Below are 57,671 nucleotides of genomic sequence, written 5' to 3'. Positions count from 1 at the left end.
ACCCCGCGTGGGTCGTCGCGCTGCGCCTGTACGAACCGGCCACCGGCCGGACCGTCCTGTACGCACCGGCGGTGGCCGCCTGGTCCGACGCCCTGCACCAGGCCGCAGCCGAAGCCGACTGCGTCATCCTCGACGGCACCTTCTGGGACGAGGAGGAGCCCCGCGGCGCCGGCATCTCCCCCCGCACCGCCACCGGCATGGGGCACCTGCCCATCGACGGACCGGGCGGCACCGCCCGCATCCTCGCCACGCTCTCCGCCCGCTGCCTCTACACCCACCTCAACAACACGAATCCCCTCGTCGACCCGGCGGCGCCGCAGCACAAGCGGCTCGCCCGGCTGGGTCTCGGGGTGGCCGAGGACGGAATGGTGATCGAGCTGTGACCACGACACCCGCCCCGCCGGCGAAGCCCTGGGGCCGCGCCGAGTTCGAGACCCGCCTGCGCGCGGTGGGCCAGGACCGCTACCACGACCGCCACCCCTTCAACCTCCGCATGCACCAGGGCGACCTCACCCCGGAGGAGGTGCGCTGCTGGATCACCAACCGCTTCCACTACCAGCGCCACATCCCGGTCAAGGACGCGCTGATCCTCGCGAAACTGGACTCGTCCCTCCTGCGGCGCATGTGGCTGCGCCGGATCGAGGACCACGACGGGCGCGCCGAGGGCGAGGGCGGCATCGAGCGCTGGCTGCGGCTCGGCGAGGCGGCCGGCCTGGACCGCGCGACCCTGCTGTCGGGCGGGGCCGTGCTGCCGGGCGTCCGGCTCGCCGTGGAGGGCTACGTCAACTTCTGCCGGCTGCGCTCGCCCCTGGAGGCCGTCGCCGCCTCGCTCACCGAGCTGACCGCGCCCGATCTGATGCGCCTGCGCATCGAGGCGTTCGAGCGCCACTACTCCTGGATCGCCCCCGACGGACTCGCCTACTTCCGCACCCGCGTCGACCAGGGCCGGCGCGACAGCGCCGAGGCGCTGGACCTCGTCCTGGAGTGGGCCCGTACCCGCGAGGAGCAGGAGAAGGCCGTGGCCGCGCTGTCCTTCAAGTGCGATGTGCTGTGGTCGCTGCTCGACGCCGTACAGCAGCACGCCGGTCAGCACCGCCTGCCGGAGCCGGTGTGACGCCCCGGCCCGCGGGCCCGTCGGCCCCGGCCGACGGGTGGCGCCCCGTGCTCGCCCCCGCGCTGATGCTGCGGCACGACCCCGTGCGCGGTGCGGACCTGCTGGTCCTGCCGGAACGCGTGGTCGTCCTCACCGGGCGCGCCGGCACCGTCGTCGGCCTGTGCGACGGCACCCGGACCGTGCCCGGGATCGTCGGCGAGCTGTCCGCACGCTTCCCCGGCGCGCCGGTGGCCGGCACCGTCCCCGCCTTCCTGGACAGCCTGCGTCGGGAGGGCTGGCTGACGTGACCGCTCCCCTGCCCCCCGCAGCCGCCGTGGCACCCCCGTGGGCCCTGCTCGCCGAACTCACCCACGCCTGCCCGCTGCACTGCCCGTACTGCTCCAACCCCCTGGAGCTGGCCCGCCGTTCCGCCGAGCTGAGCACCGGGGAATGGACGGACGTCCTGCGTCAGGCCGGTGCGCTGGGCGTCGTGCACACCCACCTCTCCGGCGGCGAGCCGCTGCTCCGGCCCGATCTGGAGCAGATCGTGGCCGCCGCCGAAACCGCCGGGATCTACACCCAGTTGGTCACGAGCGGCACCGGCCTGGACGAGGACCGGCTGGCCGCGCTCACCGCGGCCGGGCTGCGCAGCGTCCAGCTGTCCGTGCAGCACGCCGACCCGCGGGCCGGCGACCGGATCGCCGGCCGCCCCTCGTCCTTCGCCGCGAAGGAACGGGCGGCGGCCCTCGTCCGCCGGGCCGGGCTCCCGCTCGGCCTGAACGTCGTCCTGCACCGCGACAACCTCGACGCCGTCGACGCCCTCATCGACCTGGGCGTGGCCTGGGGAGCGGACCGCGTCGAACTGGCCAACACCCAGTTCTACGGCTGGGGCCTGCTCAACCGGTCCGCGCTGCTGCCCACCCGGGAGCAGCTGTCCCGCGCCCGGGAGACGGTGGAGCGCCGCCGCGAGCGACTGGGCGACCGGATCGACCTGGTCTGGGTCGTCCCCGACTACTTCGACGGCGTGGCCAAGCCCTGCATGGGCGGCTGGGGCGCGGTCTCGCTCACCGTCGCACCGGACGGAACCGTCCTGCCCTGCCCCGCGGCCGCCTCCCTCCCGGACCTCGACCCGCCCAGCGTCCGCGACCACCCCCTCGCCTGGATCTGGGAGCACTCCCCGGCCTTCGCCCGCTACCGCGGCACCGACTGGATGACCGGACCCTGCCGGGGCTGCCCCCGCCGGGAGGAGGACTTCGGCGGCTGCCGCTGCCAGGCCTTCGCCCTCACCGGCGACGCCACCCGCACCGACCCGGCCTGCGCCCTCTCCCCCGATCACCACCTCGTCCGCGACCTCGTCCGCGACCCGGCCGACGCCGGCCGCCCGGTGCCGCCCCCGTACGTCTACCGCCGCCCCGGCGCGGCACCGACACGGACACCGGCACCGGCACCGGCACCGGCACCGATCCCCGCCGCCGGAGTCCCGAACCCGCTCTGACGTCAGGCGGCCCGGCGGCCGGCGCGTCACCGCGCCGGTGCCCGGTCGCCGCGCAGGAACACGGCGCTGGTGACGACACCGAGGAGGACGATGGCGGCGTTCACCGCGATCGCGACCCTCAGACCGCCGAGGACGGCCGAGGCTCCGGTGCCCGCCATGGCGGCGGTGACGACGGCACTCATGACCGGTGTGCCCATGGTGATGCCGACCTGCTGGGTCATGGTGGCGAGGCCGGTGGCCAGACCCTGCTCGCGGTCGGGAAGACCCGTGGTGGCGGTGACCATGAAGCCCACGATGACCAGCATGTTGCCGACACCGCCGAGGAAGCTGGCGACCAGCATCAGCCACATCCACGAGCGGTCGTCGCCGAGGCCGGCCAGCGCCGCGGTGAACACGGTCTGCAGGAGGCCGCCCACGATCAGCGTCCGCTTGCTGCCGAGCTTCCCGAGGACCTTCGGGGCCGTGACACCACCGGTGACCGTTCCCAGGCCGAGGACGCCGAAGGACAGACCGGCGGCGAGCGCGGAGAAGCCGAGGACGTCCTGCAGGTAGAGCGTCAGCGGGAAGACCAGGGAGCACTCGGTGAGGAACGCGATCAGACCGGCGACGTTGCCCCAGGCCACCGACCTCCGGCCGAGCACGCCGAGCGGAACCAGCGGCGCGGCCACCTTGCGCTCGACGGCCCAGAACACCACGAGCAGCGCCACGCCCGCCGCCAGCGGCAGCAGGGCCTCCGCCGAGCCCCAGCCCTTCTCGCCCGCCCGGGTGAGGCCGAAGACGACGGCCAGCAGACCGAGGGTGACGCTGACGGCGCCGGGCAGGTCCAGCCGGGGGCGTTCGTCGGGACGGGACTCCTTGACGACCGTCGGGGCGACGACCAGCACGACGAACGCGACGGGCACGTTGATGAGGAACGACCACCGCCACGACAGCAGGTCGGTCAGCACACCGCCGAGGACGGCGCCGGTGGTGAAGCCGCCGGACATCAGCGCGCCGTTGAGGCCGAGCGCCTTCTGGCGCAGCGGGCCCTCCGGGAACGAGGTGGTCATCAGCGACAGCGCAGCAGGAGTCACGGCCGCGGTGGCCAGACCCTGGAGGACGCGGGCCGCGATCAGCGTCTCCGGGTTCCGCGCCAGCCCGCCCAGGAGCGAGGCCGCGCCCAGGACCACGAGGCCGCCGAGGAACAGCCGGCGCCGGCCGAACAGGTCGGCGACCCGGCCGAAGAGCAGCGTGAAGCCCGCCGCGCACAGCGCGAACGAGGTACCGATCCACTGCAGGTGCGACAGCGGGAAGCCCAGATCCCTGCCGATCACCGGCAGCGCCACGTTCAGGATGGCAAAGTCCACGGCCAGCATGAACTGCGTGGCGAGCAGCAGTACCAGCACCAGCTTGAGCCGGGGAGTGAGCACGTCGGGTGCCGCGTCGGCGGCGGTGCCGGGCGCGGCGCCGGCCGCCTCGGTCTCGGTGACAGACATGACGTCGAGTCCCTTTCCTCATGGTTCCTGACCCGCGCCGCACTCCGTCGCGTCACGCGGTTACGGCAGAGAGGCTCGTCGGCGCCCGCATTCCGAGCCAGCACCCCGGAGTGCACAGCCGGCCCGAGGGTGGTCATTTCCTGACCACCCTCACGCCTTTCGGGCTCGGGGACCGGCGGGCATCATGAGAGGCCGACGGTGGCCGGAGCCGGCCGCACTCCGCCGACCTGGAGGCAGGAATGGGCGCCGCGTCCGAGCTGGGAGACTTCCTCAAGTCGCGCCGCGCCGCGCTGCGCCCGGAGGAGGTCGGCATCGACCCGTACCCGGGCCGCCGCCGCGTCACCGGGCTGCGCCGCGAGGAGCTGGCGACGCTCGCGGGTGTCAGCATCACCCACTACACCCGCCTCGAACAGGGCCGCTCCACCAGCGTCTCCGAGGGCGTGCTGGAGGCGATCGCACGCACCCTGCGTCTCACCGAGGACGAGACGGCCCACCTGAAGGACCTCGCGCGCCCCTCTGCCGCCTCGTCCCGGCCCGCACCGCGCCGGGTGGCGCACGCCAGTGCCTCGGCCCGGCAGCTGCTGGCGGCCATGACCCACGTACCGGCCGTCATCATGGACCGGCGCACCGACGTCCTCGCGTGGAACCAGCTGGGCCACGCGCTGCTCGCCGGCCACCTGGCGCCCGACAGCCCCGAGACCCCCGCCACCCGTCCCAACCTGACCCGGATGCTGTTCCTGGACGAGCGGTACCGGCAGTTGTACGCGAACTGGGACGAGCAGGCCCAACTCGCCGTGGCCAGCCTGCGCCTGGTCGCCGGCCGCCACCCCGACGACCGCGCCCTCGCCGAGCTCGTCGGGCAACTCACGATGAGCAGCGGCGAGTTCGCCTGCCGCTGGGCCCGGCACCCCGTGCGCACCTGCACCTCCGGGGTGAAGCACCTGCGTCACCCTCTGGTCGGTGCGCTGGAACTCGGCTTCGAGAACCTCGTCATCCCCGGCACCTCGGGCCAGCGCCTGATCGCGTACTCGGCCGAGCCCGGCTCGCCCTCGGAGGCGGCACTGCGGCTCCTGGGCAGCGCGACGGCCCCGGTGGTGCGGGACACGACGGCGCTACGGCACTCGATCACCGCTCCGGCGGCCCGCTGACCCCCGGCGGACACGGACTCTGGCCGGCTCCGTCGGACCGGCGGGGGAAGACGACGCACGAAGATCCCCCTGACCCACGTTTTTCGCAGGTCAGAGGGATCTCGATTGTGGAGCCTAGGGGAGTCGAACCCCTGACATCCGCCATGCAAAGACGGCGCTCTACCAACTGAGCTAAGGCCCCGGGAAGGAGCGACCGACCGGAGGAATCACGCTCCGGCGGCTGCCGCAGACCAGAGTACCGGGTCACCCCCCATATCCCGCAAAAAGATTGGGGGTCCCCGCGGATGACCACTCTCCGTAAGATGCTCGGCGTGGTTCGCTACAGCGAACCGCGGTTTGTCAGGGGAAGCGATGGGGAGACGCAATGGACGCCGCACAGCAGGAAGCCACCGCCAGAGCGCGGGAGCTGCAGCGGAACTGGTACGGGGAGCCGCTGGGGGCGCTCTTCCGTAAGCTCATCGACGATCTCGGGCTGAACCAGGCCCGGCTCGCGGCGGTCCTGGGCCTGTCCGCTCCGATGCTCTCGCAGCTGATGAGCGGCCAGCGCGCGAAGATCGGCAATCCCGCGGTGGTCCAGCGGGTGCAGCTGCTGCAGGAGCTGGCGTCCCAGGTGGCCGACGGAAGCGTGAGCGCCGCCGAGGCGACCGAGCGCATGGACGAGATCAAGAAGTCGCAGGGGGGCTCCGTGCTCAGCAACACGACGCACACGACGAACAGTTCGGGTGTGCCGACCGTCAAGCGCGTGGTCCGCGAGATCCAGTCGCTGCTCCGCTCGGTGGCCGCAGCGGGCGACATCATCGAGGCCGCGGACGCCCTCGCCCCCAGCCACCCCGAGCTGGCGGAGTTCCTCCGCGTCTACGGCGCCGGCCGCACCTCGGACGCCGTGGCGCACTACCAGTCCCACCAGAACTGACCCGCCGGCCGGGCGTGGCACCGGGGACTCGGTGCCCGGGGTGGCGCGGCGCTCGTCTCGTGGGTAGGGAGTAGCGAGCGGCGCGGGGGGCGCGGGAGGTTCGTCGGACCAGGGGAGGAGCGGCGGCTGCCATGGGTGAGGTCTTCGCCGGCCGGTACGAGCTGGCCGACCCGATCGGACGGGGAGGCGTGGGCGCCGTCTGGCGTGCCTGGGACCACCGCCGACGGCGTTACGTGGCCGCCAAGGTCCTCCAGCAGCGCGACGCCCACTCCCTGCTCCGCTTCGTCCGCGAGCAGGCCCTGCGCATCGACCACCCGCACGTCCTGGCCCCGGCCAGCTGGGCCGCCGACGACGACCAGGTGCTGTTCACCATGGACCTGGTCGCGGGCGGCTCCCTGGTCCACCTGGTCGGCGACTACGGCCCCCTGCCGCCGGCGTACGTGTGCACCCTGCTGGACCAGCTGCTGTCCGGGCTCGCCGCCGTCCACGCGGAGGAGGTGGTCCACCGGGACATCAAGCCCGCCAACCTGCTCCTGGAAGCCACCGGCACCGGCCGGCCGCGGCTGAGGCTGTCGGACTTCGGCATCGCCATGCGGCTCGGCGAACCCCGGCTGACGGAGACCAACCTCGTGGTGGGCACGCCCGGTTACCTCGCCCCCGAGCAGGTCATGGGCGCCGACCCCGACTTCCCGGCCGACCTGTTCGCCGTCGGTCTGGTCGCCCTGTACCTCCTGGAGGGAGCGAAGCCCGACGCCAAGGCGATCGTGCAGTACTTCCTGGAACACGGGACGCCCGGGCCGCCCCAGGGCGTCCCGGAACCCCTCTGGCAGGTCATCGCGTCGCTGCTCCAGCCGGACCCCGTGGACCGGTTCCGTACCGCCACCGGGGCGCGCAAGGCGCTGACAGCCGCGGCGGAGCTGCTGCCGGAGCCCGGCCCCGACGACGAACTCATCGAGATCTTCGACCAACTCGGCCCGCTGCCCCCCGGTTTCGGCCCCGACGGCCCCCTCCGGCAGGCCTCCGGCGTGGCCCTGGAGCCGGTCCCGGGCGGTACGCCGTCCCCGGCTGCCGAGGCGACCGGCACCGGCGCCCTCTCCGACACCGGCAGCTTCCGCCTTCCTCCTCCCCAGCAGACCGAACCGACGCGACAGCCCCGGCAGCCTCCGGCGCCCCAAGCAGCACAGCAGACCCAGCAGACCGAGCACCTCCGGCAGCGCCGGGAGCCCCTGCACCCCTCGCCCTCACTCTCCTCCCCGGTGCCGTACCGCCCTGCCGCCCCCCGCACCGACACCGGCACCGCCGCGTACACCGCCCGCGATCCCCAGGCGCCCCCGCCCTACACCCCTCCGTCGTTCACGACCGCACCGTCGCCCCCGCCCGCATCACGCGCCCGCGGCCGTCGGGCCCGGCGTGCGGCCCGTCGGCCGGGGCCCCCGGCCAGGGCCGCGATCCCGATCCTGCTGCTGGCGCTGGCCTGCTACGCGGTGGGCTTCTGGGCGCTGGCCCGGGTGTGAGCCCGGCGGGCCGCCACCGTCCACCCGCCGAGGAGCAGGAGCAGGGCGGTGCCCGTGCCGAGCCCGCCGACGGCGACCAGCAGCATCACCCGGTGACCGGCACCGTCCCCCGTGTCCCCGGTGAGCGCGGCCTCCCGGTCCCCGGCGGTGACCGTGAAGACGCCGTCCGGCACGGGCCGGCCGGCGTACCCCGGACCCTCCTGGGCCCGGCCGTCCACCCGGACCCGCAGGGTCACCTCGAACGGCCCCGTCCCGAACGCGCCGGTCAGCTGGGTACCGAGGCTCACGGCCAGGTAGTACTCGCCGGCGAAGCGGACGGAGGTGACGCCGGCGGCCACGGCGTACCGGTTGGTGTACTCCACCGGCGGCAGCGGTGCGAGGGCGGCGGTCTTCGGGGTGCCGGTGTAGCCGAGGGAGGCGCCCTCGACGTAGCCGCGCACGGGGTTGTAGAGGGAGAGGTCGAGGGCGCCGCCGGCATAGCCGTGGCCCGGGGCGCCGGCCAGCTCGGCGGAGGCGTGCAGCCGCCGGCCCCAGTCCAGCGGCACCTTGTAGTACCGGGTCTCGCCGGGAGTGAGGGTGGTCCGCCAGACGCCCTGGCCCAGTGCGCGGGCGGTGGCGAACCCGGTGCCGCCGGAGCGGTCGCGGGGGGTGCCGGGGAGGGGGTCCGGCGTGGCGGAGTCCCAGGTCCGCGGCGCGGTGGTGGGGCCGGCTCGGGTGAGGCCCGGTTCGGTGGCGGGCGTGATCTCCAGGTCCCACCGCCCTGACGCGGCCGCCGTACCGGATCCCTCGGCGTCGAGGCGTTCGACCAGCAGGTAGTACGTGCCCGCGCCCTGGCACAGGGCCCTGCCGGCCTCGCGCTGCCCCAGCGCCGTGACCGGGCGCGGGCTGAGCCCGGCGCCGAAGCGGGCGGAGGCGTAGGAGCAGGAGGTGCCGTTCGCGTCCCGGACCGAGACCCGGATGCCGTCGGTGGCGGAGACCGCGGCGTCCGCGGGCGGTACGGCGGTGGCGGGGACGTACGCGGTGTCCGCGGCGGAGAGCCGCAGGCGGTAGAAGAGCCGGCCGCGCGGGGGCAGGGAGCTGCGGTAGGCGTGGCCGGGGTCCAGCAGGGCGGCGTCCGTGGTGCGCTCCGCACCCGCGACGGTCCGGGCGCCGGGCGCGAAGGCGTACGACCCCGGGTGCGCGTCGGCGTCGGCTGCCGCTGCGGCGGCCGCCGGGGCACCGGGCGGCAGGGCGAGGGCGGCTGTCAGCCCCAGCAGCGCGACCACGGCGCCGGTCCGCACGGCTCGCCGCCCCGCCCACGTCGCCGTACCCCCTCGCGCCCGCACGCGCCACCACCCCCAGTCGTCGGACGGCCGCTCCGGACCGCAGGGCCCATCCTGCCCCGGGCGCCGCTCGGCCATCCGGGCAACGCGTACGCCTGTCCGAAACGCCCGGCAGGATCCGGCACCCCCGCGCGTCCGTCTAACGCAGCCGCCCGGCCCCCGCAACCCGGAACCCAGAACCCGCGGCCCGGGAGAACGCGAAACCCCGACCGCTCAGGCGGCCGGGGTCGGTTCAGCTCGGGTACAGGGGACTCACGAACCCGTGGGCACGGAGTCAGTCGCCTCCGTCCACAGGTCCTGCTCGGCGCGATCCGCCTGGATCTGCCGGTACACGAGGAGCCCGCCGATGGCGGCCAGTGCGACCAGGAGCAGCTTCTTCACCGCGCGACCTCGTCTTTCCTTGACGTAAGGGACCTCTGGCGCCCGACTATACACACCGACCGATATCGATCGGTGACCTGCGTCGGGCCCCAACTCCCGCCCGGGCGCGGCGGGGAACTTCTCCCGCCCTGTGCGTCCATACGAGTGGTGTTGATCTGAACATCGACGCGCCACGGGCGTCGGTCCACCACTTCGCGACCCTCATACACATCATGAGGAAAGTACGCAAATCGCCCGACCCGAAAGTGAGGGGCCATGACCCGGAACAAGGTCATGAAGCTGTGGACCGCCATCGTCACCGCCTTCCTCGCGCTGTGCACGGCGCTCGGACTCGTCACCGCCGCCACGGCGCCCGCCGCCGCGGCCGGCCCGCGCACCGAGAGCCCCCGCACCGACACCGCGCAGCGCACGACCGCGACGATCCCGGCGGCACGACACTGGTCCTGGTCCCACGGCAGGGCCCTGCCCCCCACGATGAAGCAGCGGATCCGGGCCGAGGCCCACGGGAAGACGCCGGGCTGCCGCCACCGCCCGACCGACGAGACCCAGTCCCCGTCCGAGACCGCGGCCCACGAGGACGCCTCCGACTCCTCGGACCCCGCCGACCCCGCGCGCCGCCTCGACTGCTGAGCCTCCCGTACCGCAGTACCGCAACGTCTCGACCCACGGCGACTTGCGTACGCACCAGTCGACACGAACAGACCCCCGGCCGGGCCAGGCCGGGGGTCTCGCGCTGTTTCCGGTACCCGGTACGACATGCTCGTACGGCCTCGCGGCACACATCGCAGAACAGAGACGAAGACCCGGAAAGGTGGTGAGCGCTGCCGTGAACCGGCGCGTCACCGTAGTCACCGCTGTCCACGGCCCCTCCGCCCCGTTCCTGCCGGACGCGTACGCGTCCCTGTGCGCGCAGCGGCTGCCCGCCGGCTGGGAATGGGAGTGGGTCGTGCAGGAGGACGGCACGACGGACGCGGTCCGGCCGTACGTCCCGGACGACGCCCGGGTCTCCTTCCGCCAGGGCCGGCCGGGCGGGCCCGGGGTCGCCCGGACCATCGCGCTGGCACGCGCCGGGGGCGTGTACGTCAAGGTGCTGGACGCCGACGACCGGCTCACGCCGGGTGTGCTCGCCCGGGACCTCGCCGTGCTGGAGGCGGAGCCCACCGTCGGCTGGACCACGTCCCGCGTGCTCGACCTGCTGCCCGACGGCTCCACGGCCGGTTTCCCCGGGGACCCCGACGAGGGCCCGATCGAGCGCGGCACCGTTCTCGCGCGGTGGAAGCGGAACGACTTCCTTGCCCCGGTGCACCCGGCGAGCCTGTGCGTGCGGCGGGAGCTGCTCACCGCCCTGGGCGGCTGGATGGCACTGCCGGCCTCCGAGGACACCGGTCTGCTGCTGGCGCTGGACGCGGTGAGCCGCGGCTGGTTCTCGGCGGAGACCGGGCTGCTGTACCGCAAGTGGGAGGGGCAGGTCACGGGCCAGGCCGCACACGTCGATCCCGCGGAGCGCGCGGCCCGCACGGCGGTCGCCGAGGCCCGGGCCCGCGCGCTCGCCGCCTTCGGCTGGAGCTACCCGCCCGCGGCCACCGCCACCGGGACCGCGTGAGTCATCCGCCGAGGGCGATCGCCTGCGAGGGGCACCTCTCGGCCGCCTCCCGTGTCTCCTCCCGCACCCGCGGGTCCTCGGCCGACTCCGCAGCGCCGGGCCGTACGACGCCGTACCCGTCCTCGAACGCGAACACGGCCGGCGCCCGGTGCGCGCACTCGGCGGAGCCGTAGCACAGGGAGCGGTCGACGGAGACCTTCATGCGTCCTCCAGTCGTGCAGTCGTGGGCGGTGACCTCCAGGACGTCCCTGCCCGGCCGCGCGCCCGCCGAACCGGCCCGCCGGTGACCAGGGGCCTCTCCTTCTCCCTAGTCCTGACGGCTTCCGGCCGTGGCGAGCCAGTGGGCGACCCGGCGGACCGTCGGCTCGTCCAGCCGGTCGGCCAGGGCACGGACCGCCTCGCCGTCCTCGGGGCCCAGGTCGTACAGGCCCGCCTTGCTCAGTCCGGCCATGAGCACCTGGTGCCGGCGGTCCGTCATGCGTTCCGCCAGCCGGGCCGGCCCCGGGGCGTCCGGGGCGTCCGGGGAGCCGGGTACGGGGCGCCGCGGTGCGGGGGCGGGGTCCGTGGCGTACGCGGTGTCGAAGAGGCGCCAGGTGCCGTCCTCGGGGCCCCAGAGCGCGACGGTCACCTCACCCCCGCGGGCCCGCACGGTCCGGGTCATGTCACCCACGGCGTACCGCACCGGCCCCTGGTACGGGGACTCCGCGCCCACCGTCCAGGTGTCCCGGGCGGCCTCGTGGAACATCGCGACCCAGCGCGGTTCACCGGGTGGCCTCGGGCACCGGGGACGCTGCTTCTCCATGTCACTCACCCCTTCGGGACACCCCTGCGGGAACGACCGGGGAGGCGACGGTAGCTGACGGACCGTCAGATATCCAGCGTTCGCCGGGTGTGCGGGGTGCGCGGAGCGGGCTCCCGGCCCGCCCGGCACCGGTCCCTCCCCTCGTGGGGACCGGTGCCGGGCGGTGCGGGGCGATCGACCCGCGCCATGTCGGCGCGGCACGGGTCGAAGGACGAGGACCGCCAAAAGGCGGAGGCCCGGCTTCCGGGGCTTCCGGCGGTGCGCACCGGCTCATCCGCCGGGCGCGGCACGAGGTGACCGACGATGACCGATAACGTTCGGCGCCATGGGCTGTCTCTCCGAGCACTGTGCCGGTGGCCTGTCCGGACAGTATGTGAGGGGTCCGCTGCCGGGTTCGGATCCTGCCATCTGTCGCCTCCGCAGAGGAGGTTCCGGTTTCCGGACCAGCTCTTCACCGCAGGTCAGCCGTATAAGGTGAGTTTTCCGGTCCGGACGTCCACACGCGCTGGAGAGTAAGGGGTGGGACCTTGAGTTCCGACTCAGGGGCACGCACAGCCTTCGCCGAGCGCCTCGCGCTGCTGTACAAGGAGGCCGGAAATCCTCCCCTGAAGAGCGTCGCCGAGGCGGTCGTACGACTGCAGAGGACGGACGAGCGCGGCCGGCCCGTGCGGGTGTCGGCGCAGCGGATCAGCGACTGGCGTCGGGCCCGGAACGTACCGGCCCAGTTCGCCGCCCTCGCGGCCGTCCTGCAGATCCTGATCCCGGAGGCGCGCCGGCTGCGGCCCGCTCCGGTCTCCGCCGGCCTGTACGACCTCGCCCACTGGCAGCGGCTGTGGGAGCTGGCGCTGGCCGGGCCGGCCGCCGACCGGCCCGCGCCGCCCTCGGAGGAGAACCGGCGGCCACCGGCCCAGGCCCCGCCGGTCGCCGGTGGCGTGTGTCCCTACCGGGGCCTGGCCCCGTACCGGCGGGAGGACGCCCGCTGGTTCTTCGGCCGCGAACGCAGTACGAACGCCCTCGTCGCCCAGCTCCGCGCGGCCGAGCGGTCGGGCGGGCTGGTGATGCTGGTCGGCGCCTCGGGAGCGGGGAAGTCCTCCCTGCTGAACGCCGGCCTGGTCCCCGCGATCCGCGGCGGCGCCCTCTCCCCCCAGGCCTCCCCCTCACCCGAGTCCGTTCCAGCGGCCGTTCCCGCGCCCACACCCCCCGACTCGACCCCCGGCTCGACCCCCGACTCCGCCGCCGGCCCCCCGCCCGGCCCGCCGTCCCCCGCCGCCCCGCCCGACCCCGTCCTGCAGTTCGTCCCCGGTGCCGATCCGCTCGGCGAGCTGGTGCGCCGGGTCCCGGAGCTGGCCGCCGTCACCGCCGAGGCGCGCGGGGCCGAGCGGGGGGCCTCGCGGAACCCGGCGCTGCCCGGCGGTGACGCCCCGCACCTGGCCCGCGCCGTGCGCGAGGCGGTCGCGGACTGGGCGGGCCGTGCCGCCGGCCCGGACGTCCGGCCGGTCGTCATCGTGGACCAGTTCGAGGAGGCGTTCACCCTCTGCGCCGACGAGGCGGACCGCCGTACCTTCATCCAGCTCCTGCACGCGGCCTGCACCCCGCCCGACGGCTCCGCCGGACCCGCCCCCGTCCAGGTCGTCCTCGGCATCCGCGCCGACTTCTACGAGCAGTGCCTCGGCTATCCGGAACTGGCCGACGCGCTCCAGCACCGGCACATGGTGCTCGGCCCGCTGACCGGCACCGAGCTGCGCGAGGCGGTGACCGGTCCGGCCAAGGCGGTGGGCCTGGAACTGGAGCCGGGGCTCGCCGAGCTGATCGTGCGCGAGGTCAGCGCCGACGGCCCGCGCGGCGCGCACGACGCGGGCGTGCTCCCCCTGCTGTCGCACGCTCTGCTGGCCACCTGGCAGCGCCGGAAGGCCGGACGGCTGACGCTGGCCGGCTACCGCGCGGCCGGCGGGATCCAGGGCGCGGTCGCCGCGACCGCCGAGCGGGCCTGGTCCGGACTGGACCCGGCGGCCCGTACCGCCGCCCGGCTGCTCCTGCTGCGGCTGGTCCGGCTCGGCGAGGACACCCAGGCCACCCGCCGGCGCGGCACCCGGCGGCAGCTGGCGGAGGAGTCGGCCGACCCCGGCAAGACGGAGGAGTCGCTGGAGGCCCTGGTCCGGGCCCGGCTGGTGACGCTGGACGCGGACACCGTGGAGATCACCCACGAGGCGCTGCTGCACGCCTGGCCCCGGCTGCGGCACTGGATCGACGAGGGCCGCGGCGACCACCTGCTGCGCCAGCGCCTCGAGGAGGACGGCCGGGCCTGGGAGGACTCCGGCCGGGACAGCTCGCTGCTGTACCGGGGGTCCCGGCTGGAGCAGGCCCGCAGCTGGGCCCGGTCGGCCGGGGACACCTACCTGACCCGCAGCGCGGTGGAGTTCCTGGCCGCCTCGGTACGGCTGCGCAAGCGCACGGTGTGGCTGAGCCGGGCCGCGGTGGCGGCGCTGGTGGCGCTGGCCGTGCTCGCCGCCGGTTCCGCGGTGATCGCCTGGAAGCAGCGCGACGACGCCGTGTTCGAGCAGGTCCTCGCCGAGGCCGACCGGGTGCAGCACACGGATCCGTCGCTGGCCGCCCAGCTCGATCTGGTCGCGCACCGGCTGCGGCCCGGGGACGAGGGCACGTACAGCCGTCTGATCTCGATCGTGAACGCGCCGCTGGCCACCCCGCTGTCCGGCCACACCGGTGCCGTCTACCTCACCTCGTTCAGCCCGGACGGGCACACCCTGGCCACGGCCAGCTACGACCGCACGGTCCGGCTGTGGGACATCACCGACCCGCACCGTCCGGCCCCGCTCGGGAGGCCGCTCACCGCGCACACCAGCTGGGTGAGCAGTGCCGTCTTCAGTCCGGACGGACACACCCTGGCCAGCGCGGGGGACGACGGCACGATCCGGCTGTGGGACGTCACCGACCCCGCGCGCCCGGTTCGGCTCGGCCGGCCCCTCACCGGCCACAAGGGAACGATCTACCTGGTCGCCTTCAGTCCGGACGGCCGCACTATGGCCTCCGCCGGCGAGGACCACACCGTACGCCTGTGGAACGTGGCCGACCCGCGCCGGCCGACGGCCTCCGGGACGCTGCGCGGCCACAGTGCCGCGGTGCGCTGCGTGGCGTTCAGCCCCGACGGGCGCACCCTCGCGGCGGGCGGTGACGACGAGCGGATCCTGCTCTGGAACACCTCCGACCCCGGCCGCCCCCGGCGCATCCCCACGGCCCTGACCGGCCACACCGACCTCGTGCACTCGGTCGCCTTCAGCCCCGACGGACGCACCCTCGCCAGCGGCAGCGCGGACGACACCATCCGGCTGTGGAACCTGCGCGACCCGGCGCGCCCGTCCCCGCTCGGCCCACCGCTGACCGGACACACCGGACCCATCTGGTCCGTGGCCTTCAGCCCCGACGGCGGCAGACTCGCCGCCGCCAGCGCCGACAGCACGGCCAGCCTGTGGAACGTGAGCGACCCCCGCTCCCCCTCGCAGGTCGGCGAGCCGCTGGCGGGCAGCAGCGGTGAGATGTACGCCCTGGGGTTCAGCCCGGACGGCCGGACCCTCGCCACCGGCAGCGGTGACGGCAAGGCGCGGCTGTGGTCGGTACCGACCTCGGACATGATCGGGCGCAACGGGGCGTTCCGCCCGGACGGGAAGGTGCTCGCCACGGCCTCGCGCGACGGCAGGGTCCGGCTGTGGAACGTGGCCTCTCCCGGCCGGCCCGTGGCGCTGGGCGCGCCGTTCATGCGGAGCGACGGAGGCCACCGTTCGATGATGTTCTCCCCCGACGGCCGTACCCTCGCCGTACTGAACGGCATGAGCACGCTGTACCTGTGGGACGTCACCGACCCGTCCCACCCGGTCCGCGCCGCCTCCCGCGCCCTGCGCACCCGCTTCGCCGGCCCGCGCACGCTGGCGTACAGCCCGGACGGGAAGGTGCTCGCCACGGCCTACGACGACCGCACCATCCAGCTGTGGAACGTCACCGACCCCGCCCGCGCCACCCCGCTCGGCAAGCCGCTCACCGGCCACCGCGGCTACGTCAACGCCCTCGCCTTCAGCCCCGACGGACACACCCTGGCCAGCGGCAGCGCGGACCTCACCATCCGGCTGTGGAACGTCACCGTGCCCGCCCGTACCGTCCCGCTGGGGCGGCCGCTCCCGGCCCACTCCGGTCCGGTCAACGCGCTCGCCTTCAGCCCGGACGGACACACCCTGGCCAGCGGCAGCGACGACGACACGGTCCGCCTGTGGGACGTCACCGACCCCGCCGAGGCGAGCGCCCTGGGGGACCCGCTCACCGGCCACACCGAGGCGGTCACCTCCCTGACGTTCAGCCCCGGGGGCGCCACGCTGGCCAGCGGAGGCAACGACAACACGGTCCGCCTGTGGAACGTCACCGACCCCGCCGAGGCCTCCCCGATCGGCCAGTCGATGAGCCCGAACGCCACGACGGGCACCTTCCTCGCCTTCAGCCCCACCCGCCATGTCCTCGGCGTCTCCAGCGGCACCGACACGGTCCGCCTGTGGAGCCTGGACGACGACGCGGCGATCCGGCACATCTGCTCGGTGACCCGGGGCGTCCTCACCCCGCGCCGCTGGCACGAGTACCTGCCCCGCCTCTCCTACGACCCCCCGTGCGGGCGATGATCGGCCAACATCCCTGTTTCCCGCCGGACTTGGCCCCACGGAACCGACAACCTTGTTACCCTTGGCCATAGCCCGATCGCTGGTGCATCCCCCGTCGCCAGCGGTCGGGCCTTTTTTTCAGGCCTTGTCGCCGCCGCCGTCGGCCTGAGGCCGTTGGCCGAGGACGCAGAACTCGTTGCCTTCGGGGTCCGCCAGGACCACCCACGACTGCTCGCCCTGGCCGATGTCGACCCGCTTCGCGCCCAGAGCCTCCAGGCGGGCCACCTCGGCGGCCTGGTCGTCGGGCCGGAAGTCGAGATGCAGCCGGCTCTTGGCCTTCCTGGCCTCGTCGAGCCGGACGAAGTCCAGCCCCGGCAGGCGGTCCGGCGCCGGACGGATCTCGAACTCGTCGTCGTCGGCATGGACGACGACCCATCCCAGAGCCTCGGCCCACCACTGCCCCAGGGCCACCGGGTCCGCCGAGTGGACGATTACCTGTTCCCATTCCAAGGTCATCCGCCGATCGTAGGCCGACCGGGGAAAAGCGCAACGGCATTGACCAGGGGGCTTCAGGAGAGGGCGGCGTCGTCCACGGTCTCGTGTATGTCCAGCACGGTGTCGGTTCCGGTGATCGCGAACAGCCGCCGCAGCTGCGCCCGCGGCGCGGCCACCCGCAGGGCGCCCGTGTGATGGGTGAGGATCAACAGATTCAGGAACGACGAGTCCGCGAAGTCGACACCGGAGGCGTCCAGGATCACCTTCGGATGCGTTCTGACGGCCGCGGCCAGTGACTCCGCCAGGGGCGGGGTCGAGTGCACGTCGTAGGCCCCGTGGGCGACGATGACCCAGGCGCCGTTCCGCTCGTACTGACGCAACTCGGTCACCGGCCCGGACTCACCGGCCCCGTCAGACCCCTGCTTCTCACCAGCGCCACTCGTGAGCGTCGGCATAACGGCTTCATCCCAGGACACCTTCGGGGCTCCTTCCGTGGCGCTTCGACGCGGAGCACGTCAACAGTTACCGGAAAAGTATGTCACGTATGTGTGGTCGGCAATGGTGGGCCCCTAAAATACGGGTCATGGTTGGAGTGCCCGAACCTCACCGGGGATGGACGTTCATTACGAGCCACGCACGCGTACTGGCAGCCATCGCCGACAACCCGAACGCGCGGATCCGCGACATCGCTGCCCGCTGCCGACTCACGGAGCGTGCCGTCCAGCGCATCATTTCCGACCTTGAAGAGGACGGTTACCTCTCCCATACGCGTGACGGACGGACGAACACCTACCGCATCGAGCCGGACAAGGTCCTCCGCCATCCCGCGGAGGCCGGCCTGTCCGTGGCCTCCCTGCTGTCCCTGCTCGTGCAGGACGAGACCGACCGGGGCAAGGCGCCGGGGACGGTCACGGCGCGCACCTCCTGACCCCGGCTCCTTCGCGGCCGGGGCTCGGCGAGCCACCGCCACCCCGGGCCCGTGCCGTCCTGCCGGCTCGCCGAGCTCCCGCGAGGTCCGCTCCCCGACTGAAGTCGGCCATGAACGCCGAAGACCCCCGGCCGGTATCGACTGGGGGTCTTCGTGTCCAAGAAGGCCGTGCCGACAGGCGTCTGCCTCAGAGGCGATCACTGGTGTGCGCGCCGCCGGTCCCTGTACCGCGATGGGTTCCCGTGTCGTGTGTCTTCCGTCGACGAGGGACGAGACCAAGCAGACCCAGAAGACCGGCGAGGCCCCAAAGACCCCACCCACCGTCGTCATCGTCCTTGTTGTTGTCGTCCTGCGCTTGGCTCTGCGTGGCCTGCGCGGTGGTCACCTGGCTCATCACCGGCGCCTGCGCTTCCGCGGTGGCCGCAGCAGGTCCCGCGAGGAGAGTGGCTGCCAGGAGAGCACCCACAGTCGTGCGACGCATAGTTCCTCCCTGGATCCCCCATGGATGGGTTCTTGTACCCATACCGGGTGATGCCGCACAGGCATGCAACTCCACCAGGCGCACAACGCCCTGCAAATGCGCGATTGAGCCCAATTCCCGGGCTTTGCGTCCGCCGGGACCGTTAGGCCAAATGGGTGGCTCCATCTCACACGTCACAACGGACCTGCGGGCGGAAACGGCGCCCCCCGGCGTGCGCGCGGCGGGCCGAAGGCAGGAGCGCAGCGCGCCGCGGGGCCGGGAGCACACCGGGCGGAGCGCGGTCGCGTGATCGATCCGGTGGGCTTCTCCCGCACCTTCGATCGGCTCGTCAAGCGCGCCGACGTTCGCCGGAGGACGGTCCGCCTCGCCCGGCACACCACGCACGTCGTGGGCCCCAGTGAACGCGAAGCGGTGGGCATGCTCGCCGGGCTTCCGAAGATCCGCTCATCGGCTGGTGTCGGCCGTGGATGTCAAAAACCCCCAGCCGCTCTCGACTGGGGGTCTTCGTGCTGGTGGGGCTAACAGGATTTGAACCTGTGGCCTCATCCTTATCAGGGATGCGCTCTAACCAACTGAGCTATAGCCCCGCCGCGCTCTGCGGTGTGTGTCCCGCGCGCTGACTCCTGAAGGTTAGCGCACGACCGGCTCAGTCCCAAAATCCGTTGTCGGGGGCCGTCGGAACGCCGCTGGTCCGGGGGTCACTCGTCCTCGGCCAGGGTCAGCTCGACGCCTCCCACGAAGCCCGCCGAGAGGTTGTAGATGAACGCGCCGAGCGTCGCCAGCGCGGTCGCCAGGACGACGTCGATGACCGCGATGATCGTCGTGAAGGTCAGGACGTGGGGGAGCGAGAGGAACGCCTGCAGGTCGAAGCCGTTCGCCTCGTTCGAGCCCGTCGCCTCCGAGATCGTGCCGCCGACCGTCGAGAACACGCCCATCGCGTCCAGGACCATCCACAGCACCGCCGAGGCGACGATCGTGCAGATGCCGAACGCGATCGACAGCAGGAAGCTGACCTTCATCACCGACCACGGGTCGGCCTTGGCCACCCGCAGCCGCGCCTTGCGGGTCCGCGGCGCCGTCGGCCGCACCCCCGTACGGGGCTTGCGCACCGCGCCGGCGGGCGCCTGCGCCGGATAGGCCTGCGGCGGGTGGTAGGGCCCGGCCGGCTCCTCCGCGTGCCGCTCGCCGGGAAGCGGCGACGCCGACCGCGTCTCACCGGCCGCGGCCGGGCCTCGGGTGTCCGCCACGATTCCCCCCTGGGACTCCTGCTGGGATTCCTGTGTGCCGGAGGACTCCGCCACGGAAGCCTTCACCGGCTTCAGGTTGGTCGTGTGCGGATCGCTCGCGCTCCCCGCACGCGCGGCGGAGCCACGGCCGCCGCCGTCCGTTTCCGTACCCGTCGAGGTACCGGCCGATCCGGCGCCCGTGGCTCCGCTCACGATGACTCACTCCTCGTGCTACTCGGCCGAGGGTGCCTCACCCTCGTCCGTGCCGGCGGTCGCGGCGTCCTCGGCGGTCTCGTCCACGGCCACATCGCCGTCGACCTCCTCCGCCTCGCGCCCCGCCTCGGCGTTACGTGCGATACCGACCACGGCATCGCGCTTGCCCAGGTTGATCAGTTGGACGCCCATGGTGTCACGGCCCGTCTCCCTGACCTCGCTGACTCGCGTACGAATCACACCGCCGGAGAGGGTGATAGCGAGGATCTCGTCGTGCTCCTCGACAATCAGCGCGCCGACGAGCGAACCACGGTCCTCCACGATCTTGGCGGCCTTGATGCCGAGGCCGCCGCGACCCTGGACGCGGTACTCGTCGACGGCGGTCCGCTTCGCGTACCCACCGTCGGTGGCAGTGAACACGAACGTACCGGGTCGCACCACATTCATCGAGAGAAGCTCGTCGCCCTCCCGGAAACTCATCCCCTTGACGCCGGAGGTGGCCCGGCCCATCGGGCGGAGCGACTCGTCCGAGGCGGTGAACCGGATCGACTGGGCCTTCCTGCTGACCAGAAGGAGATCGTCATCGGCCGACACCAGCTCGGCACCGATCAGTTCGTCGTCCGTGCCGTCCTCCCGCTCGCGCAGGTTGATGGCGATGACACCACCGGAGCGGGGCGAATCGTAATCCTTCAGAGGCGTCTTCTTGACCAGCCCGGACTTGGTGGCGAGCACCAGGTACGGCGCCGCCTCGTAGTCACGGATGGCGAGGATCTCCGCGATCGCCTCGTCCGGCTGGAAGGCGAGCAGGTTCGCCACGTGCTGGCCGCGCGCGTCCCGGCCGGCCTCCGGCAGCTCGTACGCCTTCGCCCGGTACACCCGGCCCTTGTTGGTGAAGAACAGCAGCCAGTGGTGCGTGGTGGAGACGAAGAAGTGGTCGACGATGTCGTCTTCCTTCAGCTTCGTACCCCGCACGCCCTTGCCGCCGCGCTTCTGCGCCCGGTAGTCGTCCGTCTTCGTCCGCTTGACGTACCCGCCGCGCGTGACGGTGACGACGATGTCCTCCTCGGCGATCAGGTCCTCGATGGACATGTCGCCCTCGTACGGGATCAGCTTGGTCTGGCGGTCGTCGCCGTACTTCTCGACGATCGCGGCCAGCTCCTCGCTGACGATCCCGCGCTGGCGGACCGGCGAGGCGAGGATCTCGTTGTACTCGTTGATCTTCGCCTGGAGCTCGTCGTGCTCCTGGACGATCTTCTGCCGCTCCAGGGCCGCCAGGCGCCGCAGCTGCATCTCCAGGATCGCGTTGGCCTGGATCTCGTCGATCTCCAGCAGGTCCATCAGGCCGGTGCGCGCGACGTCGACGGTGTCACTGCGCCGGATCAGTGCGATGACCTCGTCGATGGCGTCCAGGGCCTTCAGCAGACCGCGCAGGATGTGCGCCCGCTCCTCGGCCTTGCGCAGCCGGAACTTCGTCCGGCGGACGATGACCTCGATCTGGTGCGTCACCCAGTGGCGGATGAACGCGTCCAGGGACAGCGTGCGCGGCACACCGTCGACCAGCGCCAGCATGTTGGCGCCGAAGTTCGTCTGCAGGTCGGTGTGCTTGTACAGGTTGTTCAGCACGACCTTGGCGACCGCGTCCCGCTTGAGGACGATCACCAGGCGCTGGCCGGTACGGGACGACGTCTCGTCGCGGACGTCCGCGATCCCGCCGATCCTGCCGTCCTTCACCAGGTCGGCGATCTTCTGCGCCAGGTTGTCCGGGTTCACCTGGTACGGCAGCTCGGTCACCACCAGGCACTGCCGGCCCTGGATCTCCTCGACCTCGACCACCGCGCGCATCGTGATGGAGCCGCGCCCGGTGCGGTACGCCTCCTCGATGCCCTTGCGGCCCACGACCAGCGCGCCGGTCGGGAAGTCGGGGCCCTTGATGCGCTCCATGAGCGCGTCCAGCAGCTCCTCGTGGGAGACCTCGGGATTCTCCAGGTACCACTGGGCGCCGGCCGCGACCTCGCGCAGGTTGTGCGGCGGGATGTTGGTCGCCATGCCGACCGCGATACCGGCCGAGCCGTTGATCAGCAGGTTCGGGAAGCGGGCCGGCAGGACGGTCGGCTCCTGGGAGCGGCCGTCGTAGTTGTCCGTGAAGTCGACGGTCTCCTCGTCGATGTCCCGGACCATCTCCATCGACAGCGGCGCCATCTTGCACTCGGTGTAGCGCATCGCCGCCGCCGGGTCGTTGCCCGGGGAGCCGAAGTTGCCGTTGGAGTCCACCAGCGGCATCCGCATCGACCACGGCTGGGCGAGGCGCACCAGCGCGTCGTAGATCGAGGAGTCGCCGTGCGGGTGGTAGTTGCCCATGACGTCGCCGACGACGCGGGCGCACTTGTAGAAACCGCGCTCGGGGCGGTAGCCGCCGTCGTACATCGCGTACAGCACGCGGCGGTGGACGGGCTTGAGACCGTCCCGGACGTCGGGGAGCGCGCGGGACACGATGACGGACATCGCGTAGTCGAGGTACGAGCGCTGCATCTCCGTCTCGAGCCCGACGGGCTCGACACGCATCGCGAGTTCGCCGCCCTCTTCAGGGGTGACGGGAGTGTTCTCGTCGGCCATTGCTGGTGAAGATCCTTCCTGGTGCGGTCAGCTGAGACCGACTCAGATGTCGAGGAAGCGGACGTCCTTGGCGTTGCGCTGGATGAACTGGCGCCGGGCCTCGACGTCCTCGCCCATCAGGACCGAGAACAGGTCGTCGGCCTGCGCGGCGTCGTCCAGGGTGACCTGGCCGAGAACGCGGTGCTCCTGGTCCATGGTGGTCACGCGCAGCTCCTCGGCGTTCATCTCGCCGAGACCCTTGAACCGCTGGATCGAGTCCTCGCGGACCCGCTTGCCGCGCTGGCGGCCCATCTCGATCAGCGCGTCACGCTCGCGGTCCGAGTAGGCGTACTCGATGTCGTCCCGGCCCCACTTGATCTTGTACAGCGGGGGACGGGACAGGTACACGTGCCCGGCCTCGACCAGCGGCCGCATGAAGCGGAACAGGAAGGTCAGCAGCAGGGTGCTGATGTGCTGGCCGTCGACGTCGGCGTCCGCCATCAGGATGATCTTGTGGTAGCGGAGCTTCTCGATGTCGAAGTCCTCGTGCACGCCCGTGCCGAAGGCCGAGATCAGCGCCTGGATCTCCTGGTTCTGCAGGATCTTGTCGATCCTGGCCTTCTCCACGTTGAGGATCTTGCCGCGGATCGGGAGGATCGCCTGGTACTGCGGGTTGCGGCCGGACTTGGCCGAGCCGCCGGCGGAGTCACCCTCGACGATGAAGATCTCGCACTTGGTCGGGTCGTTCGACTGGCAGTCGGAGAGCTTGCCCGGCAGCGACGCCGACTCCAGCAGGCCCTTGCGGCGGGTCAGGTCGCGGGCCTTGCGGGCCGCCACGCGCGCGGTGGCCGCCTGGATGCCCTTGCGGACGATGTCCGCGGCCTCGACCGGGTTGCGGTCCAGCCAGTCGTTGAGGTGCTCGTAGACCGCCTTCTGCACGAAGGTCTTGGCCTCCGTGTTGCCCAGCTTGGTCTTCGTCTGGCCCTCGAACTGCGGCTCGCTCAGCTTGACCGAGATGATCGCCGTCAGACCCTCACGGATGTCGTCACCGGTGAGGTTGTCGTCCTTCTCGCGGAGCAGCTTCTTGTCGCGCGCGTACTTGTTGATCAGCGACGTCAGCGCGGCCCGGAAGCCCTCCTCGTGCGTACCGCCCTCGTGGGTGTGGATGATGTTCGCGAAGGAGTACACACCCTCGCTGTAGCCACTGTTCCACTGCATGGCGACCTCGAGGGACAGGCTCTTGTCCCTGTCCTCGGCCTCCAGCGAGACGACCGTCGGGTGAACCGCCTCCCCCTTGCGGGAGTTGAGGTACTTCACGAAGTCGACGATGCCGCCCTCGTAGTGGTACGTGACGGTCTTGACCTCGGCCTTCTCGTCGGCCCCCGCCTCGTCCGCGCCGGCGACCGCCTTCGCCGACTCCCGCTCGTCGGTGAGCCGGATCGTCAGGCCCTTGTTGAGGAACGCCATCTCCTGGAAACGCCTCGACAGCGTCTCGAAGGAGTACTCGGTGGTCTCGAAGATCTCCGGGTCGGCCCAGAAGGTGACCGACGTGCCGGTCTCCTCGATCGCCTCGTGCTTGACGAGGGGCGCCGTCGGCACGCCCATCTTGTAGTCCTGCGTCCAGCGGTGACCGTCGGTCCTCACCTCGACGGCGACCTTGGTCGACAGCGCGTTCACGACGGACACACCGACACCGTGCAGACCACCGGAGACGGCGTACCCGCCGCCGCCGAACTTGCCGCCCGCGTGCAGCACGGTCAGCACGACCTCGAGGGCCGGCTTGCCCTCGGAGGGCACGATGCCCACCGGGATGCCACGGCCGTTGTCGACGACGCGCACGCCGCCGTCGGCGAGGATCGTCACGTCGATGGTGTCCGCGTAACCGGCCAGCGCCTCGTCGACCGAGTTGTCGACGACCTCGTACACCAGGTGGTGCAGACCGCGCTCGCCCGTGGAGCCGATGTACATGCCGGGCCGCTTGCGGACCGCGTCCAGCCCTTCGAGCACGGTGATGGCGCTGGCGTCATAGGACGCGGAGGCCGCGGCGGGCTCCGGGGCCTCGGCGTTCACGCCGGCGTCGGTGGACGGGATGTTCTCGTTGGGGTTGCCGGAATCGGCCACGAAGCGCCCTTTCTGGCACAGCACGAGCCGGGCTCGTCGGCAGGTTGCCGGAGCGGCTGCGGCATGTTGCGTTGGTAAGCCTTGATCAGCGTTGCTCAGCTTTTCCCGGGCGGTCCCCACATTGGGGCGGGATTGTCTTCCAGTCTACCGGTAGCACTGACATCGATGGGGGTTTGCCGGTACCTGAGCCCCCATGTGCCGCCCTCAACCGGTCTCGGCCGGGTCCCGATATGCGGAAGGGGGCTGCGAGGGGCTCACAGCGGCACTCAGCGCTTCGAGCCGTCAACCCTTGGCTACTCCCGGGTCAGATGGCGATCCCCGCCGGGATCCGGGCATGCCGAGACACCCGTACGACGCCCGCACGGAGGGGCGGAAAGAGGTTCGGCGGCACCCTCGCCGACGTCAGGACGTGAGGTACGTCACCCGTACGTATCGCCGGGACCCGTACTCCCCGGGGCCCGCAGCGGGCCGTAGCGGCGGGCAGGGCCGCCCGGGTTCAGCACCTTGATCATCCGGACGGTGCCGTGCCCCAGGTCCTCGTTGAGGCGGGCGACCAACGCGGGCGCCAGGTGGCGCAGCTGGGTGGCCCAGGCCGTCGAGTCGCACTGCACGACCAGCACGCGCTCGTCCTCGTCGTACCGCTGCGGCACACAGTGCTTGGCCAGGTCCTCGCCGACGATCTGCGGCCAGCGGCCCATCACCCCGCCCACCGCGGCCGGCGCCTCCCAGCCCCGCTCGGTGATCAGCCGGTTGATCGCCGCACCGAGCGCCATCGGGTCCCGGCCGTCGGCCCGCGCGCCGGAGCGCAGCCCGCCACCCCTGCGCGCCTGCTTCTTCTGCCGCGCCGCGTCCCCACGCGCGCGTGCCTGCTCCCTCGCCGCGCGCAACGCCACGCGCGCGAGGTCGACACCGGAGGGGTCCTTCTTGTCCGGGGCGGGCTTGTCGGCGCTCATACGCGCTCCACCGCCCCGTCCGCCACCGCGTACCGGGCACCGGCCAGCACGTGCGGCACGTCGTCGTCCACAGCCGCCGTGACCAGCACCTGCTCGCCGGGCGCGACCAGCTCCGCCAGCCGCTCGCGGCGGCGGGCGTCCAGCTCGGCGAAGACGTCGTCCAGGATCAGCACCGGCTCGTTGCCCTCGGCCCGCAACAGGTCGTACGAGGCCAGTCGCAGCGCCAGCGCGTAGGACCAGGACTCGCCGTGCGAGGCGTACCCCTTGGCGGGCAGCTGACCGAGCTTGAGCACCAGGTCGTCCCGGTGCGGGCCGACGAGGGTGACACCCCGCTCGATCTCCTGCTTCCGCGCCTCCGCCAACGCCGCCGTCAGCTGCGCGTACAGCTCCTCGCGCGTGTGCGCCTCACCCGGCGCCGACGGCTTGTACTCCAGCGCCACCGGACCGCCGCCGGGAGCCAGCTGCTCGTACGCCTTGTCGGCCAGCGGCCGCAGCGCGGCGATCAGATCCATCCGCTGCGCCAGCAGCTCCGCGCCCGCGCGCGCGAGGTGCTGGTCCCACACGTCGAGCGTGGAGAGGTCCGTCCCCGTCCGGCCGCCGTGCCGCCGCGCGAGGGCAGCGGTCTTCAGCAGGGTGTTGCGCTGCTTGAGCACCCGCTCGTAGTCGGAGCGGACCCCCGCCATCCGCGGCGACCGTGCGGTGATCAGCTCGTCCAGGAACCGCCGCCGCTCGCCCGGGTCCCCCTTGACGAGGGCGAGGTCCTCGGGCGCGAACAGCACGGTCCGTACGATCCCCAGCACGTCCCGCGGCCTGACCTGCGAGGACCGGTTGACGCGGGCGCGGTTGGCCTTCCCCGGGTTCAGCTCCAGCTCGATCAGCTGCTGCCGCTCGCCCTGCCGGATCTGCGCCCGGATCACCGCCCGCTCGGCGCCCATGCGCACCAGGGGCGCGTCGGAGGCGACCCGGTGGCTGCCGAGCGTCGCCAGGTACCCGACCGCCTCCACGAGGTTGGTCTTGCCCTGCCCGTTGGGGCCGACGAAGGCGGTGACACCCGGGTCGAGCGGAACCTCGGCCCGGGCGTACGAGCGGAAGTCGGCCAGCGAGAGATGCGTGACGTGCATGGTCGTGCGCCGACCTCCCCCAGGGTTGTGGATCGCGGGGGCGACCCTGTGGACTACTTCTTCTCTACGGCGTGACCGCCGAACTGGTTGCGCAGCGCGGCGATCATCTTCATCTGCGGCGAGTCCTCCTGACGGGAGGCGAACCGAGCGAACAGCGACGCGGTGATCGCCGGCAGCGGAACCGCGTTGTCGATGGCGGCCTCCACAGTCCAGCGTCCCTCGCCGGAGTCCTGTGCATAACCGCGCAGGCCGTCCAGGTGCTCGTCCTCGTCGAGGGCGTTGACCGCGAGGTCCAGCAGCCAGGACCGGATGACGGTGCCCTCCTGCCACGACCGGAACACCTCGCGGACGTCCGTGACGGAGTCGACCTTCTCCAGCAGCTCCCAGCCCTCGGCGTAGGCCTGCATCATGGCGTACTCGATGCCGTTGTGGACCATCTTCGCGAAGTGGCCCGCGCCGACCTTGCCCGCGTGCACCGCACCGAAGTCGCCCTCCGGCTTCAGCGCGTCGAAGACCGGCTGCACCTTGGCGACGTGCTCGGCGTCGCCGCCGTACATCAGCGCGTACCCGTTCTCCAGGCCCCAGACGCCGCCGGAGACGCCGCAGTCCACGAAGCCTATGCCCTTGGCGGCCAGCTGCTCGGCGTGCTTCTCGTCGTCCGTCCAGCGGGAGTTGCCGCCGTCCACGACCACGTCGCCGGGCTGCAGCAGCTCGGCGAGCTGGTCGACGGTCGACTGGGTGGGCTCGCCGGCCGGGACCATCACCCAGACCACGCGCGGGCCGCTGAGCTTGCCCACAAGCTCTTCCAGGCTGTGGACGTCCGCGACGTCCGCGTTGCGGTCGTATCCGATGACGGTGTGGCCCGCGCGGCGGATCCGCTCGCGCATGTTGCCGCCCATCTTGCCGAGGCCGACGAGACCGAGCTCCATCAGTTGTGTCCTTAGGTCGCTGTGTGGCGTGACAGGCACCGCAGTGCCGAGCCGAGCCTAAACCCGACCATGCCTGCACAGCTGTGGGCATACGCGCTCATGCGATGCCCCGCTGACCTGCGAGGACGTGACTGCGGCCCGCCGAAGCGACGGGCGCCCGACCGGCCTTGCACAGTTCCGGGTATCCACACCGGGCACCCGGAACCGTCCACAGCTGTGGAGAACCTCGGCCACCGGGAACGTCAGCCGCTGAGCCGCACCGGCATGATCAGGTACTTGTACGCGTCGTCGGCCTCGGCGTCCACCGCCGGCTTGCCGCTGAGCAGCGCCGGCTTCGTGGACGTGGTGAACGACAGCTGCGCCACCGGCGAGTCGATCGCGCTCAGACCGTCCAGCAGGAACGTGGGGTTGAAGGCGATCGAGATGTCGTCGCCCTCCAGCTGCGCGTCGACCCTTTCCACAGCCTGTGCGTCGTCGCTCGACCCGGCCTCCAGGATCAGCACGCCCTGCTCGAAGCTCAGCCGGACCGGCGTGTTCCGCTCGGCCACCAGCGCCACACGCTTCACGGCCTCCACGAACGGCGCGGTCTCGATCACGGCGACGGAGTTGAACTCGGTCGGGAACAGCGTCCGGTACTTCGGCAGGTCGCCCTCGAGCAGGCGCGTCGTCGTACGCCGCCCGGCGCCCTCGAAGCCGATCAGGCCCTCACCGGCACCGGAACCGGACAGCGCCAGCGTGACGCTGTCCCCGGCGCCCAGTGACTTCGCGGTGTCCAGCAGCGTCTTGGCCGGGACCAGGGCGACGGCGGAGGCGTCCGGGTTCTCCGGCTTCCACAGGAACTCGCGGACCGCGAAGCGGTAGCGGTCGGTGGAGGCCAGGGTGACCGTGTCGCCCTCGATCTCGATGCGCACACCCGTGAGCACCGGCAGCGTGTCGTCCCGGCCGGCCGCGATGGCCACCTGGGAGACGGCGGCGGCGAAGACCTCGCCGGGCACCGTGCCGGTCGCGTTCGGCATCTGCGGCAGCGCCGGGTACTCCTCCACGGGCAGGGTGTGGAGGGTGAACCGCGAGGAGCCGCACACCACGGTCGCCCGTACACCGTCTGTGGAAATCTCCACCGGGCGGTTGGGGAGGGCTCGGGAGATGTCGGCGAGCAGCCGGCCGGAGACGAGGACGGTGCCCTCCTCCTCGACCTCCGCCTCGACGTTCACACGCGCGGAGACCTCGTAGTCGAAGCTCGACAGGCTCAGCTGACCGTCCTCCGCCTTCAGCAGCAGGCCGGCGAGGACAGGCGCCGGCGGACGGGCCGGGAGGCTGCGTGCCGCCCAGGCCACTGCCTCCGCGAGTACGTCGCGTTCCACCCGGATCTTCACCGTAAGCCGCCTCCTGCTGTTGCTACTGAGTCCTCCGACTCGGTGTCACGCCCCACTGCGACGGGGAGGACACCGGGGACCAGTCTGACGCACGGCACTGACAGTAGGTGCCCGTCGGGGTCAAGTCGGTCCGAGGGGCAGCCGGGCGCGAAGCAGCGAGTTGTGCACAGGCCCCGCTTCAAAGCGATTCCCGAGCCTTCTCTAGTCGGGAGTAGTAGTAGGGCCTGTGGATACCGTGGATAACCACGTTTGCCCAGCTCAGCGCAGCTTTTTTATCCACCGACCCTGTGGGTGGAGGCGGTGGACAACCGGGGCCTTCTGTGGAGAACAGAAAGTTCTGCACACGGCGCCCACAGGCTGAGGGCAGTTCTCCCCAGCTGTGTCCCCAGGAATACCCCGGTTTCCCACACCCCAACCCGGCAACTTCCTGTGACGCCTTTCACTCGAAGCCGTGAGTGGGGGCGTCGGGTTGCCGAACAGTGGACAGCGCTGTGGAGAAGGGGCCGATCGCTGGGGACAACCGCCCCCAACCTGTGGGGCGACGGTGGACAACTCCGCGGCCGGGTTGTTGATCTTGGCGTTGTCCACAGCCTGTGGAGATCGTTCGTCCACGATTCCACAGGCCTCTGAGCTGCGCAGAAGCCGCGGAGCCAGCTTCCCTGTGGACACAGTTCGGGACAACTCCGCAGTCCCCAGGATGTGGACGGAAGAAAGTCACCGAATCTGTGGAGAGTGGCCGTAACCCGGCAAGTAATCGAACACCGGATGACGCCGGAGGAACCCCCCCGGCCCGCCAGGTGTGCTTCCCGGGGGCACTGGAGGCCCCGTCGAGGGCGCTGCGCGGCACCGCGGGGTCGCTGGGAGTGACCGTGAGCGCCGCCGCGGGGCAACGCTGACTGCCGCTCAGGGGGGCAGGGTGGTCGTGGTGCACTCGGAGTCGCCCTGGGGCCGTCGCAGGGGCGTTGCGGGGCCGTTGCGGGGCCGCTCGGACTGCTCCCGGGGATGCGAAAGGGCGCCCCGGAAGCGTGTCCCGGGGCGCCCTACGGCGTGGCGCGTCGCAGTACGGCCGTGGCTTCAGCCGTTCTTGATGCGGTTGGTCAGCTCGGTGACCTGGTTGTAGATCGAGCGCCGCTCGGCCATCAGCGCCCGGATCTTCCGGTCGGCGTGCATGACCGTCGTATGGTCCCGCCCCCCGAACTGCGCCCCGATCTTCGGCAGCGACAGGTCCGTCAGCTCCCGGCATAGGTACATGGCGATCTGCCGGGCCGTGACCAGCTGCCGGCCCCGCGAGCTGCCGCACAGGTCCTCGACCGTGAGCCCGAAGTAGTCCGCGGTCGCCGCCATGATGGCCGTCGCGGTGATCTCCGGCGTCGAGTCCTCGCCCCCGGGGATCAGGTCCTTCAGGACGATCTCGGTCAGGCCCAGGTCCACCGGCTGCCGGTTGAGCGAGGCGAACGCCGTCACCCGGATCAGCGCGCCCTCCAGCTCACGGATGTTGCGCGAGATGCGGGAGGCGATGAACTCCAGCACCTCCGGCGGGGCGTTGAGCTGCTCCTGCACCGCCTTCTTGCGGAGGATCGCGATACGCGTCTCCAGCTCCGGCGGCTGGACGTCGGTGATCAGGCCCCACTCGAAACGGTTGCGCAGCCGGTCCTCCAGCGTGACCAGCTGCTTGGGCGGCCGGTCGCTGGAGAGCACGATCTGCTTGTTGGCGTTGTGGAGCGTGTTGAAGGTGTGGAAGAACTCCTCCTGCGTCGACTCCTTGTCCGCGAGGAACTGGATGTCGTCGACGAGCAGGATGTCCATCTCGCGGTACCGCTTGCGGAAGCTGTCGCCCTTGCCGTCGCGGATGGAGTTGATGAACTCGTTGGTGAACTCCTCCGAGCTGACGTAGCGCACGCGCGTGCCCGGGTAGAGGCTGCGCGCGTAGTGCCCGATCGCGTGCAGCAGGTGCGTCTTGCCGAGCCCGGACTCCCCGTAGATGAACAGGGGGTTGTACGCCTTCGCGGGTGCCTCGGCGACCGCGACCGCAGCCGCGTGCGCGAAGCGGTTGGAGGCGCCGATGACGAACGTGTCGAACAGGTACTTCGGGTTCAGGCGCGCGGTCGGCTCACCGGGGCCGCTCGCCGGCGCCGGCTGCGCGGCCAGCGGACCGGGGGCGCCGGTCGAGGGCATGTCCGGACGGCCGGGGCCGCCCCGGTGCGCCGGCGGCTCGGACAGCTCACGGCGGACCGGGTCACGCTGGTCGTACTCGGTCCGGGCCGGCTCGTAGTCGGAGCGCGCGGAGTCGTAGTCCGGGCGGGAGGGTTCGTACTCCCCGCGCGGGGTGTCGTAGTCACCGCGCTGCTGCTCGTACGACGGCCGGTCCATGCCCTTCGGGCGGTAGTCCTGGGAGGACGAGCCGTAGGGGTCCGCGCCGGAGCCGTAGGAGTCCTGGGACGACGGCGAGGCGTACGGATCCCGCTCGGGGAAACCGAGCCGGGGCTGCTGCCAGCCGTAGTCGTCCTGGCCGGAGCGCGGCCAGGCGCCGGGCTCGGGGCGGCGGTACTCGGACGGATAGGCCGGGCGGACGGTCGGGAGCTGGTCCGGGCGGGCCGGCGGGCGCTCGGTACGCGGCTCGGTGCCCGGCGACTGCTCGGCACCGCGGTGGCGGCCGTAGCCCTCGTACGGCCCGGAGGGCAGCTCCGGCTCCTCGTAGCGCGGCTTCGGGGCCTGCTGGGCGGGCGGTGTCGCGGGGGCCGGCGGTTCGCCCGCCGAGTCGTCCACGGTGATGGCGATCCGGATGGGACGGCCGCACTCACGGCTCAGGGTCTCGCTCACGACGGGTGCGAGACGGCCCTCCAGTACGTTCTTCGCGAATTCGTTCGGCACGGCGAGCAGAGCGGTGTCCGCGACCAGCGCGAGGGGCTGGCAGCGCCGGATCCAGTGCTCGTCCTTCGTCTCCACACCCTGTCCGCGGCCCTCGCCGAGGAGCTGCTCCAGTACGCGTGGCCACACTGCGGCAAGATCGGCAGGTACGTCAGCCACAGGGCACGCTCTCTCACAGGTCCCACGAACGTGTGGTTCGAAGGACGGGTCGGGATGAAATCCGGGTGGGTGGGCGGGGGCGGTCCCGCTCGGGCGGGGACAAAGGAACGAATCGGAGTCCAGCCACGGTAGTCAGCGCGGCGGGTACGGTTCAAGTTGTTGTCCCCAGCCTGTGGACAGTGTCTCCCGCCGCCCCCGGTTTGACCGAATGGCGTAGCCCCGCGTACCGTAACCAGGTCGAGTTGTCGATGGCTGCTGCCGCCTGCCTCCGATGGGCACAGGTCACGTCAGGTGATCGGGAAGCGGTGCAATCGGGCGTGACGCGAGCTACTCGTGGGCGCACGGTGACAGCCAGGACGGCACCCCGCCACTACCGATTCTTTCTGGAGCCCCCGAGTGAGCAAGCGCACCTTCCAGCCGAACAACCGTCGTCGCGCGAAGACCCACGGCTTCCGGCTGCGTATGCGCACCCGTGCCGGCCGCGCGATTCTCGCGTCCCGCCGTAGCAAGGGTCGCGCCCGTCTGTCCGCCTGATCCCGATCAGGTCATGACGTCGTGCTGCCCACCGAGAACCGGCTGAGGCGGCGCGAGGACTTCGCGACCGCGGTACGACGGGGTCGTCGGGCCGGACGCCCGACCCTCGTCGTCCACCTTCGTAGCGGTGCCACGGACCCGCACGCGCCTGGGGAGAGCGCTCCCCCGACGCGTGCGGGTTTCGTCGTGAGCAAGGCTGTGGGTGGCGCGGTCGTGCGCAACACAGTGAAGCGCAGACTGCGCCATCTGATGCGTGACCGAGTCGCCCTGTTCCCCCCCGGTAGCCTGGTAGTCGTACGAGCGCTGCCCGGATCGGGCGACGCAGACCACGCACAGCTGGCCCGAGACCTGGACGCCGCTCTTGAGCGGCTGCTGGGAGGGGGCGCGCGATGAAGTACCCACTACTGGCCCTGATCAAGCTGTACCAGTGGACGATCAGTCCGCTGCTGGGGCCGGTGTGCAAGTACTACCCGTCGTGCTCCCACTACGGCTACACGGCCATCGACCGGCACGGTGCGATCAAGGGCACGGCACTCACCGCCTGGCGCATCCTCCGGTGCAATCCGTGGTCGCTGGGTGGTGTGGACCATGTTCCGCCGCGTAAGCGCCCGCGGTGGCACGACATACTGCGCAACGCGTGGCGCGCACGCAGGGGCGGGCCCTCCGCCGCCGAACCGGCCACCGGAGCGAATCTTGCTTCCGAGTCTCCTTCGAGCCCGGCCGCAGAGACCTCGTCCCATGCCCAAGGAGCATGATTAGTGGACACGATTGCCAGCCTTTTCAGTTTCATCACCTGGCCCGTCTCCTGGGTCATCGTCCAGTTCCACAAGGTGTACGGGGCGATCTTCGGCCCTGACACCGGATGGGCCTGGGGCCTGTCCATCGTGTCCCTGGTGATCCTGATCCGCATCTGCCTGATCCCGCTCTTCGTGAAGCAGATCAAGTCGACTCGCGCGATGCAGACGCTCCAGCCGGAGATGAAGAAGATCCAGGAGCGCTACAAGAACGACCGGCAGCGTCAGTCCGAAGAGATGATGAAGCTGTACAAGGAGACGGGCACCAACCCGCTCTCCTCGTGCCTTCCCATCCTGGCGCAGTCCCCGTTCTTCTTCGCCCTGTACCACGTGCTCAACGGCATCGCGACGGGCAAGACGATCGGCGTCATCAACGAGCCGCTGCTCGCCAGCGCCCGTCACGCCCACATCTTCGGCGCCCCGCTGGCCGCCAAGTTCTTCAGCAGCGAGAGCCAGATCACCGCCCTCGGCGCCTCGCTGACCGACGTCCGCGTCGTCACCGCGATCATGATCGTGCTGATGTCGGCGTCGCAGTTCTACACGCAGCGCCAGCTGATGACGAAGAACGTCGACACCACCGTGAAGACGCCGTTCATGCAGCAGCAGAAGATGCTGATGTACGTCTTCCCGGTCATGTTCGCCGTCTTCGGTGTGAACTTCCCGGTCGGTGTCCTCGTCTACTGGCTGACCACCAACGTGTGGACCATGGGCCAGCAGATGTACGTCATCCACAACAACCCGACCCCGGGTTCCAAGGCACAGGCCGCCTACCTGGAGCGCCTGACCAAGCACGTCACGCAGCACGGCAAGATCCGCCGGCGCAGCGAGAAGGTCATCGTCAAGGCGATCGTCACCAAGGGCCGCGACCGCAACGAGTTCGAGCGCAAGTTCATCAACGCGCTGAACAAGGCCGGCCTCGTCGCCCAGGCCGACGGCACCGTGACCAGGAGCACGGCCCAGGCCGCGGAGCAGAGCGAGGAAGGCGCGGTCACCGGCACCGGCACCGCCACGGCCACGGCCGCCGCCGCCCGGCGCCAGCAGCCCAAGCGCCAGAGCAAGTCCCAGCGTCAGTCGGGCGGGCCCAAGCAGGCGGGCGACACCCCGTCGCTGGAGAAGTCCGACGAGCCGCAGGACGCCCGGTCCGCTGCCCAGCAGCCCCAGAAGTCCGGCTCCGGCACCCGTAGCAAGGCCCAGTCCGGCCAGCGCAAGGGTGGCCCGCAGCGGCCCAAGTCCCCGTCCAAGAAGTAAGAAGGAGCCCATCCCGTGACGGAAGGCACCACCTCCGCCGCTGCCGAGGGTGCAGACACCCTCACTCGCCTGGAGCAGGAGGGCGAGATCGCGGCGGACTACCTGGAGGGTCTGCTGGACATCGCCGACCTCGACGGCGACATCGACATGGACGTCGAGGCCGACCGCGCCTCCGTGTCGATCATCAGCGACACCGGCAGCCGTGACCTGCAGAAGCTGGTCGGCCGGGACGGCGAGGTGCTGGAGGCGCTGCAGGAGCTGACGCGCCTGGCGGTGCACCGGGAGACCGGCGACCGCAGCCGGCTGATGCTGGACATCGCGGAGTACCGGGCCAAGAAGCGGTCCGAGCTGTCCGAGCTGGGTGCCAAGGCCGCCGCCGAGGTGAAGAGCAGCGGCGAGCCCGTGAAGCTCAAGCCGATGACGCCGTTCGAGCGCAAGGTCGTGCACGACGCGGTCAAGGCCGCGGGACTGCGCAGCGAGTCCGAGGGCGAGGAGCCGCAGCGCTTCGTCGTCGTACTGCCCGCCTGATCGGCCCCCTCGATTCACCGGCCCCGTCTGCCCGCAGACGGGGCCGAACTTTGTCAGCCTGGTAGTTCTGGTGGCCGGCGCGCGAAGCGCCGGCGCTGTACGGAAGGACGGTCCCCGTGACGGAGGCAGCGGAGCTTCCCCCCGCGCCCGAGCAGGCGCGGGAAGTGTTCGGCGATCGCTTCGCCGATGCGGTGCGCTATGCGGAGCTGCTCGCCGAGGCGGGTGTGCAGCGGGGCCTGATCGGCCCGCGGGAAGTGCCCCGCCTGTGGGAGCGGCACCTGTTGAACTGTGCGGTGCTCTCCGAGGCCGTCCCCGAAGGGGTGACGGTCTGCGACGTGGGCTCCGGTGCCGGGCTGCCGGGCATCCCGCTGGCCCTGGTCCGCGACGACCTGAACATCACCCTGCTCGAGCCGCTGCTGCGGCGCACCAACTTCCTCAGCGAGGTCGTGGAGCTGCTCGGCCTGGATCATGTGACCGTGGTGCGCGGCCGCGCCGAGGAGGTCATGGGCAAGCTGCCGCCGGTCCATGTGGTGACCGCCCGTGCCGTGGCCCCGCTGGACCGCCTGGCCACCTGGGGCATCCCGCTGCTGCGTCCGTACGGCGAGATGCTCGCGCTCAAGGGCGACACCGCCGAGGAGGAGCTGAAGGCCGCTGCCACCGCGCTCAGCAAGCTCGGTGCCGTGGAGACCTCCATCCTGCATGTGGGTGAGGGCGTGGTGGACCCGCCGTCCACGGTCGTACGGGTCGAGGTCGGCGAGAGCCCGGGTGGTGTGCGCTTCGCCGCGAAGCGTGCCAAGGCCGCGCGGACAGGACGGGCACGTCGGCGTCGCTGATCCGTCCTGACGACGAGACGTACTCCACACAAGCTGCCAAACCTGGGCAAGCCGGAGTGTCGCGAAGGTCCGGCCACAGCCGCTGTGCATCGTGTTTCACGTGAAACGTCGCTCACTGCTGCACGGCATCATCAGTCGTGGCCGCGCCGCGGCCGAACCTCGCGACCGGAAGCCTCTCGGTTCCCTCCGTGAAGGCTCTGTCTCTCCGGAGACCCCGTCCCCCTCAAGGGGCATGGAGTTGTCCACAGAGGTGGATTTCTCCACAGAAGACCGGACCTCACTGGTTCACGACCCCGATGGCATGGGAGGCTCTGTTCATTGCGAGCCTGAAGTCGAGGAGAGTGAATCCTTGCGGTCCGACGCCAACATCGCGGGACCGATGACCGATCCGGTCCCCGGTCCCCGTACCGAGTCGATGGGGGCGGATGTTTCACGTGAAACACCGCCTCCGATGGACGACACTCCCATCGGTCGTGCGGCCCAACTGGCGGTGGAGGCTCTCGGCCGCGCCGGCGAAGGCCTGCCACGCCCGGAGCAGACCCGAATCATCGTGGTCGCCAACCAGAAGGGTGGCGTGGGCAAGACGACGACGACCGTCAACCTTGCCGCATCGCTGGCGCTGCACGGTGGCCGTGTTCTGGTGATCGACCTCGACCCCCAGGGCAACGCGTCCACGGCGCTCGGGATCGACCACCACGCCGAAGTGCCGTCCATCTATGACGTGTTGGTCGAGAGCAGGCCGCTCGCCGAGGTCGTCCAGCCCGTTCCTGATGTGGAAGGCCTCTTCTGCGCCCCCGCCACCATCGACCTCGCCGGTGCGGAGATCGAGCTGGTGTCCCTGGTGGCCCGGGAGAGCCGGCTGCAGCGCGCCATCCAGGCGTACGAGCAGCCGTTGGACTACATCCTCATCGACTGCCCGCCCTCGCTCGGCCTGCTGACGGTCAACGCGCTCGTCGCGGGCGCCGAAGTCCTCATCCCGATCCAGTGCGAGTACTACGCACTGGAGGGCCTCGGCCAACTCCTGCGCAACGTCGACCTGGTACGGGGGCACCTCAACCCCACCCTGCATGTGTCGACCATCCTGCTCACCATGTACGACGGCCGGACGCGTCTTGCTTCCCAGGTCGCGGAAGAGGTGCGCACCCACTTCGGCGACGAGGTGCTGCGGACGAGCATTCCCCGCTCCGTCCGTATCTCCGAGGCGCCGAGTTACGGGCAGACGGTGCTGACTTACGATCCAGGATCGAGCGGCGCCCTCTCGTATCTTGAGGCGGCCAGAGAAATCGCGCTGAAGGGCATCGGCATCAGCTACGACGCCGGCCAGGCCCACATCGGCGCTCAGAAAGACCCGAGCATGGTGGAGGGGATCCAGTGAGCGATCGACGGAGGGGGCTGGGCCGTGGTCTCGGCGCACTGATCCCCGCTGCCCCGACCGAGAAGACCCCGGCCCCGGCGGCGATGGGGGGCGGAGCATCCGCCTCTCCCGCGGCCGTGCCGGTGCTGACGACCGACCGCGGAGTGGCCGCGGCCAAGGTGGCCACGCTGCCGCCGGTGGCACAGGAGACCGAGGCGATCCAGACAAGCCCGGCCGCCGAAGTGCCCGCGCCTCCGATGGGGGCCCACTTCGCCGAGATTCCCCTCGACGCCATCACGCCGAACCCACGCCAGCCGCGTGAGATCTTCGACGAGGACGCGCTGCAGGAGCTGGTCACCTCCATCAAGGAGGTCGGTCTTCTGCAGCCCGTCGTGGTGCGGCAGCTGGGACCCGGCCGCTATGAGCTGATCATGGGCGAGCGCCGCTGGCGCGCGTGCCGCGAGGCCGGCCTGGAGGCCATCCCGGCGATCGTCCGGGCCACGGATGACGAGAAGCTCCTCCTGGACGCGTTGCTGGAGAACCTGCACCGCGCGCAGCTGAACCCGATTGAAGAGGCCGCTGCCTACGATCAGCTGCTGAAGGACTTCAACTGCACCCATGATCAGCTGGCCGACCGGATCGGGCGTTCCCGCCCGCAGGTCTCCAACACCCTGCGGCTGCTGAAGCTCTCACCGACCGTCCAGAAGCGAGTAGCCGCCGGGGTGCTCTCGGCCGGCCATGCCCGGGCGCTGCTGTCTGTCGAGGACTCGGAGGAGCAGGACCGTCTGGCGCACCGGATCGTGGCCGAGGGGCTCTCGGTGCGGTCTGTGGAAGAGATCGTGACGCTGATGGGCTCGCGCCCGCAGAAGGCCTCGCGTTCCCGGGGCCCGCGAGCCGGTTCCGTGCCCTCTCCCGCGCTGAGCGAGCTGGCCACGCGGCTCTCGGACCGCTTCGAGACGCGGGTGAAGGTCGAGCTGGGCCAGAAGAAGGGCAAGATCACCGTCGAGTTCGCCTCCGCGGACGACCTCGAAAGGATCCTCAGCACGCTCGCCCCCGGCGAGAAGCTGGCCCTCCAGAAGAGCCTCCAGGGGAGCGACGGCGAGGAGCCGCAGGACTGACCTCGGCCGGTGCCACCCGGCGAGTCGGCGGAGCGGATCGTGTCCGGTGTGTACCGGAACACGATCCGCTCTTTGCTTTGAGGCGGTATCGAGTGAATCGCATCGTGGATACGATGCGATCAGACAGGGCACATCCATCGGACACCGTCTGCCCGTTCGGACAGCCGTTCGCGTGACGGGCGAAGGAAGCGAGGATCAGCCTCCATGGGGCGTCGGCTCGTGCCGCTCACGCTGGACAACCTTCAGGACCTTCCCCATCGCTGCCGCTCATGCGTCTTCTGGGAACTGGACCCGGTCAGCGGCGAAGCAGCGGTGAAGGCGGGCACCTCCGCGCAGGAGAAGGAAGCCTGGATCTCCGCCGTTCTGCTGGACTGGGGGTCGTGCGGCCGTGTGGTGTACGTCGATGACGTACCGGTGGGCTTCGTGCTCTACGCTCCGCCGGCCTACGTCCCCCGCTCGACGGCGTTTCCCACGAGCCCGGTGTCGCCGGACGCCGTCCAGCTGATCACGGCCTTCGTCATGCCGGGCTATCAGGGGCAGGGGCTGGGCCGGGTGCTGGTGCAGACGGTCGCCAAGGATCTGCTGCGCCGGGGCTTCAAGGCGATCGAGGCGTTCGGAGACGCCCGGTGGAAGGAGCCCGCCTGCGTGCTGCCCGCCGACCATCTGCTGGCTGTGGGCTTCAAGACGGTACGCCAGCATCCGTCGCATCCCCGGATGCGGCTGGAGCTGCGGTCCACGCTCTCCTGGAAGGAAGACGTGGAAATGGCGCTCGACCGGCTCCTGGGGGCGGTCCAGAAGGAGCCGGCGCTGCGGCCGCTCTAGTCCGTTCTACGCGAATGGGCCAACCCCGACGGGGTTGGCCCATTCGCGTTTCACGTGAAACATCACTCCGCGATGAACTCCTCGAGGTCACGGAGAAGCGCGGCCTTCGGCTTGGCACCGACGATGGTCTTGGTGACCTCGCCGCCCTGGTAGACGTTCAGGGTCGGGATGGACATGACGCCGTACTTCGCGGCCGTGCCCGGGTTCTCGTCGATGTTCAGCTTGACGATCTCGATCTTGTCACCGTGCTCGGCAGCGATCGCCTCCAACGACGGAGCGATCTGGCGGCACGGGCCGCACCACTCCGCCCAGAAGTCGACGAGGACGGGCTTGTCGTTCTTGAGGACTTCCTGATCGAAGGAGTCGTCGGTAACAATCTTCAGGTTGCCGGCCACGGGGGGCTCCTTACCTTGGTCGTGCGGTGGGGCGGAGGGGAAGCAGAAGGTCAGACGGCGGTCTTCTCGGGTTCCGCCTGGTCCTCGTCCGCGAGGGCGGCGAGGAAGCGCTCGGCGTCCAGAGCGGCGGAGCAGCCGGTACCGGCCGCCGTGATCGCCTGACGGTAGGTGTGGTCGACCACGTCACCGGCGGCGAAGACACCGGTCACGTTCGTGCGGGTGGACGGGGAGTCCACCTTCAGGTAGCCCTCCTCGTCCAGGTCCAGCTGGCCCTTGAACAGCTCGGTGCGCGGGTCGTGGCCGATCGCGATGAACAGACCCGTCACGGGCAGCTCGGACAGCTCGCCGGTCTTGAGGTTGCGCAGCTTCAGGCCGGAGAGCTTCTGGTCGCCCTGTACCTCGGCGACCTCGCTGTCCCAGATGAACTTGATCTTCGGGTCGGCGAAGGCGCGCTCCTGCATCGCCTTGGAGGCGCGCAGGGTGTCCCGGCGGTGGACGATGGTCACGGACTTGGCGAACCGCGAGAGGAAGGTGGCCTCCTCCATCGCGGTGTCGCCCCCGCCGATCACGGCGATGTCGTGCCCCTTGAAGAAGAACCCGTCACAGGTGGCGCACCAGGAGACGCCACGGCCGGAGAGCGCGTCCTCGTTGGGCAGGCCCAGCTTGCGGTGCTGGGAGCCGGTGGTGACGATGACGGCCTTCGCCCGGTGGACCGTGCCCGCGGTGTCGGTGACGGTCTTGATCTCACCGGTCAGGTCGACGGAGACGATGTCGTCCGGAACCAGCTCGGCGCCGAAGCGTTCGGCCTGCGCGCGCATGTTGTCCATGAGATCGGGGCCCATGATGCCGTCGCGGAAGCCCGGGAAGTTCTCGACCTCGGTGGTGTTCATCAGCGCACCACCCGCGGTGACGGCGCCTTCGAACACCAGGGGCTTCAGCGACGCACGGGCGGTGTAGAGCGCCGCCGTGTAGCCTGCGGGCCCGGAGCCGATGATGATCACGTTACGGACGTCGCTCACGGCTTGATTCCTCGTCTCTGGTCTGCGTCAGTCGACCGGTGGAAGGCCCTTTCGGGACTCTCACCCCACCCAACGGATCCTACGGGGCGCGCATTCCCGGTGTGTCCGGGCACACGCATACCCAGGGGCGACCGACCGAAGAAGTGTTCCAGCGGACTCAGGGACGTGCGACGGACTGCTTCAGCAGGACCCTGCCGGCGGAGGCGTTCTCCTGGCGCACACAGGCCGTGTCGACCACATAGGCGGTGACCCGCTTGCTGTCCTGGGCGTCGGCCACCACAACGAGGTAGGCGGCCTCGCCCCCGTACGTTCCCGTCTTGGCGCCCAGGACGTCAGCGCTCTGGTGGAGCGCCTGCCGGACGCAGTCGGGGACGGGGACCGCGGTCTGGATCAACGTGTTCGGAGCCTCGGTCGAGGGCGTCTCCGATCCGCCGTCGGGGTTGAGGCGGGGCTTCTCGCTGCCCCGCTGCAACTTCTTCTGGGTGGCGAGAAGGGCCTGCGCCTGGTGCTGCACGCTGTCGCCGGAGAAGGTCTCGGCGGAGGGGGTGGGAGTCCCGTGGGCCGTTGTGTGGTCGCCGTTGTCGCTCAGCGAGGTCAGAACCAGGCTTCCGGCGCCCAGCACCGCCGCCGTGAGAACGGCGCCCAGGACGAACCGGCCACGCCGCCGCCCCCGCTTGGTGTCCTTGCGCCCGGGCCCGGTCGCCGCGCGCGGACGGCCGGCCGGGCGGTCGGCGGCGGAGTCGGTGGGGTGCTCAGTGGCGCGCTCGGTAGCGCGCTCAATGGCGTGCCCAGCGGAGCGCTCAGTCTGGGGCGATGTTTCACGTGAAACAGGGCCTGCGGTGTCCTCGTCGGCGAACACCTGCGACGCTTCAGCGGCGAGCGCGGCGCCGATGCGCGTCGCCACGTCGGCCGGCATCGCTTCCGGCTCCGGCACGGAGGCCAGCAGGTCGCGGATCTCCTCCAGTGAGGCATGCACGTCCGCGCACGACTCGCACGCGTCCAGATGACGCTGTATGTCCGTGCTGCGCTCCGGCGCCAGCAGGCCCTCGGTGAGGTCGGAGATCTCCGCGACGTCCGGGTGCCCGGCCGTGTCTGTCGTGGAAGTCACGCTCGCCCACCTCCGCCCTTCACTACGGTTGAATCGCTCGGTCCCGCTTCTTCGGGGCACCCGCTGGGTGGCCCCGTTGCCGGTGGGACGGACGACCCCTGTCCGCGGTTCCGCCCCGGGCCGGTTTCTTTCCCGGTCCCCGCCCCGTCCGATCGCGGTTTCGCAGCGCCTTCGGGTCGTAGATGCGTGACCAGGGGGAGCAGCCTGGCCCGGCCCCGGGCGCACCGGCTCTTCACCGTCCCCGTCGGCACGTCCAGGATCCGCGCGGCCTCCGCCACGGGATAACCCTGCATGTCGACCAGGACCAGAGCGGCTCGCTGCTCCGGTGGGAGCGTGCCGAGAGCTTTGAGGAGCTGGCGGTGCACGTCCTTCCGTTCGGCCGGCTCCGAGGCGGACTCGTACGGCTCCAGGAGCTGTTCCAGCCGCTCGGTGTCGTCGACCGGAGTCGTCTTCCGGGAGGCCGCCTTCCGTGCCCGGTCCAGGCAGGCGTTCACCGTGATCCGGTGCAGCCAGGTCGTGACAGCCGACTGCCCCCGGAAGGTGTGGGCGGCTCGGAAGGCCGAGACCAGGGCGTCCTGGACCGCGTCAGCGGCCTCCTCCCGGTCTCCCAGCGTCCGCAGGGCGACCGCCCAGAGCCGGTCCCGGTGCCGCCTCACGATCTCGCCGAAGGCTTCCGGGTCACCTTGCACGTGGCGGGCGAGCAGGTCCGCGTCCGTCACCTCGGTGTCGATGTGATCACCTCTCGCGCCCGGCCCTTCCCGCAACGGCAACAGTTTTTGCCGTCTCATGAGGGCAGTCAAGGGCCTCTGATTCAGCCCCTGGTCATGTGACCCCTGATGAAAAGGGTGGGTTCCTTCTCCGGCCCGGAGAAGGAACCCACCCTTTTTCGTGTCTCAGCTGGTCACCTTGATGTCCGCCACCCGGCCCCGCCACTGGCCCGCGTTGTCCGCCGGCAGCTTGGTCAGCCAGACGAGGAGGTACTGGCTCTTGAGAGTCTTGCCGGGACGGAGCACCACGGTGGTGCCGGAGCCGTCGGCGACCTTGCTGTAGGCCTCGAACGACGTCGGCTCCGCTCCCGCGTCGGCACCCGCGGCCCGTAGTTCGACCGAGGTCTGACCCACGAAGGTGACCGTGACCTTGCCGACCTGCTGCACCTTGCCGAGGTCGAGGATGATCCCGACACCCGACTTCAGGTTGCCGAACTGCGGACTCAGGTAGAAGTCCGTCTGCCAGTAGGTGGCCGTGCTGTTGTCGTACGCCTTTCCTATGTCGCCCGGCTTTTCCGAACCGTCCTGGCCGAACGGGTCGAAGTCGCGGGCGCCCTGGATGGCGATCGGCTCATCGGACACCGGCTTCTTCTTGTTCTTGTCGCCGCTGTCCGTCGTCTGGCTCTTGTGGGTGTCGTCCGACGCGTCGCTGCGGTTCATCAGAGCGTCCGCCAGCTGCCAGCTGCCCAGTCCGAGGGCGGCGATGAGCAGGGCCGACACCGCCCACTTCAGGGCCCTGCCGGTACGGCTCTGCAGCGGGGGCGGCGGGGCCGCGATCGGCTGGGTGGCACCGGCGTGCGGCGCGGAGCGGCCGTAGGAGCCCTGCTGGTAGGTCGTGCGCTGGTACTCCGGCGGAGCTGTGAACGCCGGCTCGGGCGGGCGGATGCGCGGCATCTCACCGATCGCCTTCACCAGCTCCTCCGGCGTGGTGCACGGTGCCTCGTGCCGGGACGCCGTGGCCCCGTCGTTGACGAGGGCCCGCATGGCGAGTTCGGACAGGCCGCGGTGCACACCGGCCCGCACCTGGTCCGGCGCGATGAGCCCGATGTCCTTGGGCAGGCCGGACAGGCCGTAGGCGTCGTTCTCGTACGGCCAGCGCTGGGTCAGCGCCGCGTACAGCAGGGCGCCGATCGCCTCGGTGTCGGTGCGCTGCGGGGTGTCGGAGCCGACGCCCCGCAGCGCCGCGTTCACGGCGAGTCCGCGGATGCGCCACTGACCGGTGGAGGCGCGCAGCACGGCGTTCGGATTCAGCCGCAGATGGGCGAGGCCCTCGCGGTGTGCGGCGGCCATGGCCGAGGCGACCTGGCTGACCATCTGGTAGGCGTCGTGCGGCTCCAGCGGGCCGCCGGCCAGGAGCGTGGACAGCTCGGTGGCGTCGGGCAGCCACTCGTGGACGACGTAGACGAGGTCGTTCTCCTCGACGGCGTCGAGGACCTGGACGAAGCGCGGGTCACCGAGCAGGGCGGAGGACCGGGCGGCGGCGAGGACGGACCGGGCCCGGGCGTGGTCCGCGGGCAGTACGTGGACGCCGACGGCACGACGGAGTTTCTCGTCGACCGCACGCCAACTGCTGAATCCGTCCAGACGGGTGACGCACTCCTCCAGCCGGTAGCGTCTGGCGAGCTTGTGGCCGCTGTGCAGCTCCGGAGGAGACGCCTTCCGACCGGGACCCTCGGTTCCACCGCCCTGTGCCTCGTCGCTGTCCGTGTCCCGCTCCGGGTTCTTGGCCACCCCGTCGGCCGTGGACTGGTCCGCCTTGGCGGTCAGCGGTGGCTCACCGCTGTTGTCTGCCACGTCGACGGCAGCCGTGCTCCGTTCCGCCACCGTCGTCCCTGCCTCCCCATCCGTTGCACGCTGTCCGACGCCGAAACCAATTGTGCCCACAGTCCGCCGCTATGCACGACACACGGCGGCGGACGATGGTTGTGCGCGTACCCCCGCCTCAACGCCCCAGACGCCCGCGCACCATGCCGACGAGCGAGTTGAGCTCCTCGATCCGCATCCGCCGGGCGGCGACGAAGAAGACGCCGAACAAGACGGCACCGCCGGCGAGCAGCGCCGCGAAGGAGCCGATGACGCCCTGGCCGAGGGTGTGCCCGATGCCGTAGCAGGCGGCGCCGCTGAGCAGGGCCGCCGGGACCGAGGCGATGCCCAGGCGCGCGTACGTGCGCAGCACCCGGGAGCCGTCCAGGTCCCCGCCCAGCCGCACGCGAAGCCGGCGCCAGGCCACGCCCACACCGATGGCGTAGGCGAGGCCGTAGGCGGCGGCCATACCGGCGACCGCCCAGCGCGGAGGCAGCAGGAAGTAGCAGAGCAGCGCGGCGCCGGCGTTGACCGCGGCCACGATGACCGTGTTGTAGAAGGGGGTGCGGGTGTCTTCGTACGCGTAGAAGGCGCGGAGGACGACGTACTGCACGGAGTAGGGGATCAGGCCGAGGCCGAAGGCCATCAGCATGTAGCCCATGTTGGTGGCCGGGCCGATGCCGGCTGAGCCGAAGATCAGCGTGCACATCGGGATGCCCAGCGACAGGAACCCGAAGGCGATCGGCACGATCGCGACCGCCGTGGTGCGCAGACCCTGGGAGATGTCGTCGCGGACGGCGCCCGCGTCGCCCTCGGCGGCCGAGCGCGAGATGCGCGGCAGCAGGGCGGCCATCAGGGACACCGTGATGATGGCCTGCGGCAGGCCCCAGATCAGCTGGGCGTTGGCGTAGGCGGCGAAGCCGGTGCCCTTGACGCCGGAGTCGTCGCCGGCGGCGGTGGACAGCTGGGTGACGAAGAGAGCACCCACCTGGTTGGCGAGGACGAACAGGATCGTCCACTTGGCGAGCATCGCGGCCTTGCCCAGGCCGTGGCCCCTCCAGTCGAACCGCGGCCGGATGCGGAATCCGGTCTCGCGCAGGTAGGGGATCATCGCCAGCGCCTGGACGACCAGGCCGAGCAGCACACCGACACCGAGCAGGCGCTGGCCCTCCGGCGGGATGCTCTTGACGGTCAGATGAGAGTTGGCGGCGGTCCCGTACACCCAGATGAACGCGCCGAGCGAGACGATGATGACGATGTTGTTCAGGACCGGCGTCCACATCATCGCGCCGAACTTGCCGCGCGCGTTGAGGATCTGGCCCATCACCACATGGATGCCCATGAAGAAGATCGAGGGCAGGAAGTAGCGGGTGAAGGTCACCGCGACGTCGTTGGCGGCCGGGTTGTCGGCGATGGTGGGCGACAGCGCCCGTACCAGCAGCGGTGCCGCGAACATCGCGAGCGCGGTCAGCGCAGCCAGGGCCACCATCACCAGGGTCAGCAGCCGGTTGGCGAAGGCCTCGCCGCCGTCCTCGTCCTCCTTCATGGAGCGCACCAGCTGCGGCACGAACACGGAGTTCAGACCGCCGCCGACGGTGAGGATGTAGATCATCGTCGGCAACTGGTAGGCCACCTGGAAGGAGTCGGCGAGGAAGCCGAGACCCAGCGCGGCGGCGATCAGCGCGGAGCGGACGAAACCGGTGAGGCGGGAGACCATCGTGCCCGCCGCCATGACCGCACTGGACTTCAGCAGCCCGGCGGCCCGCCCGCCCTTCTTGGCGGGTGCCGCGGAAGCGGCCTCGGCCGTGACGGCCTCCGGCTCGACGGCACCGGAGAGACCGCCGGGATCCGGGGCGGTGGCCGGGGCGGGCACCGGGGACTGCGACGGGTACGCGGCGGCGGAAGGACCGGCCGGGTAGCCGACGCCGGCGTAGGGGTGGCCCTGCTGCGGGCTCCGGTCGTGCGGCGCCTGGTACTGGCCGGCGGGGCCGTGGCCGCCGCCCGGCGCCACGGCCGGGCCCGGGACTCCCGGCGGGTCCGCGGGTGGGTGCCCGCCGCCCTGCTGCTGGTCCTTGAAGAGATGCGCGAAGGCGTCCGGCTCGTGGTACTCCTCGCCGGAGTGCGTGACGAGGTCGTCCACGCCGACGAACTGGGTCGTGCGCGGATCCTCGCCGTACGGCAGGTACTGGGTCGCACCCCCCGGCTCCGGCGCCGGGGTCTGCGCCCACACGTTCGGGTCGGGCGCGTAGGGCGACTGGGCGGGCGGGGCGTACAGCGGCTGCTGCTGGTCGTACGGGCCCGGCGGTGGCGGCGGGTGCGCGGCGCGGTCGTACAGCGCCTCGGCGACCGGGTCCTGGGCGGCCAGGTCGTGCGCCCGGAACGGGTCCTGCTCGTAGGCGTCCTGGAGATACATGTCCGCCGCGTGCTGCGGCGGCACCTGGCCGGACTCGGGCGGCGGCTCGGGGTGGCCCGAGCCGGCCGCGCCCTGGCCGCGGTCACCGTCGTACGGCGCGTTCATGCTTACCCCACCTCATCGTCCCGGGCCCACCGGCCACGACATCGCTCAACGGTCCACTCTCTCACCCGTCCCGGACGGGTCGGCGCTTTCCGGTGCGGTGTCCGGCGCAGGGTCACTCGGCTGCTCCGGGTCGTCTGCCCCGGGGGCGGAGTCGGTTTCCTTCGTGAGACGGTCCCCGGGCGCTCCGGGGTTCCCGGGATTCCCGGGATCGTCCGGGCCCTCCCCCGCGGCGTCGGGTCCGTCGCCCTCGGCCTGCCGGGCGGCGGCGCGCTTGCGCTGGGTGTACATCCTGAAGCCGGCGAGCACAAGGAGCAGCACACCGCCGCCGATGACCAGCATCACGGTGGGCGTGACCTCGGTGACCTTCACGTCGAAGCTGACGGGGTCGCCGTACTCCAGGCCGTCCTCGGTGTACAGCTGGGCGATCACCGTCACCCGGCCGTTGGCGTTGGCGGAGGTGGTGAACTTCACCGACTGGCTGTGCCCACCGGAGACCTCCACGCGCTGCTCCGAGTAGGCCTTGCCGCCGATCTTCAGACGGGTCGGCATGGTGGAGGTGAGGCGGAGGACCAGGTGGCCGACAGGCTGGACGAGATTGTTCTGGACGGTCACCGGGATGGTGGCACTGCGGCCGGAGAGCTTGGTCTCCGACTTCTGGATCAGCTTCACCTGGTCGGCCAGCTCGTCGAGCCAGGCCTCCACGCCGTCGCCGTAGCCGTCCGCCGCACCGCTCCGGCCGCGCCACGAGGTGGACATCTCGCGGTTTATGGCCAGTCCGAACGGGGTGACCACGCGGGACTGGTTGGAGAGGATCACCTGGAACTTGTCGAGCTTGTCCTGGGTGCGGGCAAGCTGCTCGAAGGCCGTCCTCGGCAGCTCCTGCCGACGCAGCGATTTCGGATAGGCGGACCTCGACGGGATGCGCGTGGTGGCGCCCGGGTCGGGCTTGTCCTTGGCCGCCGCGGTGAGGTCCTGGGGCTGGGACCAGGTGCCGCCCTGGAGCGCCTTCAGCGCCGTCGCCATCGCCTGCGCCTGGCTCGCGCTGGGCATGCGCTGCGGGGCGACGACGATACTGCGCTGCTTGTCCGTCTGCGCGTTCAGCTCCAGGCTCTGGGCCAGGAACCGCTGGACGGCGAGGGTGGCCGAGCCCGCCTTCGACAGGTCGTCCTCGAAGGCCGTGGACAGCCGGGCGTCGGCGACCACCGCCGTGGTGCCCCCGCCGACCGGGCGGGGAGCGGAGGGCGTGTACGACAGCCCCGCGGTCTCCTGGAGGCTGTCACTGCGGACGATCACCCGGTCGGCTCCTGCGGAGGTCGCGACCTTCATGATCGACGGGTCCACCGCGCCGTTCACCGGCCAGGCGAAGTCGGTGCTCGGGGTGACGTGCAGCACCGTCTTGACGGTGGTCGCGGCGATGTCGGTGGCGTCCTTGAGGTGGCTGAGCGAGCCGGTGACGCTGGTGCCGTTGTGCGCCAGGGAGGCCAGGTCCGGGTCGGCGAACGGCAGCGCGACGACCTCCTTGCCTGCCACCGCCTTCTGCAGGCCGGCCAGCCACTGCTTGGCGACCGTCTGGTCCTCCCGTGAGCTGGGAGTGCTGGTGCCGTCGGCGCCCTGGATGCGGTAGTTGCCCGCGGCCATCGCGTCGACCGAGGCCAGGAGGTCCGGGTCGATCACCCAGGTGACGTCGAGGTCCTTGCCCAGGTTCACCATCTGGGCCAGCCGGCCACCGGGGGCCAGCTCCTTGGCGAGATCGTCGTCAAGGAACTCCGGCGTCTGCGGTTCGCCCGCGCCCGTCTTGGCCGTCATGTGGACCGTGGAGATCAGTGGCCATAGGAACGTGGTCTTCGTCTTGGTGTCGGCCTCCGACGACTGCCACGGCAGGAACGTCCGCTGGATGCCGAGCACCTGGTCCCAGCCTTGGGAGGAGGTCTCGCCGGAAAGGGTGACCCCCAGCTCGTAGACCCCGTCCTCGCCGAGGTCGAGCTTGTCCACGGGGACGGAGACGTTGAAGTGCTGGGAGACGCCCGGGGCCAGCGTGTCGAACTTGTCCTCGTACTTGTCGTCGACCTCGGATCCGGTACTGCCCTGCAGTTCGTCCGAGTGCCGGGCGACGGAATCGATCTCCGAGCGGGTGGTCAGCTGGGAGCCCACGCGGAGGCCCACATGGGCGGCGGTGACGGCCTGCTTGCCGTGGTTGGTCACCGTGCCGGACACGGTCAGCGTGTCGCCGTCCGTGGGGGCGCTGGGGCTGAGGGTATCCAGAGAGACCGACACGGTGTCGGAGGACGCGGCCTGCGCGGGCCCGGCGGCGGGCAGCTGAAGCAGACCGGCCAGCAGTGGTGCCCCGGTGAGCAGTGCTCCGGCGCGCCGCAGCCACCGGCGGGCAGGTGAGGCACTGGTCCCCTGGAAGTCAGCCGCCTCGGCCACGCGCTCGCCCGTCCCTCGTCGTCGTCAGTGGTCGTCGGAATGTGCGTCCACGCATGGTAACGATGCGCGCTGAACGGAAGTGCCGCGGTGTCCTCCGCAAGATCGAAGAACAGCCGCGGCCCGTCCCCTATATCCAGTATCGAGGGGAGAGCGGCCGTACGCCGCAAGAGCAGTGCTTGCGGAGGGTATGCCGGGAGGTGTCCGCACCGCCTTAATGGGGGCGCCCCTGGTCGCGCGGGGCACGTACCCTCTTCTGTTGTGCCGAACGCCAACGAAGACACTCCCTCTGCCCTGAGCCAGGCGCAGCAGCGCGCGGTTGCCGAGCTGCTGCGGGTGGCCCCTGTCGCCGACGATCTCGCCCGCCGATTCCAGGAGGCCGGGTTCTCGCTCGCCCTCGTCGGCGGATCTGTCCGCGACGCGCTGCTCGGCCGGCTCGGCAACGACCTGGACTTCACCACGGACGCCCGACCCGAGGACGTACTGAAGATCGTCCGGCCGTGGGCGGACGCCGTCTGGGAGGTGGGAATCGCCTTCGGCACGGTCGGCGCGCACAAGGGCGGCTACCAGATCGAGATCACCACCTACCGGTCGGAGGCCTACGACCGCACCTCGCGCAAGCCGGAGGTGTCGTACGGCGACTCCATCGAGGAGGACCTGGTCCGCCGCGACTTCACGGTCAACGCCATGGCGGTGGCGCTTCCGGAGAAGGAGTTCATCGATCCGCACGGTGGTCTGGAGGATCTCGCGGCGCGCGTGCTGCGGACGCCCGGCACGCCCGAGGAGTCGTTCTCGGACGACCCCCTGCGCATGATGCGGGCCGCCCGCTTCGCCGCCCAGCTGGACTTCGCGGTCGCCCCCGAGGTCGTCACCGCCATGACGGAGATGGCCGGGCGTCTCGAGATCGTGTCGGCGGAACGGGTCCGGGACGAGCTGAACAAGCTCGTCCTGTCCGCACACCCGCGCAAGGGGCTGACGCTGCTCGTCGACACCGGGCTCGCCGGGCATGTGCTGCCCGAACTGCCGGCGCTGCGTCTGGAGCGGGACGAGCACCACCGGCACAAGGACGTGTACGAGCACACGCTGATCGTCCTGGAGCAGGCGATCGCGCTGGAGCAGGACGGCCCGGACCTCACACTTCGCCTGGCCGCGCTCCTGCACGACATCGGCAAGCCGCGCACCCGCCGCTTCGAGAAGGACGGCCGGGTCTCCTTCCACCACCATGAGGTGGTCGGCGCCAAGATGACCAAGAAGCGCATGACCGCCCTGAAGTACTCCAACGAACTGGTGAAGGACGTCTCACGGCTGGTCGAACTTCATCTGCGATTCCATGGCTATGGCACCGGAGAGTGGACGGACTCGGCGGTCCGCCGGTACGTCCGTGACGCGGGGCCGCTGCTGGACCGCCTGCACAAGTTGACCCGTTCCGACTGCACCACGCGCAACAAGCGGAAGGCGGTGACGCTGTCCCGGGCCTACGACGGCCTGGAGGAGCGCATCGCCCAGTTGCAGGAGCAGGAGGAGCTGGACGCGATCCGTCCCGACCTGGACGGCAACCAGATCATGGAGGTGCTGGGGATCGGTCCCGGCCCGGCCGTCGGTAAGGCGTACAAGCACATGCTGGAGCTGCGCCTGGAGAACGGCCCGATGGAGCGCGATGCTGCGGTGACGGCGCTCAAGGAGTGGTGGGCCGCACAGGGCTGAGGAGGAGCCGGACGATGTTTCACGTGAAACAGCCGTCCGGAACCGACGGCACCGAGGGGCCGATGTTTCACGTGAAACATCGGCCCCTCGTTCTGTCCTACCGGCGCTCGGAACGGGCCAGCGCGGTGGCGACCACTCCATAGAGGACGGCGACCAGAAGCACCAGTGCCGGCGAGCGGCCGTCCGGCGGCAGCATCAGAGCCGCCGCCCCCGCCGCGCCGACGAAGGCGACGTTGAAGAGCACGTCGTACACGGAGAAGACGCGACCACGGAAACCGTCCTCGACGCAGGCCTGTACGACCGTGTCCGTGGCGATCTTGGCGCCCTGGGTGATCAGGCCCAGAACGAAGGCCGCAGCCATGAGTGGCGCGGTGGTGAACGGGAGACCCAGGGCCGGTTCCAGCACCATGGCCGTCCCGGAGCACACCACGATCCAGCGGCCGGGGCCGAGCCGGCCCGCCATCCAGGGCGTCACCACCGCCGCCGCGAAGAATCCCGCACCGGACAGCACCAGTGCCAGCCCGAGCAGTCGCAGTCCTTCTTCGGGGCTGTCGGTGAGGGCGTAGCGACAGAGCATGAGCAACAGGACGAGGAGTGCGCCGTAGCAGAAGCGCATCAGCGTCATGGCGGCCAGGGCCCGGGCCGCTCTCCTGCGCCGGGGTGCTGTCAGGTGCCGGACGGCTGCCAGCAGCTCCCGTGCCGTCTCGGTGAGCGCCGCGGCCAGACGAGGGCGTGTCGGGTGCCGGTCGGGGCCGAGGAGGGCGGGTGCCAGGCGCAGGGACGCGAGGCCCGCGCACAGATAGAGGAAGGAACCGAAGAGGACGACGGCCGCGTCGGAGCCCGAGGACAGGATCCGTACGGCGAAGGCGAGGCCTCCGCCCGCGGTCGCCGCCAGGGTGCCGGCGGTCGGGGAGAGCGAGTTGGCCAGCACCAGACGCCGGACGTCGACGACCCGGGGCAGGGCGGCGGAGAGCCCGGCGAGAATGAAGCGGTTCACGGCGGTCACGCACAGCGCCGAGGCGTAGAAGAGCCAGTCGGCGGCATTGCCGAGCATCAGTACCGCGGTGGCCGCGGCCAGCAGGGCGCGCAGCAGATTGCCGTACACGAAGACCTGGCGGCGGCGCCAGCGGTCCAGCAGAACACCGGCGAAGGGGCCGACCAGCGAGTAGGGGAGCAACAGGACCGCCATCGCCGAGGCGATCGCCGTGGCCGAGGTCTGCTTCTCCGGGGAGAAGACGACGTACGCGGCGAGTGCGACCTGGTACACGCCGTCGGCGCCCTGGGACAGCAGACGGACGGACAGCAGGCGCCGGAAGTTCCGCAGGCGCAGCAGGACGCGCAGGTCACGGACGACAGGCATGGATCACACCCTCACACATGCGGAAGGTCCCCGGGTCAGGGACCCGGGGACCTTCACAGCCCTGGCAGGAGCGTTCTCGTGCGAGCGGCGCGCGGGGCGACTTAGCGCTCGACCTCGCCGCGGATGAACTTCTCGACGTTGTCGCGGGCCTCGTCGTCGAAGTACTGGACCGGCGGGGACTTCATGAAGTACGAGGACGCCGACAGGATCGGGCCGCCGATGCCGCGGTCCTTGGCGATCTTCGCGGCGCGCAGGGCGTCGATGATGACACCCGCGGAGTTCGGGGAGTCCCAGACCTCCAGCTTGTACTCCAGGTTCAGCGGGACGTCACCGAAGGCGCGGCCCTCCAGGCGGACGTACGCCCACTTGCGGTCGTCCAGCCAGGCGACGTAGTCGGACGGGCCGATGTGGACGTTCTTCTCGCCGAGGTCCCGGTCGGGGATCTGGGAGGTGACGGCCTGCGTCTTGGAGATCTTCTTGGACTCCAGGCGCTCACGCTCGAGCATGTTCTTGAAGTCCATGTTGCCGCCGACGTTCAGCTGCATGGTGCGGTCGAGGATGACACCGCGGTCCTCGAACAGCTTCGCCATGACGCGGTGCGTGATGGTGGCGCCGACCTGGGACTTGATGTCGTCACCGACGATCGGGACACCCGCCTCGGTGAACTTGTCCGCCCACTCCTTGGTGCCGGCGATGAAGACCGGGAGGGCGTTGACGAAGGCGACCTTGGCGTCGATGGCGCACTGGGCGTAGAACTTCGCCGCGTCCTCGGAACCGACGGGCAGGTAGCAGACCAGGACGTCGACCTGCTTGTCCTTGAGGACCTGGACGACGTCGACCGGCTCCTCGGGGGACTCCTCGATGGTGGCGCGGTAGTACTTGCCGAGGCCGTCGAGGGTGTGGCCGCGCTGGACGGTGACACCGGTGTTGGGCACGTCGCAGATCTTGATGGTGTTGTTCTCGGAGGCGCCGATGGCGTCCGCCAGGTCGAGACCGACCTTCTTGGCGTCGACGTCGAACGCCGCGACGAACTCGATGTCGCGGACGTGGTAGTCACCGAACTGCACGTGCATCAGGCCGGGGACCTTGGACGCCGGGTCGGCGTCCTTGTAGTACTCGACTCCCTGCACCAGCGACGCGGCGCAGTTGCCCACGCCGACGATGGCTACGCGAACCGAACCCATTCCGGTTGCTCCCTGTGTGTACGAGTGAGGCCCTGACTGGGTCTCACGTGGCGGTGTCGTCGGGCGTATCCGTCCGGGGGGTGTCCCCGGGACGGGGCAGGCCGCCCGTCGATCCATTGGTGGTGTCCTGCTGAGCGGGCCCCCCGGTCGCGGAACCTCTCAGGTCCCGCCCGGCCCGCTCGCTCTCGATGAGCTCGTTCAGCCAGCGCACTTCGCGCTCCACGGACTCCATCCCGTGGCGCTGGAGCTCAAGCGTGTAGTCGTCGAGGCGCTCCCGGGTGCGCGCGAGGGAGGCGCGCATCTTCTCCAGGCGCTCCTCCAGTCGGCTGCGCCGGCCCTCCAGGACGCGCATGCGCACATCGCGCGAGGTCTGTCCGAAGAAGGCGAACCGCGCGGCGAAGTGTTCGTCCTCGTACGCGTCGGGGCCGGTCTGCGAGAGCAGCTCCTCGAAGTGCTCCTTGCCTTCCGCGGTCAACCGGTAAACGATCTTGGCGCGGCGTCCGGCGAGGGGAGCGGCGAGTGCGTCGTCGTGGGTGTTCCCGGGTTCCTCGATCAGCCAGCCGTTGGCGAGCAGGGCCTTGAGGCAGGGGTACAGCGTCCCGTAGCTGAACGCGCGGAACACACCCAGTGACGTGTTGAGTCGTTTGCGCAGCTCGTAGCCGTGCATCGGGGACTCGCGGAGCAGGCCGAGCACGGCGAACTCAAGGATGCCGGAGCGCCGGCTCATCGTCGCCTCCTCTCGGTCCCGCAGGTCTCTTCCGCGGGTCTCGCAGTGCCGCTCAGCGTCTTTATCTCGCGCTGATGTATCGACTCGATACATCACGACGATAGAACGGCCTCTCGCGGGCGACAAGAGGGACGGTGGTGAACGGGATCACATCACCGATTCGTAGGAGGCAACTTGCCTGTTTTGGGGTGAACTTCGGGGCTCAGTGGGTTTTGGTGGTGCGTAGTCTGTGCGGCATGCAGTCCACCGGGAACCGCGTGACGCCTGGGGAGCGTCGTCGTCCCTGGTGCAGTACGGGTGAATGCAGTACCGACCACATCCGTACTTCGGGGGGACCGGAAACCAGCCGCCGTTCCAGGCGCGCACGGGTGCGCCTGCCCGAGGAGTAATCGTTCGATGAGCGAGCACCGTCGCAAACCGCCGCAGCCGCAGGGAGGCGGACGTGCCGCGGCCCGACGCGGCCCGTCCGGCTCGTCCCCCGGCCGCCGTGCGGCACCGCGAGGCGCCACCGGGTCTCCTGCCGACTCCTATGGGTCCCCTTCCCATGGGCCGGAGTCCGATGGCTCGGGAGGTGACGAGCGTCCCTACGGCGGCCGGGCCGAGGCCCGCCGTGCCGCCCAGAAGGGCAGCGGCCGACGCAGAGCCGCCGACAACACCTCTCCCGGCGGCCGGCGCGGCGGCCCGGGCGGGCCGACCGGTCCCGGCCGCGGCAAGGGCCGTGCGACGACGGCGCCCGGCAAGAAGCGGTTCATCGACTATCCCAGGGCCGACAAGTACGGCTGGCGGCGCTGGGTACCGTCCTGGAAGCTGGTCAGCGGGCTGTTCATCGGCTTCGTCGGGAGCCTGGTCGTGATGGTCGGCGTCGGCTACGCGATGGTCTCGATCCCCAATGAAAACGACGCTGCCAAGTCCCAGAACAACGTCTACTACTGGGCTGACGGCAGCCAGATGGTGGCCACCGGCACCGGAGTGAACCGGCAGAACGTCACCATCGACAAGATCCCCGAGGCCATGCAGTGGGCCGTGATCTCGGCGGAGAACAAGAGCTTCTACCAGGACTCGGGTGTCGACCCCATGGGCATCGCCCGGGCCCTGGCCAACATGGCGCGGGGCGGCCAGACGCAGGGTGGTTCGACGATCACCCAGCAGTTCGTCAAGAACACGTACCTGAGCCAGGAACAGACGGTCACCCGTAAGTTCAAGGAGATGTTCATCTCCATCAAGGTGGGCACGAAGCTCGACAAGAAGCAGATCCTGCAGGGCTATCTGAACACCTCGTACTACGGCCGGGGCGCCTACGGCATCCAGGCGGCCGCCCAGACCTACTACGGCGTGGACGCGGTCGACCTCAAGCCGAGCCAGTGCGCCTTCCTCGCGGCGCTGCTGAAGGGTCCGACGTACTACGACCCGGCCGGCAACGCCGATCTCGACAAGTCGGCGACCGCGCCGGCCAACGAGAAGCGCTCCAAGGAGCGCTGGTCCTGGATTCTCGGCGAGATGCACAAGGACAAGCACCTCACCGACGCGGAGTACCAGGAAGCGACCAAGGAGTACCCCAAGCCCCAGGGCCGCAAGGCGACCAAGGGCATGACCGGTCAGACCAGCTACCTGGTCGACACGGCCAAGAAGTACGTCCTGAACCACTCCGACATCACCGAGGCGCAGTTCGACCAGGGTGGCTACCAGATCTACACGACCTTCGACAAGAAGAGCGTCAACGCCCTGAGCGCCGCCGTGAAGAAGGTCCAGAAGGAAAATCTCGACCCGAAGCACCGCGAGAAGGACAAGTACGTCCAGTTCGGTGCGGCGTCGGTGGACCCCAAGGACGGGAAGATCGTCGCGCTCTACGGCGGTGACGGATACGAGAACGGCCACTTCACCAACAATGCCGACACCTCCGGTGTGCCCGTCGGCTCGACGTGGAAGCCGTTCGTCCTCGCTGCGGCGATGCAGTACGGCACCTACAGGTCCGAGGGCGAGGGCATCTCCCCGCTGAGCAAGTACAACGGCAACGACAAGCTCAAGGTCCTGAACCAGAACGGCACGCCCGTTCTGAAGAAGGACGGCTCGGTCTTCTACCAGCGCAACGAGGGCCCCAAGCCGTGGGGCTACATCACACTGCGCAAAGCCATGGAGCAGTCCGTCAACACCCCGTTCGTGCAGCTCGGCATGGATGTCGGGATGTCGAGGGTCAAGGACGTGGCGAAGTCGTCCGGCATCCTCGACTCGAGCTTCGCCTCGCTCGACCCGTCCTTCGCCATCGGCACCTCGACGCCGAGCGCGATCCGCATGGCCGACGCCTACGCGACGTTCGCCGCCTCCGGCAGGCACGCAGATCCGTACTCTGTGCTGCACGTCAAGAAGGACGGCGAGGAACTGCCGGGCTTCACCAGGCCCAAGGTGACGCAGGCGATGCCGGAGAACGTGGCCAACAACGTGACGGACACGCTGGAGAACGTGATCCAGAACGGTACGGGTCAGAACGCCAAGGCCCTGGGCCGTACCGCCGCCGGCAAGACCGGTACGACCGACAGCAACAAGTCGGCATGGTTCGTCGGCTACACCCAGCAGCTGTCGACCTCGGTCGCGATGTTCCGCGAGAACCCCAAGGACCACGAGCTGCTGTCCATGAACGGCACGGCGGGTGTGGACTCCATCCACGGTGGTGACATCCCGACGCAGGTGTGGACCGAGTACATGAAGGACGCGCTCAAGGGCAAGAACGACCTCGGCTTCCCGGACGCCACCGAGATCGGCAAGATCCAGGACGAGGCGGGGGCCCCCACGCCGACCCCGAGCGCCACCATCAAGCCGAGCCCGACGCCGAGTGACACGCCGAGCCCGACGCCTAGCAAGACGACCACCACGCCGTCCCCGTCGCCGAGCGAGTCCTGCCAGTTCGGCGCCTGGGACCCGAACTGCAACGGGAACGGCAATGGCAACGGCACCGGCACCGGAGGCGTGGACACCGGCGGCACCGACGGAGGCGGCGGCCCGACACCGACACCGACGGTGACGGACACGACCGGGACGGGCAACACCAGAGGAAACGGCAACGGAGGCTTCTTCGGAGGTCAGACGGGTTAGCCCGGTGATCCGACCCGTGGGCGACCATATCGCCCAGTAGGGGTGTTTCACGTGAAACATGGGCCGCCGCACCTGATGGGTGCGGCGGCCCTCGGTGTTTTGCCAGACAGGTACGGCAGGATGTGCCCCATGCCCAGTGCAGAGATGACGCCCGCGAGCAGGCACGAGCCCGAGCACGTGCGGTCCGCCGTGGCAGAGACGGTGCAGCCGACCCGGGAGGACGAGGTCGCCGCCGCCGGCAGTGAGCTGATCGGTGGTCCCCTGGGGCGGCGCGCCCTGCTCGGGACCTCCTGGTGGACCCCGGTACGGGTCGTGGCGCTCGTGGCGATCGGCATGTTCGCCCTCGGCCTGGTCCAGAAGGCACCGTGTTATCACGGCGCCTGGTTCTTCGGCGCGAGCAGTCAGTACACACACGCCTGCTATTCGGACATTCCGCACCTCTACCAGGGCCGCGGGTTCGCCGACCATCTCGTGCCGTACTTCG

The 57,671-nt window shown here is 70.7% G+C and carries 48 protein-coding genes, 2 tRNA genes and 1 pseudogene (2 of these 51 cut by a window edge); 23 read left to right on the top strand and 28 right to left on the bottom strand.

Annotation, left to right across the window (positions count from 1 at the left end):
* The 4 genes in view from pqqB to pqqE are tightly spaced (each overlapping or abutting the next) and all read left to right on the top strand, a layout consistent with a single transcriptional unit that may run on beyond the window.
* A protein-coding gene (gene pqqB / locus ACZ7N4_RS15450) for a pyrroloquinoline quinone biosynthesis protein PqqB (RefSeq protein WP_471358419.1) crosses the window boundary here: on the top strand, positions 1–383 show its 3' end. It extends 532 nt beyond the left edge of the window; the window shows 383 of its 915 coding nt (coding positions 533–915); its start codon lies off the left edge, out of view; its stop codon occupies positions 381–383.
* Positions 380–1,114 carry a pyrroloquinoline-quinone synthase PqqC gene (gene pqqC, locus ACZ7N4_RS15445; RefSeq protein WP_471358417.1) on the top strand — a complete coding sequence of 245 codons (735 nt, stop codon included), beginning with the start codon at positions 380–382 and terminating at the stop codon, positions 1,112–1,114. The genes pqqB and pqqC overlap by 4 nt, the downstream gene beginning before the upstream one ends.
* The gene (pqqD, locus tag ACZ7N4_RS15440) at positions 1,111–1,401 is read left to right on the top strand and encodes a pyrroloquinoline quinone biosynthesis peptide chaperone PqqD (protein ID WP_471358414.1); all 291 of its coding nucleotides are present in this window, start codon (positions 1,111–1,113) and stop codon (positions 1,399–1,401) included. Before pqqC ends, pqqD begins: the two co-directional genes overlap by 4 nt.
* Positions 1,389–2,588 (top strand): pyrroloquinoline quinone biosynthesis protein PqqE, encoded by a 1,200-nt coding sequence (gene pqqE / locus ACZ7N4_RS15435; RefSeq protein WP_471358800.1) that lies wholly within the window; start codon positions 1,389–1,391, stop codon positions 2,586–2,588. Before pqqD ends, pqqE begins: the two co-directional genes overlap by 13 nt.
* A 26-nt stretch (positions 2,589–2,614) precedes the next feature.
* On the opposite strand, the pseudogene ACZ7N4_RS15430 reads toward pqqE, so the two are convergent.
* Positions 2,615–4,066, bottom strand: a pseudogene (locus ACZ7N4_RS15430) (MFS transporter); the annotation flags it as partial.
* 236 nt (positions 4,067–4,302) lie between these two features.
* On the opposite strand from ACZ7N4_RS15430, the gene ACZ7N4_RS15425 reads away from it, so the two are divergent.
* Positions 4,303–5,211, top strand: a complete 909-nt coding sequence (locus ACZ7N4_RS15425; protein ID WP_471358411.1) for a helix-turn-helix transcriptional regulator — start codon at positions 4,303–4,305, stop codon at positions 5,209–5,211.
* 108 nt (positions 5,212–5,319) lie between these two features.
* Here ACZ7N4_RS15425 and ACZ7N4_RS15420 read toward each other — a convergent pair.
* Positions 5,320–5,392, bottom strand: a tRNA-Ala gene (locus ACZ7N4_RS15420).
* Between the two features lie 183 nt (positions 5,393–5,575).
* On the opposite strand from ACZ7N4_RS15420, the gene ACZ7N4_RS15415 reads away from it, so the two are divergent.
* On the top strand, positions 5,576–6,124 hold the full coding sequence (locus ACZ7N4_RS15415; protein WP_471358409.1) for a helix-turn-helix domain-containing protein: 549 nt from the start codon (positions 5,576–5,578) through the stop codon (positions 6,122–6,124).
* A gap of 131 nt (positions 6,125–6,255) precedes the next feature.
* Positions 6,256–7,638: a serine/threonine-protein kinase gene (locus ACZ7N4_RS15410; RefSeq protein WP_471358407.1), complete on the top strand. Its 1,383-nt coding sequence runs from the start codon at positions 6,256–6,258 to the stop codon at positions 7,636–7,638.
* Here ACZ7N4_RS15410 and ACZ7N4_RS15405 read toward each other — a convergent pair.
* Together ACZ7N4_RS15405 and ACZ7N4_RS15400 are read right to left on the bottom strand one after the other, a co-directional pair.
* The gene (locus ACZ7N4_RS15405) at positions 7,602–8,918 is read right to left on the bottom strand and encodes a hypothetical protein (RefSeq protein WP_471358403.1); all 1,317 of its coding nucleotides are present in this window, start codon (positions 8,916–8,918) and stop codon (positions 7,602–7,604) included. The two genes, ACZ7N4_RS15410 and ACZ7N4_RS15405, sit on opposite strands and share 37 nt — an antisense overlap.
* Positions 8,919–9,212: 294 nt before the next feature.
* Positions 9,213–9,341: a DLW-39 family protein gene (locus ACZ7N4_RS15400; protein WP_003999697.1), complete on the bottom strand. Its 129-nt coding sequence runs from the start codon at positions 9,339–9,341 to the stop codon at positions 9,213–9,215.
* Positions 9,342–9,596: 255 nt separating this feature from the next.
* On the opposite strand from ACZ7N4_RS15400, the gene ACZ7N4_RS15395 reads away from it, so the two are divergent.
* Together ACZ7N4_RS15395 and ACZ7N4_RS15390 are read left to right on the top strand one after the other, a co-directional pair.
* Complete coding sequence (locus tag ACZ7N4_RS15395; protein WP_471358402.1) at positions 9,597–9,971, top strand: DUF6344 domain-containing protein; 375 nt, start codon at positions 9,597–9,599, stop codon at positions 9,969–9,971.
* Positions 9,972–10,155: 184 nt separating this feature from the next.
* Positions 10,156–10,944, top strand: coding sequence for a glycosyltransferase family 2 protein (locus ACZ7N4_RS15390; protein ID WP_471358399.1), 789 nt, complete (start codon positions 10,156–10,158; stop codon positions 10,942–10,944).
* Between the two features lies 1 nt (position 10,945).
* On the opposite strand, the gene ACZ7N4_RS15385 is transcribed toward ACZ7N4_RS15390, so the two are convergent.
* Together ACZ7N4_RS15385 and ACZ7N4_RS15380 are read right to left on the bottom strand one after the other, a co-directional pair.
* A complete protein-coding gene (locus ACZ7N4_RS15385; protein WP_471358396.1) occupies positions 10,946–11,146 on the bottom strand; it encodes a ferredoxin in 201 nt (66 codons plus the stop codon).
* Between the two features lie 105 nt (positions 11,147–11,251).
* Complete coding sequence (locus tag ACZ7N4_RS15380) at positions 11,252–11,746, bottom strand: hypothetical protein (protein WP_471358393.1); 495 nt, start codon at positions 11,744–11,746, stop codon at positions 11,252–11,254.
* Positions 11,747–12,273: 527 nt separating this feature from the next.
* Here ACZ7N4_RS15380 and ACZ7N4_RS15375 point away from each other — a divergent pair.
* Positions 12,274–16,422, top strand: coding sequence for an nSTAND1 domain-containing NTPase (locus ACZ7N4_RS15375; protein WP_471358392.1), 4,149 nt, complete (start codon positions 12,274–12,276; stop codon positions 16,420–16,422).
* Between the two features lie 117 nt (positions 16,423–16,539).
* Here ACZ7N4_RS15375 and ACZ7N4_RS15370 read toward each other — a convergent pair whose 3' ends face one another.
* On the bottom strand, positions 16,540–16,917 hold the full coding sequence (locus ACZ7N4_RS15370) for a VOC family protein (protein ID WP_471358388.1): 378 nt from the start codon (positions 16,915–16,917) through the stop codon (positions 16,540–16,542).
* 53 nt (positions 16,918–16,970) lie between these two features.
* The gene (locus tag ACZ7N4_RS15365; RefSeq protein ID WP_471358385.1) at positions 16,971–17,285 is read right to left on the bottom strand and encodes an STAS domain-containing protein; all 315 of its coding nucleotides are present in this window, start codon (positions 17,283–17,285) and stop codon (positions 16,971–16,973) included.
* A gap of 194 nt (positions 17,286–17,479) precedes the next feature.
* Here ACZ7N4_RS15365 and ACZ7N4_RS15360 point away from each other — a divergent pair, with 194 nt between their 5' ends.
* Positions 17,480–17,824, top strand: coding sequence for a helix-turn-helix transcriptional regulator (locus ACZ7N4_RS15360; protein WP_471358383.1), 345 nt, complete (start codon positions 17,480–17,482; stop codon positions 17,822–17,824).
* Between the two features lie 187 nt (positions 17,825–18,011).
* On the opposite strand, the gene ACZ7N4_RS15355 is transcribed toward ACZ7N4_RS15360, so the two are convergent.
* The 10 genes from ACZ7N4_RS15355 to dnaA form a co-directional block, all read right to left on the bottom strand.
* Positions 18,012–18,305 (bottom strand): WGxxGxxG family protein, encoded by a 294-nt coding sequence (locus tag ACZ7N4_RS15355; protein WP_471358381.1) that lies wholly within the window; start codon positions 18,303–18,305, stop codon positions 18,012–18,014.
* 510 nt (positions 18,306–18,815) lie between these two features.
* A tRNA-Ile gene (locus ACZ7N4_RS15350) sits at positions 18,816–18,892 on the bottom strand.
* A gap of 111 nt (positions 18,893–19,003) precedes the next feature.
* Positions 19,004–19,744, bottom strand: coding sequence for a DUF3566 domain-containing protein (locus ACZ7N4_RS15345; protein ID WP_471358379.1), 741 nt, complete (start codon positions 19,742–19,744; stop codon positions 19,004–19,006).
* Positions 19,745–19,762: 18 nt separating this feature from the next.
* Positions 19,763–22,357 (bottom strand): DNA gyrase subunit A, encoded by a 2,595-nt coding sequence (gene gyrA, locus ACZ7N4_RS15340; protein ID WP_471358376.1) that lies wholly within the window; start codon positions 22,355–22,357, stop codon positions 19,763–19,765.
* Positions 22,358–22,399: 42 nt separating this feature from the next.
* On the bottom strand, positions 22,400–24,481 hold the full coding sequence (gene gyrB, locus ACZ7N4_RS15335) for a DNA topoisomerase (ATP-hydrolyzing) subunit B (RefSeq protein ID WP_471358375.1): 2,082 nt from the start codon (positions 24,479–24,481) through the stop codon (positions 22,400–22,402).
* A gap of 395 nt (positions 24,482–24,876) precedes the next feature.
* On the bottom strand, positions 24,877–25,410 hold the full coding sequence (locus tag ACZ7N4_RS15330; RefSeq protein ID WP_471358372.1) for a DciA family protein: 534 nt from the start codon (positions 25,408–25,410) through the stop codon (positions 24,877–24,879).
* Positions 25,407–26,531: a DNA replication/repair protein RecF gene (gene recF, locus ACZ7N4_RS15325; protein ID WP_471358370.1), complete on the bottom strand. Its 1,125-nt coding sequence runs from the start codon at positions 26,529–26,531 to the stop codon at positions 25,407–25,409. Before recF ends, ACZ7N4_RS15330 begins: the two co-directional genes overlap by 4 nt.
* A gap of 53 nt (positions 26,532–26,584) precedes the next feature.
* Positions 26,585–27,460 (bottom strand): phosphogluconate dehydrogenase (NAD(+)-dependent, decarboxylating), encoded by an 876-nt coding sequence (gnd, locus tag ACZ7N4_RS15320; RefSeq protein WP_471358367.1) that lies wholly within the window; start codon positions 27,458–27,460, stop codon positions 26,585–26,587.
* 242 nt (positions 27,461–27,702) lie between these two features.
* Complete coding sequence (dnaN, locus tag ACZ7N4_RS15315; RefSeq protein ID WP_059250041.1) at positions 27,703–28,833, bottom strand: DNA polymerase III subunit beta; 1,131 nt, start codon at positions 28,831–28,833, stop codon at positions 27,703–27,705.
* Between the two features lie 1,074 nt (positions 28,834–29,907).
* Positions 29,908–31,860 carry a chromosomal replication initiator protein DnaA gene (dnaA, locus tag ACZ7N4_RS15310; RefSeq protein WP_471358365.1) on the bottom strand — a complete coding sequence of 651 codons (1,953 nt, stop codon included), beginning with the start codon at positions 31,858–31,860 and terminating at the stop codon, positions 29,908–29,910.
* Positions 31,861–32,256: 396 nt separating this feature from the next.
* Between dnaA and rpmH the strand changes: the two genes are divergently transcribed.
* The 9 genes from rpmH to ACZ7N4_RS15265 all read left to right on the top strand — a co-directional run bounded on the left by rpmH (position 32,257) and on the right by ACZ7N4_RS15265 (position 39,091).
* Positions 32,257–32,394 carry a 50S ribosomal protein L34 gene (gene rpmH, locus ACZ7N4_RS15305; RefSeq protein ID WP_003956500.1) on the top strand — a complete coding sequence of 46 codons (138 nt, stop codon included), beginning with the start codon at positions 32,257–32,259 and terminating at the stop codon, positions 32,392–32,394.
* A gap of 21 nt (positions 32,395–32,415) precedes the next feature.
* Positions 32,416–32,787 carry a ribonuclease P protein component gene (gene rnpA / locus ACZ7N4_RS15300; RefSeq protein ID WP_225100362.1) on the top strand — a complete coding sequence of 124 codons (372 nt, stop codon included), beginning with the start codon at positions 32,416–32,418 and terminating at the stop codon, positions 32,785–32,787.
* Positions 32,784–33,149 carry a membrane protein insertion efficiency factor YidD gene (gene yidD, locus ACZ7N4_RS15295; protein ID WP_471358360.1) on the top strand — a complete coding sequence of 122 codons (366 nt, stop codon included), beginning with the start codon at positions 32,784–32,786 and terminating at the stop codon, positions 33,147–33,149. Before rnpA ends, yidD begins: the two co-directional genes overlap by 4 nt.
* A gap of 3 nt (positions 33,150–33,152) precedes the next feature.
* Positions 33,153–34,436 (top strand): membrane protein insertase YidC, encoded by a 1,284-nt coding sequence (gene yidC / locus ACZ7N4_RS15290; RefSeq protein ID WP_471358358.1) that lies wholly within the window; start codon positions 33,153–33,155, stop codon positions 34,434–34,436.
* A gap of 15 nt (positions 34,437–34,451) precedes the next feature.
* A complete protein-coding gene (locus ACZ7N4_RS15285) occupies positions 34,452–34,964 on the top strand; it encodes a Jag family protein (RefSeq protein WP_030344365.1) in 513 nt (170 codons plus the stop codon).
* A gap of 116 nt (positions 34,965–35,080) precedes the next feature.
* Positions 35,081–35,797 (top strand): 16S rRNA (guanine(527)-N(7))-methyltransferase RsmG, encoded by a 717-nt coding sequence (gene rsmG, locus ACZ7N4_RS15280; RefSeq protein WP_467929418.1) that lies wholly within the window; start codon positions 35,081–35,083, stop codon positions 35,795–35,797.
* A 301-nt stretch (positions 35,798–36,098) separates the two neighbouring features.
* Positions 36,099–37,172 carry a ParA family protein gene (locus tag ACZ7N4_RS15275; protein WP_471358797.1) on the top strand — a complete coding sequence of 358 codons (1,074 nt, stop codon included), beginning with the start codon at positions 36,099–36,101 and terminating at the stop codon, positions 37,170–37,172.
* Positions 37,169–38,269, top strand: coding sequence for a ParB/RepB/Spo0J family partition protein (locus ACZ7N4_RS15270; RefSeq protein WP_471358354.1), 1,101 nt, complete (start codon positions 37,169–37,171; stop codon positions 38,267–38,269). The genes ACZ7N4_RS15275 and ACZ7N4_RS15270 overlap by 4 nt, the downstream gene beginning before the upstream one ends.
* 204 nt (positions 38,270–38,473) lie before the next feature.
* The gene (locus ACZ7N4_RS15265) at positions 38,474–39,091 is read left to right on the top strand and encodes a GNAT family N-acetyltransferase (RefSeq protein WP_471358351.1); all 618 of its coding nucleotides are present in this window, start codon (positions 38,474–38,476) and stop codon (positions 39,089–39,091) included.
* 62 nt (positions 39,092–39,153) lie between these two features.
* Here ACZ7N4_RS15265 and trxA read toward each other — a convergent pair whose 3' ends face one another.
* The 7 genes from trxA to ACZ7N4_RS15230 all read right to left on the bottom strand — a co-directional run bounded on the left by trxA (position 39,154) and on the right by ACZ7N4_RS15230 (position 49,128).
* Complete coding sequence (gene trxA, locus ACZ7N4_RS15260; protein ID WP_467905008.1) at positions 39,154–39,486, bottom strand: thioredoxin; 333 nt, start codon at positions 39,484–39,486, stop codon at positions 39,154–39,156.
* Between the two features lie 50 nt (positions 39,487–39,536).
* Positions 39,537–40,505, bottom strand: a complete 969-nt coding sequence (gene trxB, locus ACZ7N4_RS15255) for a thioredoxin-disulfide reductase (RefSeq protein ID WP_471358350.1) — start codon at positions 40,503–40,505, stop codon at positions 39,537–39,539.
* Between the two features lie 157 nt (positions 40,506–40,662).
* Positions 40,663–41,613 (bottom strand): anti-sigma factor family protein, encoded by a 951-nt coding sequence (locus tag ACZ7N4_RS15250; RefSeq protein ID WP_471358348.1) that lies wholly within the window; start codon positions 41,611–41,613, stop codon positions 40,663–40,665.
* On the bottom strand, positions 41,610–42,377 hold the full coding sequence (gene sigM, locus ACZ7N4_RS15245; protein WP_471358795.1) for an RNA polymerase sigma factor SigM: 768 nt from the start codon (positions 42,375–42,377) through the stop codon (positions 41,610–41,612). The genes ACZ7N4_RS15250 and sigM overlap by 4 nt, the downstream gene beginning before the upstream one ends.
* Positions 42,378–42,506: 129 nt before the next feature.
* A complete protein-coding gene (locus ACZ7N4_RS15240; RefSeq protein WP_471358345.1) occupies positions 42,507–44,204 on the bottom strand; it encodes a protein kinase family protein in 1,698 nt (565 codons plus the stop codon).
* A gap of 118 nt (positions 44,205–44,322) precedes the next feature.
* Positions 44,323–46,701 (bottom strand): murein biosynthesis integral membrane protein MurJ, encoded by a 2,379-nt coding sequence (murJ, locus tag ACZ7N4_RS15235; RefSeq protein ID WP_471358344.1) that lies wholly within the window; start codon positions 46,699–46,701, stop codon positions 44,323–44,325.
* A gap of 45 nt (positions 46,702–46,746) precedes the next feature.
* Complete coding sequence (locus ACZ7N4_RS15230; protein WP_471358342.1) at positions 46,747–49,128, bottom strand: DUF6049 family protein; 2,382 nt, start codon at positions 49,126–49,128, stop codon at positions 46,747–46,749.
* A gap of 258 nt (positions 49,129–49,386) precedes the next feature.
* Here ACZ7N4_RS15230 and ACZ7N4_RS15225 point away from each other — a divergent pair, with 258 nt between their 5' ends.
* A complete protein-coding gene (locus tag ACZ7N4_RS15225) occupies positions 49,387–50,829 on the top strand; it encodes a CCA tRNA nucleotidyltransferase (RefSeq protein WP_471358340.1) in 1,443 nt (480 codons plus the stop codon).
* A gap of 97 nt (positions 50,830–50,926) precedes the next feature.
* Here the strand turns inward: ACZ7N4_RS15225 and ACZ7N4_RS15220 are convergent, their stop codons facing one another.
* The 3 genes from ACZ7N4_RS15220 to ACZ7N4_RS15210 form a co-directional block, all read right to left on the bottom strand.
* Positions 50,927–52,189: an MFS transporter gene (locus tag ACZ7N4_RS15220; RefSeq protein ID WP_471358338.1), complete on the bottom strand. Its 1,263-nt coding sequence runs from the start codon at positions 52,187–52,189 to the stop codon at positions 50,927–50,929.
* Between the two features lie 101 nt (positions 52,190–52,290).
* A complete protein-coding gene (locus ACZ7N4_RS15215; RefSeq protein WP_471358336.1) occupies positions 52,291–53,373 on the bottom strand; it encodes an inositol-3-phosphate synthase in 1,083 nt (360 codons plus the stop codon).
* A 43-nt stretch (positions 53,374–53,416) separates the two neighbouring features.
* A complete protein-coding gene (locus ACZ7N4_RS15210; protein WP_471358334.1) occupies positions 53,417–54,100 on the bottom strand; it encodes a PadR family transcriptional regulator in 684 nt (227 codons plus the stop codon).
* A 396-nt stretch (positions 54,101–54,496) separates the two neighbouring features.
* Here ACZ7N4_RS15210 and ACZ7N4_RS15205 point away from each other — a divergent pair, with 396 nt between their 5' ends.
* Both ACZ7N4_RS15205 and ACZ7N4_RS15200 read left to right on the top strand, forming a co-directional pair.
* Positions 54,497–57,187, top strand: coding sequence for a transglycosylase domain-containing protein (locus ACZ7N4_RS15205; RefSeq protein ID WP_471358333.1), 2,691 nt, complete (start codon positions 54,497–54,499; stop codon positions 57,185–57,187).
* 120 nt (positions 57,188–57,307) lie between these two features.
* Positions 57,308–57,671, top strand: partial view of a glycosyltransferase family 87 protein gene (locus ACZ7N4_RS15200; protein ID WP_471358332.1) — the 5' end (the start) only. It continues 1,199 nt past the right edge of the window; 364 of the gene's 1,563 nt are visible here — the first part of the coding sequence; the start codon lies at positions 57,308–57,310; the stop codon falls past the right edge of the window.

It is taken from the genome of Streptomyces sp. NPDC107654 (assembly GCF_055639035.1).
The sequence above is the reverse complement of the archived record's forward strand: the minus strand, read 5'-3'. Positions and strand labels throughout refer to the sequence as shown.

Excerpts from the sequence above, each read along its gene's own strand:
- ACZ7N4_RS15370 (WP_471358388.1), bottom strand. The coding sequence starts at position 16,917 with ATGACCTTGGAATGGGAACAGGTAATCGTCCACTCGGCGGACCCGGTG.
- ACZ7N4_RS15330 (WP_471358372.1), bottom strand. The coding sequence starts at position 25,410 with ATGAGCGCCGACAAGCCCGCCCCGGACAAGAAGGACCCCTCCGGTGTC.
- gyrA (WP_471358376.1), bottom strand. The coding sequence starts at position 22,357 with ATGGCCGACGAGAACACTCCCGTCACCCCTGAAGAGGGCGGCGAACTC.
- ACZ7N4_RS15385 (WP_471358396.1), bottom strand. The coding sequence starts at position 11,146 with ATGAAGGTCTCCGTCGACCGCTCCCTGTGCTACGGCTCCGCCGAGTGC.
- ACZ7N4_RS15410 (WP_471358407.1), top strand. The coding sequence starts at position 6,256 with ATGGGTGAGGTCTTCGCCGGCCGGTACGAGCTGGCCGACCCGATCGGA.
- ACZ7N4_RS15395 (WP_471358402.1), top strand. The coding sequence starts at position 9,597 with ATGACCCGGAACAAGGTCATGAAGCTGTGGACCGCCATCGTCACCGCC.
- murJ (WP_471358344.1), bottom strand. The coding sequence starts at position 46,701 with ATGAACGCGCCGTACGACGGTGACCGCGGCCAGGGCGCGGCCGGCTCG.
- recF (WP_471358370.1), bottom strand. The coding sequence starts at position 26,531 with ATGCACGTCACGCATCTCTCGCTGGCCGACTTCCGCTCGTACGCCCGG.
- ACZ7N4_RS15265 (WP_471358351.1), top strand. The coding sequence starts at position 38,474 with ATGGGGCGTCGGCTCGTGCCGCTCACGCTGGACAACCTTCAGGACCTT.
- ACZ7N4_RS15415 (WP_471358409.1), top strand. The coding sequence starts at position 5,576 with ATGGACGCCGCACAGCAGGAAGCCACCGCCAGAGCGCGGGAGCTGCAG.
- gnd (WP_471358367.1), bottom strand. The coding sequence starts at position 27,460 with ATGGAGCTCGGTCTCGTCGGCCTCGGCAAGATGGGCGGCAACATGCGC.
- ACZ7N4_RS15205 (WP_471358333.1), top strand. The coding sequence starts at position 54,497 with ATGAGCGAGCACCGTCGCAAACCGCCGCAGCCGCAGGGAGGCGGACGT.
- ACZ7N4_RS15425 (WP_471358411.1), top strand. The coding sequence starts at position 4,303 with ATGGGCGCCGCGTCCGAGCTGGGAGACTTCCTCAAGTCGCGCCGCGCC.
- ACZ7N4_RS15360 (WP_471358383.1), top strand. The coding sequence starts at position 17,480 with ATGGTTGGAGTGCCCGAACCTCACCGGGGATGGACGTTCATTACGAGC.
- ACZ7N4_RS15210 (WP_471358334.1), bottom strand. The coding sequence starts at position 54,100 with ATGAGCCGGCGCTCCGGCATCCTTGAGTTCGCCGTGCTCGGCCTGCTC.
- ACZ7N4_RS15220 (WP_471358338.1), bottom strand. The coding sequence starts at position 52,189 with ATGCCTGTCGTCCGTGACCTGCGCGTCCTGCTGCGCCTGCGGAACTTC.
- yidD (WP_471358360.1), top strand. The coding sequence starts at position 32,784 with ATGAAGTACCCACTACTGGCCCTGATCAAGCTGTACCAGTGGACGATC.
- ACZ7N4_RS15355 (WP_471358381.1), bottom strand. The coding sequence starts at position 18,305 with ATGCGTCGCACGACTGTGGGTGCTCTCCTGGCAGCCACTCTCCTCGCG.
- ACZ7N4_RS15215 (WP_471358336.1), bottom strand. The coding sequence starts at position 53,373 with ATGGGTTCGGTTCGCGTAGCCATCGTCGGCGTGGGCAACTGCGCCGCG.
- ACZ7N4_RS15380 (WP_471358393.1), bottom strand. The coding sequence starts at position 11,746 with ATGGAGAAGCAGCGTCCCCGGTGCCCGAGGCCACCCGGTGAACCGCGC.
- ACZ7N4_RS15275 (WP_471358797.1), top strand. The coding sequence starts at position 36,099 with ATGGGAGGCTCTGTTCATTGCGAGCCTGAAGTCGAGGAGAGTGAATCC.